Source organism: Drancourtella sp. An12 (assembly GCF_002160935.1).
GTDB classification, from domain to species: Bacteria; Bacillota; Clostridia; order Lachnospirales; family Lachnospiraceae; genus Sellimonas; species Sellimonas catena.
In genome coordinates this window covers 57,672-109,900 of record NZ_NFLO01000008.1, presented here as the reverse complement: position 1 = coordinate 109,900, position 52,229 = coordinate 57,672, and the positions used below count along the sequence as shown (strand labels likewise).

Below are 52,229 nucleotides of genomic sequence, written 5' to 3'. Positions count from 1 at the left end.
GGACAGACTTGGATATCCATCCATGACTGCCCACTATCTGAAAGTACGTGTAAACTATTGAACCGCGTAGTACCGAACGGTACGCTACGTGGTGTGGAAGGGGAGGGTCAAATCTCCCCTATCCGATTGTTTATCTATGATTTCTTTTTTTCTTCTTTCGGAAGAATGGTATTCAGAATAATCGCCGTCAGTGTTGCAAGGACAACCGGAGAACTTCCAAAGATTGTTGTAACCCAGGATGGAAATGACGCCAGTGAAGCAGGTGCCTGTGTAACACCCATGCCAAGGGCAACTGACAGCCCGACAATAGCGGTATTCCGGTAATTCATCTCCTGGAGCATGATCAGCTTGATTCCGGTCATTGCGATGGATGCGAAAACGGAAATCGTTGCGCCTCCAAGTACACATTGAGGAATCGTAGTCAGAAGCGCTGAAAATTTCGGGACAAATCCGGCAACCAGCATGATGACCGCTGCAAGACCAAGTACACAGCGGTTGATGACTTTTGTTGTCGTAACAATGCCGACATTCTGACTGTAAGTTGCTGTCGGAAGTCCGCCGATCAGGGAGCACAGAATATTTGTGACTCCGTACATGACGATACCGCCCTGCAGTTCTTTATCTTTTGGTTCCCGTTCCATACTTCCTACTGTTGTAGCAGAAAGATCTCCGATCGCCTGAATGGAGTTGATGGCAAACAACACACCGATCGCAATGCAGGCGGATGGATCGAAAGAAAGTCCGAAATGCAGTGGCTGCGGGAGCTGGAAGTAGCCCGCGGACTGGATTCCGGAAAAATCGACGAGTCCCAGACACGATGCAAAGATATACCCTGCGATGATTCCTACGAGGATGGACGCAAGCTTTAAAAATCCTTTCGCAAAGTGATTCAGACCGACTACTACGGCAAGAGTGAAAAAGGCCGCAAGCCAGTTTTTCCAGGAACCGTAATCAGGATTCGAAGTACCTCCTGCCATATAGTTGACCGCGGTAGGATACAGGGAGAGTCCGATTGTAAATACGACGGTTCCGGTAATGATCGGCGGGAACAGAACACGGATCTTCTGTATGGCAAGACCGACTATAATTGCGACAAATCCGCCGATGAGCTGCGCGCCGAGAATCGTTCCGACATCAGAATTCGCGGCGATGGCCTGCATGCTTGGCACGTAGGCAAAGCTGATTCCCATAATGACCGGAAGAGCCGAACCGAGCTGAAAATTTTTAAACCGGATAAAAGGAAACAGCTGAAGCAGAGTGCTGATTGCGGAAGTGAAAAGGGCAGCCTGCACTAAAATGACCTGATCACGTTCGTTGAGTCCGGCCACACCGGATACGATGATTGCAGGGGTGACACATCCAACAATCATGGCAACGACGTGTTGAAGCGCAAGAGGAAGTGCCTGGCCAAACTTCGGTACTCCGTTCAGCTCAAAAACTGAGGCATACTGCCTGTTTTGAGACGAGTGGTTTGAATTTGACATAATGTCCTCCTTAGTATAAATCTATAAAACATGATAATACTATACCAGTCACAGCCTGCCTGCAAGTGGTTTTGCCAAAAATCTTAAATTTTCTTAAAGATTTCTCCGCCTTTCTGCCTGTTACGGTGTATAATAAAGGCAGGAAAGGTGCAGGTGATGGTATGAATTACGAAGGACAGATTTGCAGGGGACCGATGGAACGTTCCTCTTTTATGCTTCCTGTGGAAGTGGGGTGCGCGTATAACGGCTGTAAATTCTGCACCCTGTTCAAACATCTGAAATACAGGGAGCTCCCAATGGAACAGATCGAAGAAGAATTAAAACGGGTCAGTACGGTGGGCGGAAATCCCAGGACCGTATTTCTGGGAGATGGAAATGCATTCGGACTTTCAACGGAAAAACTTTTGGTGATTATTGAAAGGGTACATGTTCATTTTCCGGGATGCGAGGGGATTCACATGGATGCGACTGTGACCGATATCAGCCGGAAAAGCGATGAGGATCTGCGAAGGCTCTACGAAGCGGGAGTCCGGCATCTATATCTTGGTATTGAGAGCGGACTGGATGATGTCCTTGCTTTTATGAATAAGGATCATACATTAGAGCAGGCATACCGGCAGATTGACCGGATGAGAGAAGCCGGGCTGATTTACGATGCGCATTTTATGACCGGTATAGCCGGAAAGGGCAGAGGTATAGAAAATGCGGAGTATACCGCAGAGTTTTTTAACCGGACCAGGCCGTCCAGAATGATTAATTTTTCCATGTTTCTTCATGAACGGGCAGCATTGTACGAAGAAATTCAAAAAGGTACATTCCGGCCTGCGGATGAGCTGGAAAATCTGATCGAAGAGAGAAGACTTCTGGAGCTTCTTAAGCCTTGGGGGCAGGAAGTGCTTTACGACGGATTTCATGACATGATTGAGTTCCGGGTCAGAGGAAAACTCCCGAAAGATAAGGAAAGTATGCTTGCAAGGCTTGACGAAAGAATTGCCGTAGAAAAGCCGGGACTTACAGCCTTTGTGAAATAAGAGAAAAGAAAAATGAAGGAGTGTCTGATAGAAATCAGACACTCCGTTTTTTGACAACAAAGAGAATGACGGAACGTTCACCTAAAAGGACGGTATGTTCTGCCGGAGGCATTTCCGTATCCTGAAAGATCGTCCGGGACGGATCACCGGTATTGACGGCAATGTGCCAGTTCCATTCAAAAGGAAGATCGGGCAGAAAAAGGGTAACGGGTTCCCAATGTGTATTGATGGCAAGGTAGATGGTATCCTGAATCTGCTGTTCCTTGTCAAAACCGGAAAACAGCACACAGAGAACGTGCGATTCCAGGTCAGATACAGGTTCCCATGGATGGATACCGTGAAAACTCATCGACGGGAAAGAAAATCTTCCGGCAGGAAGATCTGTACGGATGGCAGGATGTCTCTTACGGAATGCGATCATATACTTGACGAAGGAAAACAGATTCTGGTTTTTCTCAATCAGCGACCAGTCCAGCCAGGAAACCGGATTATCCTGACAGTACGGGTTGTTATTCCCGTACCGGGTGTCTCCGAATTCGTCTCCCGAAAGAAACATCGGGGTTCCGCGGCTGCATAAGAGTACGGCAAATGCGTTCTCCATCATACGTAGACGAAGGGAAAGAACATCCGGATCATCCGTTTCCCCCTCGACCCCGCAGTTCCAGCTGTAATTATCGTTGGTGCCGTCCGCATTGCTCCATCCGTTTCCTTCATTGTGCTTCGTGTTATAGGAATACAGGTCATTCAGGCAGAAGCCGTCATGGCAGGTCAGGAAATTGACGGAAGCATTGCTTCCGCGCCCTTCCGGAGGATAAAGGTCCGGTGATCCCATAATTCTCTGCGCTGCGGCATGAAGCATGAAAGTATCTCCCTTTAGAAACCGCCGCATATCATCCCGGTATTTACCGTTCCATTCTGCCCAGCGGTTCCAGGATGGAAAGGAACCGACCTGATAAAGTCCTCCTGCATCCCACGCCTCGGCAATCAGCTTGACATTGCCGAGGATGGAGTCGAAAGCAAGTGACTGCAGAAGGGGAGGCTGGTTCATAGGGGATCCGTTCTCGTTCCTTCCAAGGATAGAAGCAAGATCGAAACGGAAGCCGTCCACCCGGTATTCTGTTACCCAGTATCTGAGGCAGTTCATAATCAGATTTTGCACGACCGGATGATTGCAGTTCAGCGTATTTCCACATCCGCTGAAATTATAATAATGTCCGTCCGGGGTCAGCATATAATAAATCTGATTGTCGAATCCTTTGAAAGAAATATATGGACCGCGCTCGTCACCTTCGGCTGTGTGATTAAATACCACGTCAAAGATCACCTCGATGCCGTTTGCATGACATGCACGGATCAGCTGCTTCAACTCGGTCCCTTCCCGGTTATATTCGGAGGTAGAGGCATAACTTGTATTTGGAGCAAAAAAGCTGACCGGATTATAGCCCCAGTAATCCAGAAGCTGATTTTCATCGAGGAGACGGCAGTCCCGCATTTCATCGAACTCAAATACCGGCATAAGCTCAATGGTAGTCACACCAAGCTCAAGAAGGTAGGGAATCTTCTCGATCAATCCGGCAAAGGTGCCGGGATGTGTGACGCCGGAAGAAGGATCTTTTGTAAATCCCCGGACATGGAGCTCATAGATGATCGTGTCCGACATGGAAATCATCGGTTGTTTATGATCGCCCCAGTCAAAATTGCTTCTGACAACACGGGCACGATATCCATGTTTCTGGTCGTTTTTACATCCCCAGCGGCTCTGCCCGGTGACAGCTTTTGCGTAAGGATCAAGAAGAATTCTTGTCTTGTCAAAACAAAGTCCTTTTTCCGGTTCGTACGGGCCGTCCAGCCGGTAGGCGTATTCAAACTCTTCGATGTCAAGCCCGAATACGATCATGGAGTAGACAAAACCGATCCGGTAGGTTTCCGGAAATTTCAGAACTGCAAAGGGTTCTTCAGCCTCCCGGTGATAGAGAAGCAACTCACAGGAGGTAGCAGCCTGTGATTGAATCGTAAAGTTGACACCTCCGGGAATAACGGTGGTTCCAGGAGAAAGAAAAAATCCGGGACGTACCTGAAATCCGGAGATGACATCCAGTGGTTTTAGATGGCTGCTGGGAACAAGAGTTAAATCGGAGCAGGTCAAAATAATATACCTCCTTTCAAAAAGAAAGAGCTGCTCTGTCTTGCAGAGCAGCATTGATTTCCATGGATATTATGCTTCCGTGTTGTCTTTTTCGTCTTCTTCAGACTCTTCATCGTCGGACGCGGCTTCTTCAGAAGAGGCCTCCTCTTCAGATGATTCCTCCTGCTCTTCTTCAGAAGAACCGTTGTTCAGAGGTACATATTCTCGTCCGGATGTATCGCTTAAATCATCATCCAGATCGAAGTCAAGATCTTCAAAATCATCAGCAAATTCGTCTTCCAGCTCTTCATTGTCTTTTTTATTCTTCATATAAAGAATGCCGGCCGCTGCTGCACCGATCGCCGCGAGTCCGACGATACCTTTTGTCCATTTTTTCGCCATAAAGGGCAACTCCTTTCTGTTCAATCATATACTATCCTTATTGTAATACTTTTTGAGTGAAAAAGAAAGAAAAGATTCATAATTTTATATTTTCTTAATAGAAGTTTAGAATAGTTAATGAATGATTGAATCGTTTGGAGTTGAGGTGTAAAATGAAATGTGTTAGAATAAACCGTATTTAGTAAGGAACCGAGGTATTGAATTTGGAATCAAGCAAAAAGCGAAAAGTACAAAAGAAACTCTTCAGTGTGATCTACGGCAGAACTGCTGTCATTCTTCTTCTGATTCTGATCCAGATTCTTGTCATGGTTTTTGGTATTTATTTTCTGACGGATAGCTGGACCTATTTATATGGAGTCTTCAGTATTATCGGTACGATTGCGGTGATTTATATCATTAATTCGGAAGATAATCCGGCGTTTAAGCTGACATGGGTCCTGTGTATCATGGCTCTTCCGATTTTCGGAACGTTTTTCTACATCTATGTCAAATCCGAAATCGGTACGCGGTATATTGGAAAGAGGCTTGAAACCCTCCGGCAAGAGACCGAAGAGTACATGTGTCAGGATATGGAGATCATTGATGCCATGAAGGAGAGTAAACTGGCGAATAAGAATCTGTCCTTTTATCTTGGAAAACATATGGGATTCCCGACTTATGGCAACACCAGGCTGGAATATTACCCTCTTGGAGAGGACAAGTTTGATGCGCTTAAAAGAGAGCTGAGAAAGGCGGAGCATTTCATTTTTATGGAATACTTTATCGTGGAAGGCGGAGAAATGTGGGATGAAGTCCGTCACATTCTGGAAGAAAAAGTTGCCGAAGGCGTGGAAGTCCGGTTTATGTATGACGGTATGTGCAGTATTTCCAAGCTTCCGTCAGATTATCCGTGGTATCTTAGAAGAAGAGGAATCCGGTGTAAGGTATTCAATCCGATCAATCCGATTGTATCCACAATTCAGAATAACCGTGATCACCGAAAGATCTGTGTGATTGACGGCAAGGTAGGATTTACAGGCGGGGTTAATCTGGCGGATGAATATATTAACAGGAGAGAGCGTTTCGGACACTGGAAGGATACGGCGATCATGCTGGAAGGAGATGCCGTACAGAGTCTTACGATCATGTTTCTTCAGATGTGGAATATCGATGAGAAGAAGAGTGATGCCTACGAAAAGTATTTGTATCCTTCCCGTAAACCGTTTGATCCGAAAGACGGATACGTTCTTCCGTACGGGGATACCCCGTACGACAATGAGACTGTCGGTGAGGAAGTATACTTCCATATCCTGAATCATGCAAAAGAGTATGTCCACATTATGACACCGTATCTGATTCTGGATAATGAAATGATAAAAACGCTCGCCCGTGTGGCAAAAAGCGGGATGGAAGTGATCATCATCATGCCGCACATTCCGGATAAGCCGTATGCGTTTGCGGTGGCGAAGACATATTATAAAGAACTGATTGAAGCAGGGGTCCGGATTTATGAGTATACTCCGGGATTTGTTCACGCCAAGATCTTCGTATCTGATGATGACACCGCGACAGTAGGAACAATTAATCTGGATTACAGAAGTCTGTATCTTCATTTTGAAGATGGAGTCTTTATTTATAACAATCCGGTTGTCGCGGATATTGAGAGGGACTTTCAGGAGACATTGAAGAAGTGTCACTTTGTGACGATGAAAGAGGTTCAGGAGCGAAGTGTTAAGGAAAAAATCGAAGGACAGGTGCTGAGGCTGTTTGCACCTCTGATGTAGACCTGGATATGTCCCGGAAAGCATCCTGCCGGGCGGAAAGGCTGCGAAATCTTTGGAAAACTTCCGAAAAACGGAAAATCAAATGTACATTTGCCTAAAAATATAGTATAATGCTTAGGTGGTTAAAAAACGATTCACATACAGGAGGATATGTTATGGTAAAAGCAGTAGTAGGTGCTAACTGGGGAGATGAGGGGAAAGGTAAGATTACGGATATGCTCGCAAAGCAGGCCGATATCATCGTCCGCTTTCAGGGAGGAGCAAATGCCGGTCATACGATTATCAACGACTATGGAAAGTTTGCACTTCATACACTACCATCCGGTGTGTTCTATAATCATACAACAAGTGTAATCGGAAACGGAGTTGCACTGGACGTTCCGGTTTTAATAAATGAAATTCAGTCTATCGTGGACAGAAATGTGCCGGCTCCGAAGATCAAAGTGTCAAACCGTGCACAGATGGTAATGTCTTACCACAAGCTCTTTGACCAGTATGAAGAGGAGCGTCTTGGAAAGAAATCTTTCGGATCTACCAAGTCCGGAATCGCCCCGTTCTATTCAGACAAGTATGCAAAGATCGGCTTCCAGGTAAGCGAACTGTTTGATGAAGAACTGTTAAAGGAAAAGGTTGTGCGTGTTGCAGAGCAGAAAAATGTTCTTCTGGAGCACTTATATCATAAACCGCTGATTCAGCCGGACGAGCTGTTCGAAGAGCTGATGGGTTACAAGGAGATGATCGAGCCGTATGTCTGCGATGTATCTTTATTCCTTCACGAAGCATTAAAAGAAGGAAAAGAGATCCTTCTGGAAGGACAGCTTGGAACATTAAAAGATCCTGACCACGGAATCTATCCGATGGTTACATCTTCTTCCACTCTGGCTGCATACGGTGCAATCGGCGCAGGAATTCCGCCATATGAGATCAACAAGATCGTGACAGTATGTAAGGCATATTCCAGTGCGGTAGGAGCAGGTGCGTTTGTCAGCGAGATCTTCGGAGAAGAGGCAGACGAGCTGAGACGCCGCGGTGGTGACGGCGGAGAGTACGGCGCAACGACAGGCCGTCCGAGAAGAATGGGATGGTTTGATGTGGTTGCATCCAAATACGGATGCCGTATGCAGGGAACAACTGATGTGGCGTTCACAGTACTGGATGTACTTGGCTACCTGGATGAAATTCCGGTATGCGTTGCTTACGATATCGACGGAGAAATCACAACAGAGTTCCCGCCGACTTACCTTCTGGAGAAGGCAAAACCGGTGATCGAAAAGCTTCCGGGATGGAAATGCGATATCCGCGGCATCAGGAAATACGAAGATCTTCCGGAAAACTGCCGGAAATACATCGAGTTCGTAGAAGAGAAGATCGGTTACCCGATCACACTTGTTTCCAACGGACCGGGACGTGAGGATATCATTTACAGATAAAGAAAAACAAGAAAGAGCGGCTGCATGATGATTCATCATGCAGCCGTTTTGGATGTCCGGAATAAGTGGTTCAGAGCGGTTTTGAAATCTATAAAAGCGGAATTCCGTTTACCGCAGCTTCTTCAACCACTTCGTTCGGCCAGATGGAAGACTGAACTTCACCGATATGAGCCTTGCGCAGGTAGAACATACAGATACGGGACTGTCCGATCCCTCCTCCAACTGTATACGGGAGTTCCCCGCCGAGGAGAGATTTCTGGAAATCCAGTTCGGCACGTTCCTCGCAGCCGGCAAGAGCAAGCTGGCGTTTCAGCGCAGCTTCATCGACACGGATTCCCATGGAGGAAAGCTCGAGAGCTGTATCAAGAACAGGGTAGTAGACGATAATATCGCCGTTTAATTCCCAGTCATCGTAGTCAGGAGCACGTCCGTCATGGCGTTCGCCGGACGCTAATGTTTTTCCGATCTGTTTGATGAAGATGGCTTTTTTCTGTTTCGCATAGCGGTATTCCCGCTCCTTCGGCGTACATTCAGGATAGAGATCTTCCAGCTCCTGGGAAGTGATAAATGTAATGTCATCCGGCAGAATTTCTCCGATGTAGTTATAGCGCCGTGCCATAAAGTGTTCGGTTTCCTTCAGTGCCGCATAGACTTTCCGTACCGTGTATTCCAGCGTTTCATCATTACGCTCTTCTCTGGAGATCACCTTTTCCCAGTCCCACTGATCCACATAGATGGAATGAAGATTGTCGGTATCCTCATCTCTGCGGATCGCACTCATATCTGTATAGAGACCTTCTCCGGAGTGAAAACCATAACGCTTCAGCGCATAGCGTTTCCACTTCGCGAGAGAGTGTACAATCTCCACCTCTTTATCATTCTGCTCTTTTATTCCAAAAGAAACCGGGCGTTCCACACCGTTCAGGTTGTCATTCAGTCCGGATTCCGGACGAACAAAAAGAGGGGCAGATACACGTGTCAGATGAAGGTTCTTTGCAAGAGACCTTTCAAAGTGATCTTTCACCTCTTTGATGGCAACTTCCGTTTCACGGATGGAAAGCGGCGGGCGGTAGCCCTCTGGTATCATTAAGTTTTCCATGTTCGAGTCCTCCTTTAAAAATTATTACTAGTGTAAAATAAAACTTTTATACTGTCAAGAGATAAAGTGATAACAGATAAGAGCGGTTTTGTTTATTTTTTTAAGAAAGAAGTTAGATAAATTTTAGAACAGTGCCACAAAACAGACACATTTCGATGGTAAAGTGAAAGATGTAAAGGGGGAGTCATAAAGTTTTTTTCCGTTTCATATAATAGTGATACCGGGAAACAGAAAAAGGAGGTTTTTATATGCAGCAGAGTAGTATACCGGGACGCATGGAAGCAATTTCAATGGAAGAATACTTAAACAGAAGAAAAGAGATGAAAGAAAAAGAAAAAAGAAGCCAGAGAGAAGACGCAGGGGTGGATTTCAACCCGATTCTTTTTTTCAGTCTGGCATGAAATAAAATAGAATAACGCCCGGCCGGAAGTCAGGTCCCGGGCAGATAATAAAACAGTGTGTCCATGGAGAAAATGATTTGCTCCGGGCACACTGTTTTATTCTACAGGAAAATGTTTGCTGAAATCTGATATTCTGGTAAAGAGATTACATATCTTCATCGTTTCGGTGAAGAAGACGGTAAAACAAAGTGTAGGCATAAAGCAGAACAGGAACGAAAATTGTACAGGCGATGGATGCTTTTAACAATCCCAGGGATGCGGAATGATCAATCAATGCAAAAATGAGTGTACTGGCATACATGGTGATCAGAAGAATGATTCCAAGGACAGCCAGAATTCGTTTTGTCTTTTTCATGGTTAAACCTCCTGATGGATTATTTTCATGACAATTATATAAAAGATACGTTAAAAAAGCAATGGAAGAGGGCAGGGTGGTTTTTCTTGCAATATAAAATATCCTGTTATATAATGAAGTCTGCGAAGATTATTTTAAATCAAAGGAGAATTTGATATGAGTACGTTATTGGAACAGTGGAGAGAGACTGCGTATTCCAGAGAGATGACAAAGCAGCAGCTTGAGACTTTCTGGGGCGCATATTTTCAGACTGAAAAAGAAATTTACGAAAAATTACTTTCCAACCCGGATGAGAAAGTGAAAGGCACAGTGAAAGAACTGGCCGAAAAATATGGTGTGGAAGTTATGACAATGGTAGGATTCCTTGACGGAATCAACGAAAGCCTTATAAACGAAAATCCGATCGAGACCATGGAAGAAGATACAGAGGTCAATCTGATCTATGATAAAGAAAAACTTTACAAAAACATGGTAGATGCGAAGGCTGAGTGGCTTTACCAGCTTCCACAGTGGAACATCCTGCTTTCCGAAGAACAGCAGAAAGAGCTGTATAAGGAAGCGAAAAAGATGCATACTTTTGTAAGAGAAGGAAAGAAGATCGGAAGAAACGACCCGTGTCCGTGCGGAAGCGGCAAGAAGTACAAACATTGCTGCGGCAAAAATAAATAATGTCTTTTGTGACAGGAATGTTCTGTCTTCTTTATTATCTGGCTGTATGCCGGTATGTCGGAAGATGGAATTCAACCTTTTCCCGCTTCTGGCTTCTTTGCGGTGTGCTTTGCATCGGGTATGGATTGTTGCAGGAGAGACTTCCGTGGCAGGCTGAACGGGCGGCACTTGTGCTTTGGACACTGCTTTGGACGGCAGTGGCGGCTGTCTGGATCCGGATGCTGTTTTTTGGCAGGCAGAAAGAAGCGAAAGACCTGGAGTATCTGATTGTTCTTGGGGCAAAGGTAGACCGTACCCGGATCACAAGCTCGCTAAAGCTCCGGCTTGACAGGGCATACACTTATGCAGTCAGACACAGGGCTGTGAAAATTGTGGTTTCCGGAGGGCAGGGAAGAGGCGAGGATATCCCGGAAGCAGAGGCCATGAAAGAGTATCTGGCCGAAAGAGGGATCGAAAGAGAGCGGATTTTTCCGGAGGACCGGTCTTCCACAACGGAGGAAAATCTACGGTTTACGGCGCGGCTCATTCCGGAGATCAGGGAAAAGAAAGCCGGCGTGGTGACGAACAGCTTCCACATTTACCGGGCATGGCTTCTTGGAAAGAGGGAAGGGTACCAAAGACTTTTCCCTGTTCCGGCAAAGTCAGAGCCGGTTCTTTATCTGAATTATATGGTGCGCGAAGCACTGGCTGTGCTGCTTTTGCCTGTAAAAGGATGGAGAAACAGGCATTGACAAATAAAATCGGAATGATTATAATTACTCTATATTTGAGAAACGAAAACGTGGTGACGAGACGAGTAGGGTGTGAAACCGGATCCAGAGAGAGAGGCCATTGGCTGGAAGCCTTTTATCACGGACCATCTGAAGACTACCTCTGAGCGGCGGCAAAACCGTCCGGTTTAATACCGTTATCATTATCAGCAAGAGATGTCTTTCATCTTTCGGGGTGGACGGCATAAGCGGGGTGGAACCGCGGGTGAGAACTCGTCCCCTGCAGCGATAGCTGCAGGGGACTTTTTATTTCACAGGGATCTGATTTTACAGTTAAGAAAAGGAGGAACTTGAAATGAACAGTATTAAAGAATGCAGGACGTTGAACAATGGTGTACAGATTCCGTGTCTGGGATTCGGCACTTACAAGGCAGCGGAAGGAAGTACATCAAAGATTATCAAAACAGCTGTCCGGTGCGGATACCGGTATCTGGATACAGCCTCCTTTTATCAGACAGAGACCTATGTGGGAGAGGCTGTGAAAGAAAGCAAAATTCCAAGGGAAGAGTTTTTCCTTGTCTCCAAGGTCTGGAAAGATGAGATGGGATATGATAATACTCTGCGGGCTTTTGAGCAGACATTAAAAAATCTTCAGACAGACTACCTGGATTTGTATCTGATTCACTGGCCGAAGCCATCGCCGGACTGTGAGAACTGGAAGAAACTGGATATCGAAACATGGAAAGCACTGGAGAAGCTCTATCACGAGAAGCGGGTACGCGCTATCGGTGTCAGCAATTTCCTTCCGCACCACATTGAGAATCTTCTGGAATCCTGTGAGGTTGTACCTGCGGTTGACCAGCTGGAGTTTCATCCGGGATATACTCAGGAAGCGGCGGTGCGCTACTGCCAGGAACATGATATTCTTGTACAGGCATGGAGCCCGCTTGGAAGAAGGCGGGTGATGGATGATGAACTGATCCGTGCTCTTGCAGAAAGGCACCATGTGACCCAGGCACAGATCTGCCTGCGGTATGCCTTCCAGAAAGGAATCATTCCAATTCCGAAGGCATCGAGTGAGGAACGGATGAAGAATAATCAGGACATTTTCGGCTTTGAGTTGACGAAAGCAGAAATGCAAAAGCTCGATACCATGCCTCCGGTCGGATGGTCAGGTGAACATCCGGACCGTGAGAGGGTTTCCATAGAATAAACATAATAGAAAGGGGAAGAACAAGATGAAAATTACATTAAAAGACGGGTCTGTGAGAGAGTACGACAAGAGCATGTCTGTATTCGAGATTGCATCCGATATCAGCGAAGGCCTTGCAAGAGTGGCAATGGCAGGAGAAGTCAACGGGGAAGTGGTGGATTTGAGAACGGTGCTTTCCGATGACTGCGAACTCAGCATCCTGACATTCCAGGACGAAGGAGGAAAGGAAACATTCCGGCATACTTCCTCCCATATTCTGGCACAGGCGGTAAAACGTCTGTATCCGGAGACAAAACTTGCCATTGGACCGGCAATTGCTGATGGATTTTACTATGATCTGGACAGAGAGACTCCGTTTACAACAGAGGATCTGGAAAAGATCGAAAAAGAGATGAAAAAGATTGTAAAAGAGGCGCTGCCGATTGAAAGCTTTACACTTCCAAGAGAGGAAGCCATCGCTCTGATGAAAGAAAAAGAGGAGCCGTACAAGGTGGAACTGATCGAGGATCTTCCGGAAGATTCTATTATCAGTTTCTACAAACAGGGAGAGTTTACGGATCTTTGTGCAGGACCGCACCTGATGAATACAAAAGCGGTAAAAGCATTTAAGCTGACAAGCCTTGCAGGTGCCTACTGGAGAGGTAATGAGAAGAACAAGATGCTGACAAGAATCTATGGTACTTCCTTTACAAAAAAAGCAGATCTGGATGAGTATCTGACAATGATGGAAGAGGCGAAGAAAAGAGACCACAGAAAGCTTGGAAAAGAACTGGGGCTGTTCATGCTCAGAGAAGAAGGCCCGGGATTCCCGTTCTTCCTTCCGAAAGGAATGGCGCTGAAAAACGCGCTTCTGGAGTACTGGAGAGAGATCCATACAAAGAACGGCTATGTGGAGATTTCCACTCCGATCATGCTCAGCCGTCATCTCTGGGAGACAAGCGGACACTGGGATCATTACAAAGAAAATATGTATACAACAGTAATCGACGATCAGGATTTTGCCGTGAAGCCGATGAACTGCCCGGGCGGCATCCTCGTTTATGAGTCAGAACCGCGTTCCTACCGTGACCTTCCGCTTCGTATGGGAGAACTTGGTATTGTACACCGCCACGAGAAATCTGGACAGATGCACGGACTGATGAGAGTGCGCTGCTTCACACAGGACGATGCCCATATCTTTATGACACCGGAACAGGTGAAAGATGAGATCAAGGGTGTTGCGCTTCTGATCGATGAAGTTTACAAGCTGTTTGGCTTCAAATATCATGTAGAACTTTCTACAAGACCGGAGGACAGCATGGGAAGCGATGAAGACTGGAATCTGGCTACAGAAGCGCTCAGAGAAGCACTGGATGCACTGGGAATGGACTATGTAGTCAATGAGGGTGACGGTGCTTTTTACGGACCGAAGATCGACTTCCATCTGGAAGACTCCATCGGACGTACATGGCAGTGCGGAACAATCCAGCTTGACTTCCAGCTTCCGCTGCGTTTCAATCTGGAATATACAGGGGCAGACGGAGAGAAACATCGTCCGATCATGATCCACCGTGTAGCATTCGGCTCCATCGAGCGGTTTATCGGAATTCTGATTGAACACTTTGCAGGGGCATTCCCGACCTGGCTTGCTCCGGTACAGGTGAAAGTGCTTCCGATTTCCGACAAACATCTGGAATACGGAGAGAAAGTATTTGAGGCATTAAAAGAGGCAGGAATCCGCGCCGAGATTGACACAAGAGCAGAGAAAATCGGCTACAAGATACGTGAGGCTCAGATGCAGAAGATTCCGTATATGCTGGTAGTAGGAGCAAAAGAGGAAGAAGAGAGCCTTGTTTCCGTAAGAAGCAGATTTGCAGGAGATGAAGGACAGAAAGCTCTGGAAGACTTCCTGTGCGATATCAAAAAGGAAATCTCTGGAAGAGTGAGAAGAGAAATCGAAACAAAGGAATAGATTATCTGAAAGCTGGACATACTACCTCCTGAGAAATAGAAGGAGGATGAAAAGATGCCAGAATTAAAATGTACGGTGCAGAATTGTATGCACAATCAGAACTATTATTGTAATCTTGACAGTATTCGCGTAGGAGGCGATCAGGCAAAAAATGCATCCGACACATGCTGTGACAGCTTTGAGGAGAGAAAATCCGGAACATTTACGAATGCGTCCATGGAGGCTTCTCCTCTCAGCACGATTGACTGTAAGGCTCAGGAATGCTGTTACAATGAAAACTGCAAATGTAATGCAGGGAAGATCAGTGTAGAAGGCGGCGGGGCATGCAGCTGCGAAGAGACAGAGTGCGCAACTTTCCAGTGCCGGTAAGAAAGAAGTAAGAGAACAGACGGAATGATTTCCGTCTGTTCTTTTGTTGACGCGTTTCAAAGCTTTCGCTATAATAAATTTATATGTGTTTCAACCGGGAGGGAAGAATTTGAAGCGAAAAGATACCAGTCATTCGGGAATCGGAAACAAAAAGGAAAAAGAGCCGGATAAACTGCCTGCTTTTGGAAGAAAAGGCCCGTCCAGAATTCGCCAGTCCTTTGGGAGAGGTCTGACATTTTTCCTTGTAATCGCGGCATGTATCGTTCTTTATTTTGCGTTTCTCAGGGTAGACACGATCTTCGGCGTGATCCGGACGATCATGGGAATTCTGAAGCCGATTATTTACGGATTTGCCATCGCCTATCTGCTGAATCCAATTGTAAAAGCAGTAGACAGATACCTTTGCCCGCTGCTGGAGAAGAAGCTGAAAAAGAAGAGGACGGCAGACAGACTTTCCAGAGGAATTGGAATCTGCCTGGCTCTGCTTGTTTTATTCGCAATTATTATTACTCTGTTGAATATGCTTATTCCTGAACTCATAACAAGCGTTCACAATTTAATGGAGACATTGCCGGGGCAGTTGAACGCAGTGATGGACTCTTTTGATCATATTCAAAAAGAACAGTCGCCCGTCGGTGCTATAGTGGAAAATATTTTGAATCATGCGTCGGAGAATATTCAGAACTGGATTCAAACGGATCTGCTCAGGCAGATGAATGTGCTGATGACCAATATAACGACAGGTGCTATTAATGTATTAAGCGAAGTGTTTAATTTTCTTGTCGGATGTATTGTTTCTGTCTACATGCTGTTCGGAAAGGAAACTTTTGCGGCACAGATTAAAAAAATGCTGTATGCGGGCATGCAGGTAGAGCGCGCCAATATGGTGCTGCATATTACAAGAAAAAGCAATGAAATTTTTGGCGGATTTATTATCGGAAAAATCATTGACTCCGCCATTATCGGCGTACTTTGTTTTATCGGGATCACCATTCTGGACATGCCGTACATCCTGCTTGTCAGCGTGATCGTCGGAGTGACCAACGTGATTCCGTTCTTCGGACCTTATATCGGTGCTATTCCAAGTACGATCCTGATTGCCCTTGCAGATCCGCTTAAGGGACTTTATTTTCTGATCTTTATCATTGCCCTGCAGCAACTGGACGGCAATGTGATCGGACCGAAGATTCTTGGAAATTCCACAGGACTTTCCGCGTTCTGGGTGGTGTTTTCCATTCTGCTCGGGGGCGGACTGTTCGGATTTATCGGAATGATCATCGGGGTTCCGACGTTTGCTGTGATTTACTATATCGTGAAGATGGTAGTGGAAGAGAAACTGAAGAAGAAAAAACTGCCTCCGGACACAGAACACTACGGAGATGTAGAGTATCTGGAAGAAGATGGAGAATTTACATATTTAGAAGAAACAAAGGAGAGAAGAGAAGATGCCGATTCGAGTACAAAATGATCTTCCAGCAAAAGAAATACTGGAGCGTGAAAATATTTTTGTGATGGATGAGCACCGTGCGGTGCACCAGGATATCCGTCCCCTGAAAATAGGACTGCTGAATCTGATGCCGCTCAAAGAGGATACAGAGCTTCAGCTTCTGCGTTCGTTTTCCAATACCCCGCTTCAGGTGGATGTGACCTTTGTGATGGTGTCCAATCATCAGTCCAAGAACACATCGGCAAACCATCTGAATAAATTCTATGTCCGGTTTCAGGACGTAAAAGACCAGAAGTTTGACGGATTTATCATCACGGGGGCTCCAATCGAGCAGATGCCGTTTGAGGAAGTAGACTACTGGGATGAGATGAAAGAGATCATGGAATGGACAAAAACCAATGTCACCTCCACGATTCATCTGTGCTGGGGAGCCCAGGCAGCTTATTATTATCATTTTGGAATTGATAAATACCCGCTTGATAAGAAGCTGTTCGGCGTATTCCGCCATCGCGTCATGAACAGAAGAATCCCTCTGGTCAGAGGATTTGACGATGTATTTTACGCGCCGCATTCCCGTCATACACAGGTGGATCCGGAGCAGATCAAGGCGTGTGAGGATCTGATGGTGCTTGCAGAGTCTGAAGAAGCGGGAATCTTCCTTGCCATGACTAAAGATGGAAAACAGATTTTTGTCATGGGACATCCGGAATACGACCGGATGACACTGGATCAGGAATATAAGCGTGACAAAGCAAAAGGACTTCCGATTGAACTTCCGGTCAACTATTACCCGGATGACAATCCGGAAAACCGTCCGCTCCTTACCTGGAGATCCAATGCAAATAACCTGTATACGAACTGGCTGAACTATTACGTATATCAGGTGACACCGTACGATATGGTAGGAACACCGTTTTAGAACCGGGTTCTGATAAAGAAAATGTTGCAAAGGAGGAAAAAGTTATGGGAAACTGTAATATCTGCGGATCCAATTTCAAAATGCTTGGAGGCGGAACAGAACCGTATACCGGATGCAGCTTCACAGTATGCAATACGTGCGGAGATCTGTTGAAAAAAATTGACCAGGCAAAAAAGAACCGGGAATCACAACAATGTATCTCCCTGTCTGTAGAACTGCTGGACCGGTGTAAAGATCCGGATACGAAATCAAAAGTCAAACAGTACACGGACGAAGCATTGGAAAGATCACAGGAGGATCTCAGTAAGGAGGGGATTGATGTTTTCTCTTTCTGTGATTCCGAGGATGCATTTCTTGCCACAACAGGATATTCGTTTGAAGGATACAGAATTGAATCCTATCTTGGAATTGTGAGCGGTGATGTTGTTCTGGGTACCGGTTTTTTCAGTGAATTTTCCATGGAATTAACGGATTTATTTGGAGAGAGGTCAACGACCGCATCTAACAAGATGAAAGAGGTAAAGCGGAATGCCTATGAGGAAATGGTAAAGAATGCAAAAAAGATCGGTGCAAATGCATTGATCGGAGTGGATTTTGATTATATTACCCTTTCCAACAATATTTTGGGAGTGTCCGCAAATGGTACGGCAGTCAGGATTGAAAAGTAAATGAGTAATAAAAAAGAGCAGATTCCATGCGAGATGATGGATCTGCTCTTTTTCGTATCGTGGAAGCGTCAGAGTGTTTCCACGCCCCATGCTTTTTTTACATCCTCAATCGGAAGTTCTTCCCCGGTATACAGGCGGAATGCTGCCGCACCCTGATAGAGAAGCATGCCAAGGCCGTTGCAGCATGGCAGTCCTTTTTCTTTGGCGTACCGAAGCAGCGTTGTCTCTTCCGGAGAGTAGATAATATCCATGACAAAGAGACCTTCATTCAGAAACTCCGGTCCGGGAATCGGACAGGCATCTGTATTCGGTTCCATGCCGATGCTGGTGGCATTGATCAGAATATCGGCACGGACAAGTTCCTGTTTCAAGACAGCAGGATCCCCGATATCCAGAAGTGAAATCTGACATCCGGTTTCTTTCCGGATTTTCTCAAGAAATGCTTCGGATTTCCAGAAGCTTGACTTTCGGACAAAAACAGAAATTTCTGAAACGCCGTCCAGTGCCGCCTGTGTGATAATGGCAGTGCCGGCACCTCCGGCACCGAGGATGACAAGATGCTTTCCTGAAACAGAAACGCCCGCCTCGGAAAGAGCCAGCATAGCGCCGCTTCCATCAGTGTTATAACCGGTCAAATGCCCGTCGTCGTTCACAATGGTATTGACTGCGCCGCAGAGACGTGCCTCTGTGGAGATTTCGTCCAGATACTGCATGACAGCAGTCTTGTTCGGCATGGAAACATTTGCTCCGCGCATCCGAAGGGTACGCATGGACTGAACAGCATCCGGAAGTGTTGTCTGGTCGATCTGAAATGCAAGATACACGTAATCCAGTCCCAGTTTCTCAAAAGCCGTGTTGTACATCAATGGGGATCTGGAATGGGACGCCGGATCGGCAAAGAAGCCTAAGAGTCCGGTATGCCCGCTGATTTGTAATGACATAGGGATTCCCTCTTTCTATCTGGTATTGATTATGGTAAGATTATAAAGAATGAGAAAAAGAAAGTCAATCTATCACGGAAGGCGGAAAACAGGATGAAGCACATATTTTTAACCGGATTTATGGGGACAGGCAAGACAACGATTTCAGGAAGTCTGAAAGAACTCCTGCATATGGATGTGATCGATATGGATCAGGCAATCGAAGACATGGAACAGATGCCGATTCCGGAGATCTTTGCACAGATGGGAGAGACCTATTTCCGGCAGTGCGAGACCGGGTTCCTGAGAAATCTGAAAGAAAGAGAAGGATCCATTATCTCCTGCGGCGGCGGTGTGCCTCTGAGGGACGAGAATGTGGAGGCCATGAAAGCGTGCGGCATTGTAGTCCTTTTGACCGCCAGCCCTGAGACGATCTATGAAAGAGTAAAGGACAGCCATGACAGGCCGCTTCTGGAACAGAACAAAACGCCGGAGTACATCCGTGAACTGCTGGATAAAAGAGAGCCATATTATAAGAGGGCGGCGGATCTGGAAGTTTCCACAGACGGAAAGAGTGCAGGGCAGATTGCAGAAGAAATAAAAAAATTTCTTGACAGCAGTAAAGCAGTGTGATAAAGTATATCCAAGATTTATATTTCAAACCGATGAGAAAGAAGAGTAGATCATCAGGCGATATCACAGAGAGCGGCAGATGGTGGAACTGCTGTATGGAGCGGAGGATTGAATGGACTTTCGAGGGCAGCCTGAAAGCCGCATGGCAAGTATGGTTTGTCGGGAACCGAACCCGTTATCAATCAGGAGTGTATGTTAGTACATGAGAAAGTGGGCATCAGATGCCAATTTGAGTGGTACCGCGATAATAAGATGATTATTACCGTCTCAAGCAGAAGCTTGGGGCGGATTTTTATTTGAAGAAAAGATTTACAGACTTCTTTGAAGGGTTCCACTTCCTTTCTTACTGACAAGGGCCGGATGTTTGGCATACAACATCCGGAAGAATCATCATATTTTATGTAGTAGAAAAGGAGAAAACAATATGAAAAAGAAAATGGTAACCGTATTATTAAGTGCAGTGATGGCAATGGGACTTCTGGCAGGATGTGGAAGCGGTGATGGAAGCAGCTCGGGAGATGCGGAATATACAATTGGTATTTCCCAGTTTGCGGAGCATGGATCTCTGGATAACTGCAGAGAAGGCTTTATAGAAGGACTGAAAGAAGAAGGTATTGAAGAAGGAAAGAATCTGAAAATTGAATATAAAAACGCGGCAGCGGATCAGGGAACGACAAAACAGATCAGTGATGCATTTGTATCCGACAAAGTAGATCTGATCTGCGGAATTGCGACACCAAGTGCTCAGGCATCATTTAACTCTGCGTTGAATGCAGACATTCCTGTGATTTATACAGCTGTGACAGATCCGGTAGCTGCAAAGCTGGCTGATGAGGATGGTACTCCGGTTGGAGAAGTGACAGGAACAAGTGACGAGCTTCCGATTAAGGAGCAGCTGGAAATGATCCGTCAGATTCTTCCGGACGCGAAAAAGATCGGAATTCTCTATACAACAAGTGAAGCAAATTCCGTATCTGCGTTGGAAACATACAAAGAGCTGGCAGGAGATTATGACTTTGAGATTGTAGAAAAAGGCGTGACCCAGACAGCGGATATCTCTCTTGCAACTGAGGAGCTTTTAAGCGAAGTGGACTGTCTGACAAACTTGACGGACAATACTGTCGTCAATTCCCTTGCGACGATTCTTGACAAGGCGAACGCACAGAACATACCGGTATTTGGAAGTGAAATTGAGCAGGTAAAACTTGGATGTGTAGCAGCAGAGGGACTGGATTATATCGAACTTGGAAAGCAGACCGGAAAGATGGCGGCGCAGGTATTAAAGGGAGAAAAGAAAGCGTCCGAAATGAATTACGAGACAATTTCAGAACCTGGACTTTATGTCAATACAAAAGCAGCGGAAAATCTTGGAATTACGTTGGATGAAAGCCTGGTAAGCCAGGCGGTGGAAAGTTTCGATGAAATTTCCGCATCATAAAGGAAGAAAACGGGAGGCAGACAGATGAACCTTATTGTAACAACAGTAGAGCAGGGCCTGATTTACGGGATCCTGGCACTTGGAGTCTATATCACTTACAAGATTCTGGATTTTCCGGATCTGACCGTGGACGGCAGTTTCCCTCTGGGTTCTGCCGTGACGGCGGCTTTAATTGTCAAAGGAGTCAATCCGTATCTGACTCTGGTGATTTCCTTTGGGGCAGGAGTACTGGCAGGAGTCTGTACGGGATTGATTCATGTAAAATTCAAGGTCCGGGATCTGCTGTCCGGAATTATCATGATGACCGCGCTCTGGACGATCAATCTTCGACTTGCCGGAACAGCAAACGTGCCGATTTTTGGAGAAAAGAGTATTTTTGATAACGAGTTGATGGATGGAATTTTTACGGGATCTCTTTCTTCTTATAAAGTGTGTGTGATTTCCCTGGTGATTGCGTTGATTGCCAAAATCATTCTTGATCTGTATATGAAGACAAAATCGGGATTTCTGCTTCGGGCGGTGGGCGATAACGCAAATCTTGTGACGTCCCTTGCCAAGGATCAGGGAAATGTCAAGATCCTCGGTCTTGCTATTGCGAATGGACTTGTATGTCTCTCGGGCAGTATTTTCTGTCAGGAACAAAGAGTGTTTGAGATTTCCAGCGGTACCGGTGCGATTGTTATCGGGCTTGCAAGCGTGATTATCGGAACCAGCCTGTTCAAGAGCCTGACGTTCATGAAAGCAACCACGGCGGTTCTGATTGGTTCCGTCATCTATAAGGCCTGTGTTGCGGCAGCGCTGAAGTTCTTTGAACCGCAGGATATGAAGCTGATCACGGCAGTATTGTTCCTGATCATACTGATCATCGGAATGGAAAGAAAGAAGAAGGTAAAAGGAAATGCTTGAATTAAGAGGAATTACGAAATATTATAATCCGGGCACTATCAATGAAATGTGTCTGTTTCAGGATTTCAACCTGACTGTCCGGGAAGGAGAGTTTGTCTCTGTTGTAGGAAGCAACGGGTCCGGAAAGACTTCCATGCTGAATATTCTCTGCGGAAGTATCCCGGTGGAGTCGGGGCAGATCCTGATGGACGGTGAAGATATCACAAAAATGAAAGAATATAAAAGGAACCGTAGAATCGGAAGAGTGTATCAGAACACTGCCATGGGAACATGCCCGTCCATGACGATTCTGGAAAACATGTCTCTTGCGGACAATAAAGGAAAGTTTTATGGACTTGGAAGAGGGATCAACAAAGGACGGAAAGAGCATTACAGGGAACTGCTCCGGCAGCTCAACCTGGGACTGGAAGATAAGATGGACGTCAAAGTCGGAAGCCTTTCCGGCGGCCAGCGCCAGGCCATGGCTCTTCTGATGTCCACGATGACCCCGATAGATTTTCTGATTCTGGATGAGCATACGGCGGCGCTGGATCCGAAGACGGCGGAGACCATTATGGAACTGACCGATAAGATTGTAAAAGAAAAGCAGCTTACGACCATCATGGTCACACATAATCTCCGGTATGCGGTAGAATACGGCAACAGGATGCTGATGATGCATCAGGGACGCTGTATTCTTGACAGATCAGGGAAAGAAAAAGAGGAGACAACAGTCGATACGATTCTGGAACTCTTTAATGAGATCAGTATTGAATGTGGAAATTAGAATAAACCAGGAAAAAGGATCAGAAGCAGAAGATTTGTTTTTGATCTTTTTTTATTGTAGAATATTCAAAGGAGCACCCGGAATTCAGAATTGAATTTGACTTTCTGCGTTCAGAATAGTATGATGAAATTAATGCAAAACTTGTAAAATAAGGCAGAAAAAGGAGAACACGATGAAAAGAATCGCGAAATTTCAGAAAGTAAGTAAAGAACAGTTTCTGGAGGGGACGAAAGGAATTTTAACCGCGGAAGAGGCGGAAAAAGTATATGAAGAAATCCAGCTCCCGAGAAGGGCGACGAAAGGCTCTGCGGGATATGATTTCTTCACCCCGTACCCGATTACGCTTGCACCGGGAGAGACGGTGAAAATCCCGACCGGCATCCGTGTCTGGATGGAGGAGGAATGGGTGCTGAAATGTTATCCGAGAAGCGGCCTTGGGTTCAAGTACCGCCTTCAGCTCAACAATACGGTCGGTATCATTGACAGTGATTATTACTACTCAGACAATGAAGGGCATATTTTCGCAAAACTGACCAATGATACCAATGAGGGAAAAACTGTGGAGCTGAAAGCAGGAGAAGGATTTATGCAGGGAATCTTTGTGGAATATGGCATCACCCTCGATGACGATGCTGACGGCATCAGAAATGGAGGTTTGGGCAGTACAACAAAATAAGAAGGAGGATGTGTAATGAATCTGGTACAGGAAGTCATGGATTATATCAGTCAGTATGATCCGGAAGTGGGAAAGGGACTGGAAGCGGAGCTGGCACGTCAGAGGAGAAATCTGGAGCTGATTGCGTCGGAGAATATTGTAAGTCCGGCGGTCATGCTTGCGATGGGAACAGTGCCGACCAATAAGTACGCGGAAGGATATCCGGGAAGACGCTATTATGGCGGATGTGAACATGTAGACGAGATTGAGACACTGGCAATCGAACGGGCCAGGAAGCTGTTTGGGGCGGAACATGCCTGTGTACAGCCTCATTCCGGTGCACAGGCCAATATGGCGGTTTATCAGGCATTTATTCAGCCGGGGGATACGGTGATGGGGATGAACCTGAATCATGGCGGGCATCTGACCCATGGTTCTCCGGTCAACCAGTCCGGAAAGCTTTATCATTTTGTACCATACAATGTCGGTGAGGATGGTTTTCTTGATTACGATGAGATCCGCAAAATTGCAAAAGAATGTAAACCGAAGATGATTGTAGCAGGTGCGTCCGCCTATCCAAGAGAGATTCGTTTTGATCTGTTTGCGGACATTGCAAAAGAAGTGGGCGCATACCTCTTTGTCGATATGGCGCACATTGCAGGGCTTGTTGCAGCGGGACTTCACCAGAGCCCGGTTCCATATGCGGATGTGGTGTCCACCACGACTCATAAGACATTAAGAGGCCCGAGGGGAGGTCTGATCCTCTGCAAGGAAGAATATGCAAAGCAGGTGGACAAGGCTGTATTCCCGGGCACACAGGGCGGACCTCTGGAACATGTGATTGCGGCAAAGGCCATCTGCTTTGGTGAGGCGCTGAAGCCGGAGTTCAGGAACTATCAGGAACAGATCGTGAAGAATGCCCATGCTCTTGCGGAGGCCATGCTGGAAGAGGGATTTGACCTCGTAAGCGGCGGCACGGACAATCATCTGATGCTGGTGGATTTAAGAAAGATGAATCTGACCGGAAAAGAGATGCAGAACCGGCTGGATGAAGTGTATATTACAGTCAATAAGAACGGAATTCCGAACGACCCTCAGAAACCGGGCATCACAAGCGGTATCCGGATCGGTACGCCGGCAGTGACAACACGGGGATTGAAAGAACCGGAGATGAAAGAGATCGCAGGGCTGATTCGTCTTGCAGCAGTTGATTTTGAAAAGAACGCGGATCAGATCCGCAGGGCGGTGACCGACATCTGCGGCAGATATCCGATCTATCAATAACAGATGAATCCGCAAATCATATCAGGCGGACAGCATACCGTTAACGGGTATGCTGTCCGTTTTAAATATGTGGTTGATTACAGCTTCCAACTCTGACTGATGTCCTGCAGTCCTGCCATATGAGGGTAGATAGTGCCGGACTGAAGAAGTTCTTTTGGAGTTCCCTGTTCCGCGACAGTTCCTTCGGAAAGAACCACGACCTTGTCGGCACCGCTTACTGTCCGCATACGGTGTGCAATGACGAGAACAGTTTTCTCTTTGATCAGACGGGAAAGAGCGCTTTGAATCAGCGTTTCGTTCTCGACGTCCAGACTTGCGGTGGCCTCGTCCAGAAGAATGATCGGGGCGTCTTTCAGAAAGGCCCGTGCGATGGAGATACGCTGCCGTTCACCGCCGGAAAGTTCGCATCCATTTTCTCCGATCATGCTGTTGTAACCGTCCGGAAGCCGGAGAGCAAACTCTTCACAGTTTGCCAGTCTTGCGGCAGCCAGGACTTCAGCGTCTGTGGCGTCTTTTCGTCCGATCCGGATATTCTCCATGATTGTATTATTAAACAGGGTCACGTCCTGAAAGACGATGGAGTAAAAGGAAAGCAGTGTTTCCGGATCCACTTTGGAGATGTCCATACCTCCCACGGTGATGGTTCCACGCTGAATATCCCAGAAACGGGCAGCCAGGCGGGAGACGGTTGTCTTGCCGCCGCCGGACGGGCCGACCAGGGCAGTAACTTCCCCCTGCTTTGCAGTGAAGGATACGTCTTTTAAAACGGCTTCTCCGGTATTGTAGGAAAAGCCTACATGGTCAAAGCAGATATCATACCCTTTGTTGGTCAGGTCTTTGTTCCCGGTCTGCACCGGGTGATCGAGAATCTCGTTCATACGGCTGATATTTGTCCTGCTGGAAATGACGGCGGCCAGATTCTGGAGTGCGCCTTCCAGCGGAGAGTAAAGACGGGATACTACAAGCAGAAACATAAAAAACAGAGGGATATCGATCTCCCCGCGGATCAGAAGCACGGATCCGGTCAGAGCAGTGGTGGCGATTCCAAATTTCAGAATCAGGGTGGAAGATACGACAAAAAGGGCGGTGCCAAGCTCCGTTACAATATGGCGTTTTTCCGACTCGTCGATTTTCCGGTACAGACCGGTAAGATAGCGGTGCTCTGCGTTATATGCTTTCAGATCCTGCATACTTTCGATACATTCCTGGACGCCCTTCTCCAGTGCAACGTTGGCAGCCACCGCTTTCCGGTTGAAATATTCCTGAATCCGGGCAGAAAAGAGAGTAATGGCAAAGGCAACAGGAAGGACCCATATCGCGGCAAGGGCCATTTTTACATTGAAAAACAGCAGGCAGACCGCAACGAGGGTGGTTGAAATCAAGGATCCGAACAGGGCGGGCACATAGTGGGAAAACGTAGTCTCCAAGGTGGCACAGTCTCCCATGATGGAATTGGTCAGATCGGCGAGATCTTTTTTTCCGAAGAAGGAGAGGGGGATCTTCCGGAGCTGTTCGGCCAGCGAGATCCGCCGCACACCGCTTTCCACATAGGTTGCCAGATAAGTGGCATTATACTGAAACCAGGTGACGACAAAAATCAGAACCAGGCATGCGGCACATCCTGCCAGATAAAAGAGGATCCGGCTGCCGTTTACGCCTCCGGCCATCATGTCAAGCACAAACTGGTATAAAAGTCCGACCGGAAACATAAAGGAAAGATCCTGCAGGACACAGGCCAGACAACCTTTGATCAGGTCAATGGCTCCCTGACGGGATAATGCAAATCGTCTTTGTAATTTCTGAATCATACTTTCTCCTCCTTTTCGATTTTCCATTCCGCCGCTTCGGAATAGTTCCGCCACATATGGGCAAACAGTCCGTTTTTTTGAAGCAGTTCTGCGTGAGTGCCGCTTTCCGTGATTTTCCCATCCTGCATGACATAAATACAGTCTGCTCCGGTGATGGAAGAAAGCCGATGGGCAATCATGAGCACGGTCTTGCCTCTGGAGAGTGTGGAGAGTGCCTGCTGTACACGGACTTCGTTATCGGGATCCGCAAATGCGGTGGCCTCATCCAGGATCAGGACAGGCGCGTTTTTCAAAATCGCCCGGGCAATGGCGATCCGCTGCTGTTCACCGCCGGACAGGTAGATGCCGTCCGCACCGATGACCGTGTCAATGCCGTCCGGAAGCTTTTCGATGATATCCATACACTGGGCGGCTTCCAGTGCCTGAAATACCTCCTGCCGGGAAGCATCAGGCCTTGCCATCCGGACATTTTCCAGAATGGAGGCCTTGATCAGCCGACTGTTCTGAAAGACAAAGGATACCTGATTCATCAGATCTTCTTTTGAAATCTGCCGGATATCCACATCTCCGATCAGCACCCGGCCTTTCTGAGGATCAAAGAATCTGGCAGCGATGCCGGCAAGCGTTGTTTTGCCGCCGCCGGAAGGACCAACCAGGGCGGCGACCTGCCCGGATGGAATGGACAGGGAAAGGTCGCTGAGAGCATCTTTCTGACCGTCGTAACTGAATGTAACATGTTCCAGAGTGATAGAATGGCTGGAAGGGATTGTATGGGCAGCACTTTCGGCAAGGGGCTTTTCATCCAGGATGGTATCGATGCGGGAGAGGGCGTCCGTGACAATCATTGCATCTTCACTCATGAACATGATTTTGGTCAGGGTCGTTCCGATTACCGGCGTAATAATAATATAGAAAATCAGATTCAGAAGAAGGTCGTTTGAGACGCCGTTTCTGGACAGAAAGATTCCGCCTGCAATCAAAAAGGCAAAGACGCCGTTGATGGCTGTGGTATAAAACATCATTGGAAGCCGCAGCGTCTTCGTATAGGCGATCACCCATTTCTCATAGTTGTCAATGGAAGCTTTGAACCGTTTGAAGGAATAGACACTCTGGCCAAAGGTCTTGACAACAGGAATACCGCGGACGTACTCTACCGCTTCATTGGACATGTCTGAGAGGGCGTTTTGGTACTCTTTCATTTTTGCCTCCATATCCGGCCCTGTCATTTTCATCATAATCAGAAAGCCGAGTATGACAGGGATGAGACTTAAAAGCCCGAGACGCCAGTCAAATACGAGAAGCAGAAAGAGAAGACCAACGGGAGTTGCAATGGCTCCGGCCTTGTCCGGAAGACGATGGGCAAGATATGTCTCCGCGGCGGCGCTGGATGTGTTGACAACTCGGCGGAGTTTTCCGCTGCCGTATTTTTCGATGGTGCCAAGCGGGAGAGAAGCAATATGGCGCAGGAGCTCTTTCCGGATGTTGGAAGCAATCCGGAATGCGCTAAGATGAGAACACATCAGCGCAGCAATGTAGACCAGAACAGAAAGTACTGCAAAAAGCACAGCACTCCAGCCATAGGATGCTGTCTGGTCTGCCCTGAAAAAATCAGGGGCTGCTTCCAGAAGATCATGGATGATACGCCAGATGTACCAGAAAGGGACAAGTGCCAGAAGCGCACTGACCACTGACAAAATCCATGAAAGCCCTGTCAGGATTTTGTGACCGCCGGCATAGGACAAAAGCCGCGATAAATTTGACTGTTTTTTCATGATAAACCTCCTTATAAAAAGTGTCGGATGCTGTCCGAATACCTGCCAAGCCCGGCCGGAACATACAGGAACGGAGAAGCAGCCGGAGTCCGCTATAAAAAAGTTAGCACAAACTAACCTCTGGATAAAAATTACAGGGCTTACTGCCCCATAATCTTCAGCCATCCTGCAGTATAAAATTCCCGCATCTCTTCGAGATAGTTTTCCGCTTTTGGAAGCGGCATTTCATGGATAATAAGCTCAAAAAAAGCATTAAACATTCCGGTCACAAGGATGTGTTCCAGATGCTCATCAATCGGCGGTGCGGGTCTTCCAAGTGACTTCAGCACATTCAGATAGTCATGAGTCGCCTGAAGCTCGATTCTTACCATTTCATCAATCATACCGGCAAAGCGTGTGCCTGTGGAATGACAGAGAATCAATTTGAACTCCTTCAGATGAGAATAGGCATACAAAAGCATCTCGCGCATACATGAGCCGGACGTGATGCCTACCTGGTCAGGCTGAGCTTCCGCCGGAAGAGAAGCGAATTCCTGTTGAGCGCTGCAGAAACAGTTCATGAAATACTCATACTGTTCTCCGACGAGAGCTTCGAACAGAGCTTCCTTACTGGAAAAATATCCGTAAAAGGCTCCGGTGGTTACACCAGCCTGTTTCACGATATTCCTAAGAGAAGCTGATTGAAATCCCTTTTCCAGGAATTCGTCCATTGCTGCTGTCAGGATAGCCTGCAATGTGTCTGGTTTTGTTTCATTCATGCGGATCCCCTTCTATATAACACTGCTATATATCACTGTTATATTACAAAAGAAATGAAAAGATGTCAATAGAAGAAGGGGATTTTCCTGAGAATAAACAGAAGATAGATTGAGAAAATGTGCCCGAAAAAGGACTCTGCATGAATGCAGAGTCCTGTAAATCTTATCTTTTATTTCCCATACAGAACGTGGCAACAACGCCAGGGCCGGTATGGCTTCCGATGACAGTTCCGATCACATTGATCAGAATGTTATCGATTCCGTATTTTTCCCGGATCAGACCGGCGACATATTGGGCATCTTCCTCGCAATCCCCATGTGTGATCATGACAATTTCATTGTCCCAGCCCTTCATCTGCTCCTCCATGATATCGACGATCTTGTGCAGGGAGCGCTTGCGTCCCCGTTCTTTTCCGATGACACTGAGTTTTCCTTCATTGTCCATGTGGATCATAGGCTTGATCTTTACCATGGTTCCAAGGACGGCGGTAGCTTTGGAAACACGGCCTCCCCGGTGCAGATGGTTCAGATCATCCACTGTAACATTGTGGCAGACGTGAAGCTTGTTCTCCTCTGCCCAGGTCACGATCTCATCGTAAGTTTTCCCTTCTTTTTTAAGCTTCAGAACATAGTAGAGAAGCAGTGCTTCACCAAGACATGCACAAAGAGAATCGATCACGGTGATCCGTGCTTCAGGATAGTCTTCCATCAGATCCTGCGCGGCCATCCGTTCACTGTTCAGGCTTCCGCTTAATCCGGAAGAAAATCCGATGTGGATAATATCTTTGCCTTCTTTTATGATAGGTTCAAACAGTTCCCTTGCCTGACCTGGTGTCACCTGGGACGTAGTCGGAAGAGAACCTCTTCTGATGCGGTCAAAAAATTCTTTTTTTGAAATCCCCTCCATATCCGGATAGGTTTCGCCGTCAATGGTATATGATAATTTCAGCGTCGGAATATTACGCTCTTCCAGCCATTCTTTTGGAAGATCGACGGTGCTGTCCGTAGTAATAACAAACTCTCTCATTGCTGTAACCTCCTCATCCTGCTTTTTACTTATCATACCATTTTTCAAGGCATGAAGCAAAAGATTTTATGCTGGAGGCTGTAATTTAATTCCTGCGGATATTCAGATAGCTTCGTCCGGAAACCGTACGGTTAAAACAGATGGAACACACGATAATGATGCACCCCGCCGCAAAACCGATCCAGTCAAATAAGGCCGTGAGCGTGAGAAGAAGAAGACGCATGAATTTTAATGCATACCCCAGTTCAAAATTGGGCTGGGTATAGTTTGCCACAGCAACAAAGGCCATGTAAAGCATGATTTCGGAATTAAACCATCCGGATTGAACGGAAAATTCCCCCATCACAATACCGGCGATAACACTGAGAGGAGTACTGAGCATGCTGGGGGTGTTGAGAGCTGCCAGCCGCAGTCCGTCAATGGAAAGCTCCAGCAGCAGAAGCTGAAAGTACAAGGGGATATTTACAGTAGACCTCACAAGCACAAAATCGAAAATTTCCGGTATCCACTGCGGATTCTGCATAAAAAGCAGGAAAAGTGGCGTGAGAAAAATGGTCATCAGAGTAATCAGACCGCGGGAAATCTTCAGATAAATCCCGGTCAGTGTTGGAAAATAATAATCGTTTGCCTCCTCGATCATATCAAAGATAGATGTCGGCAGAATCATCGCGGAAGGAGAGGTATCTACAAGCAGAATGATTTTTCCCTCCAGAAGACAGGCGGCAGCAGTATCCGGACGCTCTGTATACTTGAACTTCGGAAATGGATTATACCACTTTCTTTTAAAGAGAAGCTCGGCAAGACTCTGCTGATTCATTTTCAGATCTTCTTCCTGCATTGCTTCCAGTTTTTGTGTAAGAAGTGAAAGCAGGTTCTGATCTACCCGGTCAGACATATAGCAAAGAGCGACATCTGTCCGGGAAGACTTCCCGATTTCCGTCATTTTCATAGTCAGATGCGGATCGCGAATCCTTCTTCTCATTAATGCGGTGTTAAAGACAATTGTTTCTACAAATCCATCTCTGGATCCCCGGAGTGATTTGTCCTGTGCTGGTTCGTCCACACTTCTGGAAGGGTAGGTTCTGCAGTCAATGGCAATGCAGGATTCAAAGCCGTCTACAAAAAGACAGGAGACTCCGGATAAAATATTCTTTATAATTTCATCATATTCTGAAAAAGTATCGATTTCTACATACGAGATCATTGTTCTGGAAAGCTCGGTCGCCGTTTTCGGCATTTCTTCCGGTGTGAGTTTAAAGAGCGTATCCATAACTTTGGACATGACTTCATCTTTCATAAATCCGTCGATAAAGAAAAAGCAGCTTTCACGTCCGCCGATGATCATATCGCGTTCTATAATGTCAAAGCTTTCTTTTACCGGAAGGATTTCATTAATATAAGAAATATTTTCCTGTATCATCTTGGAAATCTTCATTAGACTGTTCCTCCGTTTTTCCTGTTTCAGTATGGAGTTTTTCCGAAATGGAGAAAAAGTATGCAAAAAAGCGGGCACAGTATCGAATAATACTGTGCCCGCCAAAGAACTCTTTTTAAACTATACCCAGTGAAATACGGAGCTTAGCAGGATTGCGACAAGGAAAAGCGGAGCGATCCATTTAATCATGACAGAGAAAAGCTTTTCGCTTTTGAATGTTCTGCTGCTCAGACGTACTTCTTCGCCGATAGCCTCCGGTTTGATAAAGAAACCTACAAAAATGCAGGTGAAAAAGGCTACAACAGGCATCATCACGCTGTTGCTGATAAAATCCATGAAGTCCAGAATCGAAAGATTCAGAATTTTGACGAAGCTTAACGGCCCAAATCCCATAGAAGAAGGAGCGCCGAGAATCAGTGCGCATACGGCTACGGTAAGCGCTGAACGTTTCCGGGTCCAGTGCAGTCTGTCGCAGATAATCGAGACAATCGTTTCCATCAGGGAGATGGAAGAAGTCAGTGCGGCAAACAATACAAGGAGGAAAAATACAGCTCCGATCAACTCTCCGAAAGGCATGTTTGCAAATACTTTTGGAAGTGTGACAAACATCAGGCCGGGACCTGTCTGAAGAGCGTCCTTGCCGGAAAAGACGAATACAGCAGGGATAATCATGAGACCGGCAAGAAACGCAAAGCCGGTGTCAAAAATTTCGATCTGCCGTACGGAAGATTCCAGGTTATTGTCTTTCTGCATGTAGGAGCCATATGTTACCATGATTCCCATGGCAAGGGACATGGAGTAAAACAGCTGTCCCATGGCAGCGAGGACGGTTTTGGTTGAAAAATCTTTCAGGTTCGGTTTCAGATAGTAGGCGACACCTTCACCGGCTCCTGGCAGTGTGATGCAGTATACCGCAATTCCGACTGTCAGGATTACGAGTACAGGCATCATAAACTTGCTGACCTTTTCGATTCCTTTTTCCACGCCCAGAAGGACAATAACAGCTGTGGCGGCGAGAAAAAGAAAAAACCAGCCCAGCGGCTCGACAGGAGAAGCGATAAAATCAGTATAATAGGTATCGGCTGCAGCTGACTTTCCTCCTCCTGTCAAAAAGACTGCAAGATATTTTGTAACCCATCCGCCGATTACGGAATAATAAGGAAAGATGATGATCGGCACAAGGGATGCCAGAATTCCGAGAAACCCAAAACGATGATCCAGTTTTTTGAATGCACCAATGGCGCTTAATCCGGTTTTTCGTCCGATGGCGATTTCAGCAAGCATCAGAGAAAAACCAAAAGTGACAGTAAGAATCAGATAAACCAGAAGGAAAGTTCCCCCGCCGTATTGTGCTGCCAGATAGGGAAAACGCCAGATATTCCCAAGACCTACAGCAGATCCGGCCGCAGCAAGAACAAAGCCGAGCCTGCTGGAAAAATTACTTCTTTCTTTCATTTGTACCCCCAAATTCCCAACAATTTATTTTTTTATCACTTTAAAGTGAGTGTGTATATTATGTCACAGAGACGTGTAAAAAACAAGAGAAAAATAGAAAGATCAGATTTCCAAAAAAAAGTATTTGACAGAAAAAGAAAGCTGTGCTAGAATAACAGCTGTGTGAAAAGAAAGCAGAGTATCCACTCTCACCGCAGCACGAAAGAGTGACTGATGGTTTGATATAGAATTACAATCGTTATCTCTATATTTTATATCAGAGAGCCCGGTTTGTAAAGATAGATCATGTGGATAGTCTGTGCTATCCATTTTTTTATGGCAAGGAATGAGTATTCAAACATGGAGGTGTACAACAATTAGCGATTTAATGATTAACGAACAGATCCGCGACAGAGAAGTGCGGCTGATCGGACAGGATGGAGAACAATTAGGAATTATGTCTGCAAGAGAAGCGCAGAAGATCGCGCAGGAAGCCGAGCTTGATCTCGTGAAGATTGCTCCAACAGCAAAGCCGCCGGTATGCAAGATTATCGATTACGGCAAATACAAATACGAGCAGACAAGAAAAGAAAAAGAGGCAAAGAAAAAGCAGAAGACTGTAGATGTAAAAGAAGTTCGATTATCTCCAAATATTGATACGAATGACTTGAACACGAAAGTAAACAATGCAAGGAAGTTTATCCAGAAAGGGAATAAGGTAAAAGTTACACTTCGTTTCCGCGGACGTGAAATGGCTCATATGCAGCAGAGCAAACATATTCTGGATGATTTTGCGGAACACCTGAAAGAGATTGCGGTTGTAGAAAAGCCGGCAAAGCTGGAAGGAAGAAGCATGAGCATGGTTTTAACTGAAAAACGTTAAAAATAAATTTTATAATTTAAGGAGGATCATTATTATGCCAAAAATTAAAACAAATAGAGCAGCTGCAAAGCGCTTTAAAAAAACAGCAACAGGACAGTTAAAGAGAAATAAAGCTTACAAGAGCCATATCTTAACAAAGAAATCTACTAAGAGAAAAAGAAATCTTAGAAAATCTATCATTACTGATTCTACAAATGTAAAGAACATGAAGAAAGTATTACCATACTTATAAGAGTTGGAAGAATAGAAGGAGGAGTAAGACATGGCAAGAATTAAAGGCGGAATGAACGCAAAGAAGAAACATAATAGAGTATTAAAACTGGCGAAAGGATACAGAGGAGCACGTTCCAAACAGTACAGAGTTGCAAAACAGTCTGTTATGAGAGCTCTTGCAAGCTCCTACGCAGGACGTAAGCAGAGAAAACGTCAGATGCGTCAGCTCTGGATCGCTCGTATCAACGCGGCAGCAAGAATGAACGGATTATCCTACAGCAAGATGATGCATGGATTAAAGGTTGCAGGTGTAGAGATCAACAGAAAGATCCTTGCGGATATGGCAATCAACGATGCGGAAGGATTTACAGCATTAGCAGAACTTGCAAAAGCAAATCAGGCTTAAGATAGAACTGGAAAAACAGAGGAAACCTCCTCTGTTTTTTTGATGCCTGAAAATGTGGTTCCGAGACTGGCTGTATCCGGCTTGCAGGATATGAATAATAAACTGAAATTATGAAATAATAAGAATATATCATTTTTCTTTATTGAAACTCTGTGTTATGATCATCACTGAAAAGAAAATAGAAGCGGAGGAAATAGAATGTACGATATTTGTGTCATTGGAGCGGGGCCGGCAGGAATCAGCAGTGCAGTATATGCCGCAAGCAGAGGGTTAAAGACCATTGTCTTAGAACAGAAAAAGGTAGGAGGACTTCTTGGAAGTGTGTCGACTGTCACTCATTATGCAGGAATTCTTGCGGACGAAACAGGTGAGAGTTTTTCCCTCAGATTGAAGGAACAGGCCGAACGTGCGGGAATCGAAATTGCAATGGAAAAAGTAGTAGAAGCAGATTTTTCCGGAGAGGTAAAACGGATCGTGACAGAAGGAACGACATACGAAGCGAAGGCGGTAATCATTGCAGCAGGAACGACTCCAAGAAAGCTTGGTATTCCGGGAGAAGATACATTTGCGGGACGTGGAACAGGGCTGAATCCGGCAAAAGATGCAAAGAAGTACGAAGGCAGAGAAGCATTTGTTGTGGGCGGAGCAGACGGAGCGGTGAAAGAAGCGCTTTTTCTTTCGAAATTTGCTTCTAAAGTAACGATTATCCACTTTGAAGATACGCTGGGAGCAATTCCGGAATTTACAGAGAAAGTAAAACGGACGGCGAATATGGAGGTGCGCCTTCACAGCAGACTGTCCCGGATTGAAGGAGAGGGGCAGGCGGATCGAATTGTTATTGAAGATGAACATACGAAAGAGCAGGAGTGGATTGAGGCGCCGGGATGTGCGGTCTATATCTATGCTGGTTCAACGCCGAATACATCGCTCTATCCGGAACTGGAGAAAAAAGACGGGTATCTTGTAACCAATGAAAAACAGGAGACGAATCTGCCGGGGGTATATGCGGCGGGGGATATCTGTGTCAAACTTGTACGACAGGCGGCCACAGCGGTAAGTGACGGGGCGGTTGCTGCGATTTGGGCGGCAGCGTACGTCAGAAGCCTGTCATAATAATAAAGAAAGAAGCGAAAAGACAAGCGGAAAGAAAAAAAGATTTCTTTCTGCTTTTTTTGTTTTGGAGTGCGGAAAGAGTGGAAGCTAAAAATCCTTCCTTTATTCAAAAAGAAAAAGCTGAAATCCTGCATAAAATGAGGATTTCAGCTGAATAATGAAAAATGCGGAAGATGGGACTTGAACCCACACGACTGCAATAGTCACAAGATCCTTAGTCTTGCTCGTCTGCCAGTTCCGACACTTCCGCATGTGACTGCCTTATCGGCTGTCCGTAAATTATATTACTACAAGTAAAAGAAAATGTCAATATAAAAATTAAAAATAATTGAAAAATGTATATTTTTTAATCAATAGATACAATTTATCATCAGATCGTGCTATAATAGAAAATAACACATTCTGATCAAAAAAGCAGAGCCTGACCTGCAGCACTCTGCTTTCAAGATGCGGAAGATGGGACTTGAACCCACACGACTGCAATAGTCACAAGATCCTTAGTCTTGCTCGTCTGCCAGTTCCGACACTTCCGCATGTGACTGTCTTTCGACCGTCCGAAAGATATATTACTACAGATCAGAAGGAATGTCAACAAAAAAATATAATTATTTTGTAGCATGAGGAGGAAGGACGATGTTAGAGAAAATTGACTTGTCGAAAAAAATGAAGAAACCGGAATACAAAGAAGAGATTCAGACACTTTCGATCAGGCTTGGGGAACTGCAGAGAGCCTGCCAGAGTGCCAAAATTCCGGTGATGATAGTATTTGAAGGCCTGGATGCGTCTGGAAAAGGAGTGCAGATCGGCAAGCTGATCCAGGCATTAGACCCGCGGGGCTTTGAAGTATTTGCAGTCAAAAAAGAAACAGAAGAAGAAAAGTTCTATCCTTACATGAAGCGTTTCTGGACGAAGATCCCGGAGCGGGGCAAGATATCTATTTTTGACACGAGCTGGTACCGGAAGGTGCTTGGGGAGCGGTTTGAAAATCAGATGTCCAAAGGGGAAGTCGCCAAAGCATACCATACTATCCAGAATTTTGAAAAAGAACTGACTGATGACGGTATGGTGATTATTAAACTTTTCCTTTATATCAGTAAAAGGGAGCAGAAAAAGCGGTTTGAAAAGCTGACATCTTCCAGAGAAAGTGAATGGAGAGTGACAGGAAATGACTGGCGCAGAAACGAGGAATATGATGCATATCTCCAGGTGAACGAAGAGATGCTGGCAAAGACGGATACGGACTTTGCTCCTTGGACGATCGTGGAGGCAACGGATAAGAGATATGCTGCCGTCAAGATTTACAAGACGGTGATCAAGGCTCTGGAAGCTGCGGTGGAACGGAAGCCGGAGGAAGAAGAAAAAGCATCGGAACTGGATGAAAAGCCGGTAGAGTCTGTATTGAATAAAGCTGATTTGTCCCTGTCCTACACAAGAGAAGAATATGAGAAGAAAAAGAAAAAGCTTCAGAAAGAACTGACAAAACTTCATGGGGAGTTGTACCGCAGAAGAATTCCGATGATCCTCGGATTTGAAGGGTGGGACGCCGGAGGAAAGGGCGGTGCCATCAAGAGGCTGACTCAGGCACTTGATCCGAGGGGATATGTCGTGATTCCGACGGCAGCTCCGAACGACTGGGAGAAAAAGCATCATTACCTGTGGAGATTCTGGATTAAGATGCCGAAGAAAGGACATATTACCATTTTTGACCGGACCTGGTACGGACGGGTGATGGTGGAACGGATTGAAGGATTCTGCACAAAGCAGGAGTGGAAACGTGCCTATAAGGAAATGAATGATATGGAAGAACAGCTTGCGGATTCCGGCGCGATTGTAATGAAATTCTGGATGCAGATCGATAAAGACGAACAGGAGCGGAGATTTAAAGAACGCCAGGCAAATCCGGCGAAACAGTGGAAGATTACGGACGAAGACTGGAGAAACCGGGAAAAATGGGATCTATATGAAAGAGCTGTTGAAGAGATGCTCGTGAAAACATCAACCCCGTCTGCACCTTGGATTATTGTAGAAGGAAATGATAAGTACTATGCGAGAATCAAAGTGCTTGAGACGGTAGTAGAAGCAATCCGCAGGCGGCTTTCTGAAGAAAAAGAGAAATAAAAAACAGTCTTTCATCGCTTTTTTGAAAAAATTAAAAAAAGAAAAAGGAAATCAACATCTTTTGTCGAATATATAATTTGTAGGAGAATGTACACAGGCAAGAAGGAAGGGAAAGACGTGTATTATTCAGAAGACGTGATAGAAGAAGTAAGAATGAAAAACGATATTATAGACGTGATTTCTTCTTATGTAAGACTGCAGAAAAAAGGAAATTCTTATTTTGGACTTTGTCCGTTTCACAATGAAAAATCCCCGTCCTTTTCTGTCAGCCGGGACAAGCAGATGTACTACTGCTTTGGCTGCGGGGCAGGAGGAAATGTGTTTACATTCTTGATGGAATATGAGCACTATTCGTTTACCGAGGCGCTCCGTTATCTTGCGGACAGAGCGGGAGTGGAGCTGCCGAAGGAACAGTATTCCAAAGAGGCAAAAGAAAGAGCAGATTTAAGAGAGACGCTTCTTGCGATCAACAAGCTTGCAGCAAAATATTATTTTGCACAGCTGAAGTCGGAAAAAGGGCGGCAGGCCTATCAATATCTGACCGACAGAGCATTGACAGAGGAGACCATCGTGCACTTCGGGCTCGGATATGCAAATAAATACAGCGATGATCTGAGCAGATTCCTGAAGTTGAAGGGCTATTCGGATGAGCTGATCGTGCAGTCCGGGCTTGCAAGTGTCGATGAGAAACAAGGAATTCATGATAAATTCTGGAATCGTGTGATGTTTCCGATCATGGACGCAAACAGCCGTGTTATTGGATTCGGCGGCCGTGTCATGGGTGACGGGAAACCGAAATATCTGAACTCCCCTGAGACTCCGATTTTTGATAAAAGCAGAAATCTTTACGGGCTGAACCGTGCAAGAAGTTCCAGAAAGCCTTATTTTCTGCTGTGCGAAGGGTATATGGATGTGATTGCGCTTCATCAGGCAGGATTTACCAATGCAGTTGCCTCCCTCGGGACTGCATTTACACCTGGACATGCATCTTTAATTAAGCGGTACGTTCAGGAAGTATATCTGACTTATGACAGCGATGAGGCAGGAACGAAGGCAGCCCTGAGAGCGATGCCGATTCTGAAAGAGGCGGGCATTACGGCGAAAGTGATCCGGATGGATCCGTATAAGGATCCGGACGAGTTTATCAAAAATCTGGGTGCGGCGGCTTTTGAAGAGCGGATCAGCAAAGCCAGAAACGGGTTTATGTACAGTCTGGAGGTGCTGGAACGTCAGTATGACATGAATTCCCCGGAAGGTAAGACCGGTTTCATGAAAGAGGCAGCGGCAAGACTTGGAGAATTTGAAGAGCAGATTGAAAGGGATAATTATACCGAGGCGGTTGCCAGAGCATATAAAGTAGCCTTTGAGGATCTGAAAAAGCTGGTGGCAAAGACGGCTATAGAGAAGGGGCTGGCAGCACCGGCCAGACGGCCGAAGCAGACTGCGGCTGTCAAGGAGAAGGAAGACGGAAATCTGAAGTCCCAGAAGATCCTTCTGACCTGGATGATTGATGATATGACAGTATTTTCTCAGGTGAAGAATTACATTACACCGGACGATTTCACCGGAAGCCTGTATAAGGAAGTTGCCTCACTGCTTTATGAGCAGTATGAAGAGGGAGATCTCAATCCTGCCCGCATTTTGAATCACTTTACGGATGAGGAAGAGCATCGGGAGGCCGCATCACTGTTTCATACAAAGATTCGTGAGCTATCCACGAAAGAGGAGCAGGAAAAGGCTCTCAAAGAGACGGTGATCAAGGTGAAAAACCACAGTATTGAAGAAGCGGGAAGAGCGCTGGACCCGACGGATATCAAAGGTCTTCAGAAGCTCATGGAAGCCAAAAAGGATCTGCAGAAACTGTATCAGATGCAGATATCCATAAAATAAAAGTATAGAACAAGCGATGAGAGGATGGACAAAAGCATGGAAGAAAACGTAGCAAAATTTGAGGAAAAGCTGAAAGAGCTGGTCGAACTTGGAAAAAAGAAAAAGAAAGTTCTGGAAATTCAGGAGATCAGTGATTTTCTGGCTGATCTGGAATTATCTTCAGAGCAGATGGAAAAGGTGTATGAGTATCTGGAGGCAATGAACATCGATGTGCTGCGTATTGGAAATGATGATGACCTGGACGCAGATATTGACGATCTGATTCTTGCAGAAGAAGAGGAAGAGGTCGATATGGAAAAGATCGATCTGTCTGTGCCGGACGGGATCAGCATTGAGGATCCGGTGCGTATGTACTTGAAAGAAATCGGAAAGGTTCCTCTTTTAAGTGCAGAAGAAGAGATTGATCTGGCCAAAAGAATGGCGGAAGGCGATGAGAGTGCCAAAAAGAGACTGGCAGAGGCGAACCTCCGTCTTGTAGTCAGCATTGCAAAGCGCTATGTCGGGCGGGGAATGCTCTTTCTGGATCTGATTCAGGAAGGTAATCTTGGTCTGATCAAGGCGGTTGAGAAGTTTGATTACCAGAAGGGATTTAAGTTCAGTACCTATGCGACCTGGTGGATCCGTCAGGCAATTACGAGAGCGATTGCGGACCAGGCGAGAACGATCCGTATTCCTGTTCATATGGTGGAGACGATCAACAAACTGATCCGGGTATCCAGACAGCTCCTTCAGGAGCTCGGAAGAGAGCCGCTTCCGGAAGAGATTGCAAAAGAACTGGACATGCCTGTGGACCGTGTCAGAGAGATTTTGAAGATTTCACAGGAACCGGTGTCTCTGGAGACACCGATCGGGGAAGAAGAGGACAGCCATCTTGGTGATTTCATTCAGGATGATAATGTGCCGGTTCCGGCGGAAGCTGCTGCCGCCACACTGTTAAAGGAACAGCTCAATGAAGTGCTGGATACACTGACAGACAGAGAACAGAAGGTCTTAAGACTGCGTTTTGGAATGAACGACGGCCGGGCAAGGACACTGGAGGAAGTCGGTAAAGAGTTTGATGTTACAAGAGAACGTATCCGTCAGATTGAGGCCAAGGCACTGAGAAAACTGCGCCATCCAAGCCGCAGCCGTAAATTAAGAGACTATCTGGATTAGGAGCGGAGCATGGAATTATCAAAGAGACTTCGGGCGGTCGCCGAGCTGGTGACGCCCGGATACAGAGTGGCAGACATCGGGACGGATCACGCGTATGTCCCGATCTGGCTGGTGCAAAACGGACGGATTCCATCCGCGGTTGCGATGGATGTTAACGAAGGGCCGCTCCAGCGTGCCAGAGAACATATCGGAGAATATGGGCTTGAAGAGCAAATCGGGACAAGAAGATCAGATGGACTCAAAGAACTGAGCATCCAGGAAGCAGACAGTATGATCGCCGCCGGAATGGGCGGCGCTCTTATTATACAGATTTTGTCGGCCTGTCCGGAAACGACGGCTTCGCTGAAAGAATGTATTCTCCAGCCGCAGTCGGAGATCGGGAAAGTCCGCCGGTTTCTGATTGAAAACGGATTTTCCATTGAGTATGAGAATATGATATATGAGGATGGAAAATACTACCCGATGATGAAGGCTGTTCCGGGGAAGAGGGAGCAGTTCCCGTACACGGAAGAGGAATATGAGTATGGAAGAGTTCTTCTGAAAGAGAAACATCCGGTTCTCCATGATTTTCTGAAACGGGAAATCCGGATCCGGACGAACATTCTGGAGAATCTGAGGAAGAGCCAGGATCCGTCGGAAAGTTCCAAAGCCCGGATCATAGAGATAGAAAAAGAACTGAAGCAGCTGTATGCAGCAGAAGGCAGGTACCGGTAAAAGGAGAGGCAAGATGAAGGTAAAAGAAATCCGAAATATTTTGGTGGAGGCTGCACCGGAGAGTTATGCGCTTGACTGGGATAACAGCGGTCTCATACTTGGAAGAGAAGAAAAGGAGGTCCAAAAGGTCCTGATTACGGTTGATGTCGATGATGCTGCCGTGGAGACGGCACTGGAAATCAAGGCGGATATGATCCTTTCTCATCATCCGCTTCTGTTCCGGGCTGTGAAGCGGATTACGGATGAAGCGTTTATCGGAAGAAGAATTCTAAAGCTGATACAGGCAGACGTGGCCTACTATGCCATGCATACGAACTACGATATCTGCAGGATGGGGATGCTTGCCGCAGAAAAAATCGGACTGGAAGAGACCGGTCCGCTTGAGGAAACCGGGGAATGGCTGGGGGTTCCGTGTGGAATCGGCGTGACCGGAACGTTGAAAGAGCCGGAGAGCCTTCTTGAATTTGCGGCCAGAATCAGAACACGTTTTGGCCTGGAGGAACTTCGGTGCTTTGGAGCAGACAGGCCGGTCAAAACGGTGGCGGTCTGTCCGGGATCGGGCGAAAGTGTAGTGCAGGAAGCGCTTTTGAAAGGTGCAGATGTATTTCTGAGCGGAGATATCGGTCACCATACCGGAATTGATGCCGATGCCCAGGGGATGGCAGTGCTTGATGCGGGACACTACGGACTGGAATATCTGTTTATGGAGGATATGAAACAGTATCTGGAGGATAAAACGGAAGGCAGAATCGAAGTGATTACCATGCCGAAGCATTTGCCGTATTCCGTGATTTTATAAAGGCTGGAAAGAAGGTGTTAGTTTGCACGATGTACTACAGTATACGGTTACATTTGAAAATGGAGAAACAAAGCAGTATCCGGAAGGAACCACTTTTCTTGAGATTGCAAAAGACAGACAGAAAGAGTACAAAAATGATGTTGTTCTTGTGATTCAGGACGGAAAACTGAAAGAACTGTATAAAACGCTCCGGAAAGATTGCAGGGTCAGGCTTGTCACGACCGGAGAGGACATCGGGTATAAGACCTACAAAAGAAGTATGAGCCTGATGCTTGTAAAGGCGGTCTATGATACAGCCGGACATGATAAGATTCAAAAAGTGCGGATTCATTACTCGGTGGACCAGGGGTATTACTGTACGATTGACGGGGATATCTGTCTGGATGAGGTATTTCTAAACCGTGTTAAAGATACGATGCGAAAGATCGTAGAGGCTGATATTCCGATAGAAAAACGGAATCTCCATACGGATGAAGCGATTGAGCTGTTTCATCAATATGGTATGTATGATAAAGAAGAATTGTTCAAATACCGGAGAAGTTCCAGAGTCAACCTGTACAGGATGGGAGCTTTCGAGGACTATAACTACGGCTACATGGTGCCGTCCACAGGATATCTGAAATATTTTGAACTCTATCCGTATGATGAAGGATTTGTGATCCAGATGCCGAAAATGTCGGATCCGGAACGGGTTCCGCCTTTACAGGTGCGGGAAAAGTTGTTTCAGGTACAGAAAGAATCCATGAAATGGGGTGATCTCCAGGATATTGAAACCGTTGGCGATCTGAACCGCGAAATTGTGCGGGAGGGAGCTCAGAACATGGTACTGGTGCAGGAAGCACAGCAGGAAAAGAAGATTGCTGAAATTGCGGAACAGATCGCAAAAAGAGGTGATGTGAAGTTTGTGCTTGTGGCAGGACCTTCTTCTTCGGGAAAGACGACCTTTTCGCACAGGTTGTCCGTCCAGCTCAGGGTAAACGGCCTGCGTCCTCATCCTCTTGCGGTCGACAACTATTTTGTCAACCGGGAGCACACTCCAAAGGACGAGAAAGGGAATTATGACTTTGAGTGCCTGGAAGCGATTGACGTAGAACAGTTTAATGAAGATCTGAGACGTCTGCTTCATGGCGAAGAGGTGGAAATTCCGACCTTTGATTTTATCACGGGACAGAGGAAATACGAAGGGAAAAAGCTGAAAATGGAGAGCAGGGATATTCTTGTGATTGAGGGAATTCACTGCCTGAATCCAGAGCTTACCAAAGCTCTTCCGAATGAGCGGAAGTTTAAGATTTATATCAGTGCGCTGACACAGCTGAATGTAGACGAACACAACAGGATCCCGACTACGGACGGACGTCTGATCCGCCGGATTGTCCGTGATGCAAGGACCCGGGGCACTTCCGCGGCAAGAACAATTGCCATGTGGTATTCGGTCAGAAGGGGGGAAGAGCGAAATATTTTCCCGTTCCAGGAGGAAGCGGACATCATGTTTAACTCGGCCCTGATTTACGAACTTGCGGTATTAAAACAGTATGTGGAACCACTGTTATTTCAGATTACACCGGAAATGGAAGAATTCCATGAAGCCAAGCGGCTTTTGAAGTTTCTGGACTATTTTCTCGGGATCGGAACAGAGAGGATTCCGGCAAACTCCCTGTTGCGGGAGTTTATCGGAGGCGGATGCTATGATCTTTAAAGAGTATTCAGAGAAACAGACGGGAAGAAAGAACGCATATCATCCGGCAGCGGGGCGGTAAAGGAAAGAGGATGCCCCGTAACAGGATGGAGAAAAGAGAGACGGCAGGAGTGAAGCGCCTGCCGTTTTATTTTTGTGTAATCCGGACAGTAAAGAAAGTCGCCGGGCAGAGGATGCCCAAGATATTTCATGTGGACACGGATCTGATGGGTACGCCCTGTGTCAAGGCGGAGCCGGACGAGGGAATATCCGCCCTCGGAGTAAAGGAGTTCATAATGGGTACGGGCCGGTTCACCGTGTTCAAAGTCCACCCGGCGTTCGATGGTAGATCCTTCTTTACGTCCGATTGGAGCATCGATGATTCCGGAAACATCCGGAGTGCCTCTGACAACTGCAAGATACTCCCGCTTAATCTGGCGGGCAGAGACCATCCGGGAAAGAAGGGCAGCGCTGTAGGCATGCCTGGCAAGGATGAGAAGTCCGGTTGTGTCCCGGTCCAGACGGTTGATACAGCGGTACACAAATGATTCCCCTTTTTCTTTGAAATACCAGGCGGCAGCATTGGCGAGAGTATTCTCGTAATTTCCCTGAGACGGATGAATCGGCATGTCAGCCGGTTTGTTCACGACAAGAAGATCTTCATCCTCGTATACAACCGGAAACGGAAGCGGACGCGGAACAATATGATCGGAAGAACTGTCTTCGACAATCCGCACCTGAAGGCAGTCGCCCGGCAGGAGTGGATCGTGTGCTCGTGCCCAGACACCGTTTTTTAGAATTCCCTCCGGAGTTTTTTTGAGGGAGACGATGACAGCATGAGAATATCCCCTGCTTTTCAGAAAGCTTTGGACGGTAAGCGGCGCAGCCGTACCGTCCGTTTCTTGTATGATATAGGTCAGTTCTCTTTTCATAAAGGACTTCCTTTCTCTCGTTTGAGCGTAAGATTACCGGTAAATCCGGAGAAGATGATCCATGGAGGCGCTCATGTTCCGAAGCAGCAGATCCACGGTGGTAAGCGCTGCCATGGATTCCACAACGACAACGGCCCGCGGAACAATGATCGGATCATGTCTTCCTTTGACAGAGATGTCAACCTCTTCCATAGAGGAGTTGACCGTCTGCTGCAGAGAGGAGATGGAAGGAGTCGGCTTGATGGCCGCACGGAAAATGACAGTGCTTCCGTCACTCATCCCTCCAAGTGTTCCGCCGGAATGATTTGTCTTCTTGGTGATCTGTCCGTCTTTCAGGCAGAAAGCGTCATTGTTTGTGGAACCGTTTGAACGGGCGGCTTCAAAGCCATCTCCGATTTCAAATCCTTTGACAGCTCCGATGGAAAGAACTGCGTGGGCAAGGAGGGCGTCCAGCTTGTCAAAAACCGGTTCGCCGATGCCGGCAGGAAGTCCCGCGATCTGACATTCGATAATGCCTCCTGCGGAATCCTGGTTTTCCATACAGGTACGCAGATATTCTTCCGCTTTTTGAGAGTATCCCAGATGAGGCATACAAAGCGGACTGCTTTTCAGAACGGAAAAGTCGTACTCATCAGCAGGGATGGTGTATGGACCGATCGCTTTCGTATATGCCTGAACCTGGATGCCGAGATTTTTCAGAAGGAGAGAAGCAATGGCGCCGGCAGCAACACGTCCGATCGTTTCTCGTCCCGAGGAACGTCCGCCGCCCCGGTAATCCCGGAATCCGTATTTTGCATCGAAGGTATAATCCGCATGACCGGGCCGGTAACAGTCTTTGATCTGAGAATAGTCATGGGAGCGCTGGTCCTGATTCCGCACGAGAAGGGAGATTGGTGTACCGGTTGTCTTTCCCTCAAACACGCCGGAGAGGATTTCCACTTCGTCTGCTTCCTTGCGCATGGTAGAGTAAGCATTCTGTCCCGGTTTTCTGCGGTTTAAAAAGGCCTGAATATCGGAAGGGGAGAGTGCAAGCCCTGCCGGGCAGCCGTCTACTACGACACCGATGCCGGCTCCGTGGGATTCTCCCCATGTTGTAATCTGAAAAAGAGTTCCAAAAGATGATCCTGCCATAATGATACCTCCAAATATACAAAATAATCTGAATAAACTTCTATCTATTATATAGAAGCACTGAAAAAACTGCAATCGAAATTTGAGGGAAAACGCCGAAAAGTAAGTAGGATATACGACAAGATTCAACAAATTTTCACTGTACTTTTCCACATAGACATATTATAATAGCGATGTATAAGGTAAAATAGTAAGGGGTAGATATTGAATGAAGAAAAACGAAAATATTCCGGAAGAAGAACTCCGGATTTCGGATCAGGATCATACAATGGACAGTGAAAATGAAATAGCAAGAAAGACGAGAATCAAACATAGACGGGGACCAAGGAAAAAGAAAGAGAAACGCCGGATATCCAAGGCGGCAAAGAAACGGATCGCGATTACCTGCGGCAGCATTGTCGGAATTGTAGCGGTTGCCTATTTTGGCGGAGTGATCTTTTTTCAGAGCCATTTCTATCCGGGAACAACGATCAACGGTAACAGCTTTTCACTCAGAAGCGTTCATGATGCGGAGGATTATATGGCAGAGCAGGTTGCCGGATACACGTTGACATTAAATGAAAAAGACGGAGGAACGGAGACGATCTCCGGAAAAGATATTGACATCTCCTATCAGGAGAGCGGTGCTCTTGAGAAAGTCAAGGAGGAGCAGAATCCATTTCTCTGGCCGACGGCACTGTGGACAAAATCCGATGTCACAACGGAAGTCGGAATCGAATATAATGAAGAAAAGCTGGCAGGGTTTGTTTCCATGCTGAAGTGCGTGACTTCCGCAGGCCAGACTGCCTCAGAAAATGCACATCCGGTATATGACGGAAACCAGTTTGTCATCCAGGAGGAAGTAGTCGGAAACCAGGTGAATCAGGAGACGCTTCTTCAGAAGGTAAAAGAGTCCGTAAGCGGCTTTAATCAGGAAATGAATCTGGAGACGGAAGGATGCTATATCACACCGGCTTACACGAAAGATTCTCCGGAAGTGCAGGCTGCGGTTGATACCATGAATAAGTATCTCCAGAGCAAGATTACATATGATCTGTCACCAAAGACAGAAGTAGTAGATAAGACGCTTATTTCCCAGTGGCTGACGGTTGATGAGAATATGCAGGTGACATTCAATACCGATCAGGTGAATGCCTATATTGCGCAGCTTGCTACAAAGTATAATACAGTTGGAACGACGCGGACATTTGTGACGGGCCGCGGAGATACAGTGCAGGTATCCGGAGGTGACTTTGGCTGGTATTTAAATCAGGAAGACGAGTATGCGGCTCTGGTTGCGAATATTCAGAGCGGCGAAGAAGTTTCAAGGGAGCCGAAATGGTCCAGAAGAGGAGCGGATCACGGAGACGACAATGACTACGGAGACACTTACGCGGAAGTGGATCTGACGACACAGAAATTCTGGTTTTTCCAGAACGGAGAAGTGATCATGAACTGTGATATTGTCAGTGGAACTCCGAATGGAGAAGATGACACACCGCAGGGAAGCTATGACCTGACTTACAAGACCAAGAATGCAGTACTTCGTGGAGAACTGCTTGCAAACGGAGAGTATTCCTATGAATCTCCGGTGGCATTCTGGATGCCTTTCAATGGAGACATCGGATTCCATGATGCGTCCTGGCAGACACGATTCGGAGGGGACTGGTACCTGAACCATGGTTCCCACGGATGTATCAATATGAAATACGATGATGCGGCAAAGCTTTATGATCTGATCAATGAGACGACACCGATCATCTGTCATTTCTAAACCAGATTTCAGAACGGAGCAAAGAAAACATGTATGAATTGTTAAAAAGAGACGGCCTCGCAAAAAGGGGCCGTTTTACAACGGTACACGGTGTTGTTGAAACACCGGTGTTTATGAATGTGGGGACGGCTGCCGCCATTAAAGGAGCAGTGTCCACCGATGACTTAAGAGAGATCAAAACCCAGGTGGAGCTTTCCAATACCTATCATCTCCACGTAAGACCGGGCGATGAGGTAGTAAAAAAACTTGGAGGGCTGCATAAGTTTATGGTATGGGACAAGCCGATTCTGACGGATTCCGGCGGATTTCAGGTGTTTTCCCTTGCGGGCCTCAGGAAGATCAAGGAGGAAGGAGTACATTTCCATTCTCACATTGACGGGAAGAAGATTTTTATGGGACCGGAGGAGAGTATGCAGATCCAGTCCAATCTGGCATCCACCATTGCTATGGCGTTTGACGAATGCCCGGCCAGTACAAAAGACCGGGATTATATTGAGCGTTCTGTCGCGAGAACATCACGGTGGCTTCGCAGATGTAAGGCCGAGATGGAGCGGCTGAACAGTCTTCCGGATACGATCAATCCGCATCAGCTGCTGTTCGGAATCAATCAGGGCGGAATTCTGGAGGATGTCCGGATTGCACATGCGCAGGAAATCGCAGAGCTTGATCTTCCGGGATATGCCATCGGAGGACTTGCGGTAGGAGAATCTCATGAGGAGATGTACCGGATTCTGGATGCCGTTGTTCCTTATCTGCCGCTTGAAAAACCAACGTATCTGATGGGAGTCGGTACCCCTGCAAATATTCTGGAGGCAGTGGACCGGGGCGTTGACTTTTTTGACTGCGTTTATCCGACACGAAACGGCCGGCACGGCCATGTGTACACGAATCATGGCAAACTGAACCTTTTCAATGCCAAATATGAACTGGATGACCGCCCGATTGAAGAAGGCTGCGGATGCCCGGTATGCCGGAAATATTCCAGAGCCTATATCCGTCACCTTCTGAAAGCAAAGGAGATGCTCGGCATGCGGTTCTGCGTACTTCACAACCTGTATTTTTACAATACAATGATGGAAGAAATCCGTGCCGCAATCGAAGAAGGCCGCTACAAAGAATATAAAAAGCAGAAACTTGAGGGAATGGCGCAGGGACAGAAAGGATAAAACCTGATAAAATTCCCAAAAGTACTTGATGAAACGGGAAAAATTGTGTATGATAGCAATAGTGTTTAGCTAGAAATTAGGAGGAAAGAATGATGGAATACACGTTACTTACAGAGTCAAGCGGAGGCATTTTCTCAAACCCGCTGTTTTTGATCCTTTTTTATGTAGTTGTTCTTGGCGGACTCTGGTTCATTCTGATGAGACCGCAGAAGAAAGAGCAGAAGAGGGTAGCGGCGATGATCGCTGATATGGAAGTTGGAGATACTGTTCTGACGACAAGTGGATTTTACGGAGTAGTGATCGATATCACAGAAGAAGATGTGATCGTAGAGTTCGGAAATAATAAAAACTGTCGTATTCCGATGCAGAAGGCTGCTATCATGCAGGTAGAAAAGCCTGGTGCAGGTGAAACAAAATAATGATAAGTCAGTGAAAAGAAAAGCAGATTCCGTTTTAGAGGGATCTGTTTTTTGTTGTTGAAAAAAGCCTCAGGCAGGTGGTTTTCATGGAGAAAACGGGTGGAAAAGGCACTTTTACGAGGTAAAGGGTTGAAACAAAAACAAAAATATTATATGATATTCTGTAACAGATTTTCTGGGAGGGATAGCAATGAAATTAAACATAGGAATTATAAAAGGAGACGGAATCGGCCCGGAAATTGTCACGGAGGCCATGAAGGTTCTGGATAAAGTAGGAGAGATATACGGACATACCTGTGATTACACGGAGCTTCTTCTGGGAGGCGCATCCATCGATGTGCATGGAGTGCCGCTTACAGATGAGACGGTGGAAAAGGCAAAAGCATGTGACGCTGTACTGATGGGGTCCATCGGAGGCGATGCAAAGACTTCCTCATGGTATCAGCTGGAACCGTCCAAAAGGCCGGAGGCAGGACTGCTTCGGATTCGTAAGGAGCTTGGCCTTTTCGCCAATTTAAGACCGGCAGTTCTCTATGAGGAACTGGAAGGGGCATGTCCTCTGAAACCGGAGCTCACCGAAGGCGGATTTGATTTTATGATTATGAGAGAACTGACGGGCGGACTGTATTTTGGTGAAAGAAAGACAGAAGAAAAGGATGGTGTCATGACCGCGGTGGACACACTTTCCTATAATGAAAATGAAATCCGCAGGATTGCAAAGCGCGCATTTGACATTGCCGGGAAACGTTCCCGCAAGGTGACAAGTGTGGATAAGGCAAATGTTCTGGATTCCTCCAGACTGTGGAGAAAGGTGACAGAAGAGGTGGCGGCAGAGTATCCGGACGTGACGCTGGAACATATGCTTGTTGATAACTGTGCGATGCAGATCGTAAAAAATCCAAAGCAGTTTGATGTGATTCTGACAGAGAATATGTTTGGAGATATTTTATCCGATGAAGCCAGCATGGTGACTGGATCTATCGGAATGCTGGCAAGCGCAAGCCTTAATGACAGTAAATTCGGCCTGTATGAGCCGAGCGGAGGATCCGCGCCGGACATTGCAGGAAAGGGAATCGCAAACCCGATTGCCACAATCCTTTCCGCAGCAATGATGCTTCGTTTCTCCTTTGATCTTGATAAGGAAGCGGACGCGGTAGAGAGGGCAGTGGATCAGGTTTTGAAAGACGGATACCGGACAGGAGATATCATGTCTGCAGGATGTACACAGGTCGGCACAAAGGAAATGGGAGATCTGATCTGTGAAAGAATTCAGGCATAATGACTATAGAAACAGAGTAAGGACAGGAGGAAGAAAGATGAGAAGTGATACTGTAACAAAAGGAAGCCAGCAGGCGCCGCATCGTTCTCTGATGAATGCGCTGGGACTGACAAAAGAAGAGATGGAACGTCCGCTTGTAGGAATTGTAAGCTCTTATAATGAGATCGTGCCGGGACATATGAATCTCGATAAGATTGTGGAAGCAGTCAAAATGGGAGTTGCCATGGCTGGAGGGACCCCGATCGTATTTCCGGCGATTGCAGTCTGTGACGGGATCGCCATGGGACATATCGGAATGAAGTATTCTCTTGTGACGAGAGATCTGATTGCAGACTCTACGGAAGCGATGGCTCTGGCTCATCAGTTTGATGCCCTTGTCATGGTTCCAAACTGTGATAAAAATGTGCCGGGTCTTCTGATGGCGGCGGCCCGGATCAATATTCCGACCATTTTTGTCAGCGGCGGCCCGATGCTTGCCGGACATGTGAAAGGAGAGAAGAGAAGTCTTTCCAGCATGTTTGAGGCGGTTGGAGCTTATGCGGCTGGAACGATTACAGAAGAAGAGCTGGATGAGTTTGAATGTAAAGTCTGCCCGACATGCGGTTCCTGTTCCGGAATGTACACGGCCAACAGTATGAACTGTCTGACAGAGGTGCTTGGAATGGGCTTAAAGGGCAACGGTACCATCCCGGCAGTTTACTCCGAGAGAATCCGTCTTGCAAAACATGCGGGTATGCAGGTAATGGAGCTCTGGAGAAAAAATATCTGTCCTCGTGACATTATGACCAGGGAAGCCATTTTAAATGCCCTGACAGTGGACATGGCCCTTGGATGTTCCACAAACAGTATGCTTCACCTTCCGGCAATCGCCCATGAGATTGGAATGGATTTTGAGATTGATTTTGCAAACGGAATCAGCGAGAAAACACCAAACCTCTGTCATCTGGCACCGGCAGGACCGACATATATTGAGGACCTTAACGAGGCGGGCGGCGTTTACGCAGTCATGAATGAGCTGGACAAAAAAGGGCTTCTCTATACAGACTGCATGACGGTGACCGGAAAAACAGTGAAAGAAAATATCGCAGGATGTATCAATAAAAATCCGGAAGTCATAAGACCGGTAGATCACCCATATAGTGAGACGGGAGGCCTTGCCGTTCTGAAAGGGAATCTTGCTCCGGACGGAAGCGTGGTAAAACGTTCGGCGGTAGTAGAAGAAATGATGGTTCATGAGGGACCTGCCAGAGTCTTTGACTGCGAAGATGATGCAATCAAGGCAATCAAAGGCGGAGAGATTCATCCGGGTGATGTAGTGGTTATCCGCTATGTCGGACCAAAAGGCGGACCGGGAATGCCGGAGATGCTCAATCCGACATCCGCAATCGCGGGAATGGGACTTGGATCCAGCGTTGCCCTGATTACAGACGGACGATTCTCAGGGGCATCCAGAGGCGCGTCTATCGGACACGTATCACCGGAGGCGGCAGTAGGCGGACCGATTGCACTTGTAGAAGAGGGAGATATCATTAAGATTGACATTCCGGGGCTGAAACTGGAACTGGATGTTCCGGAAGAGGAGCTGGAAAAAAGACGCAAGGCATGGCAGCCGAAAGAGCCGGAGGTCAAGACCGGTTATCTGGCACGGTATGCAGCCATGGTAACAAGCGGAAACAGAGGAGCGATCCTGGAGATTCCGAAAAACTAGACG

General features: G+C 46.6%; 49 protein-coding genes, 2 tRNA genes and 1 other annotated feature. Of the genes, 35 read left to right on the top strand and 16 right to left on the bottom strand.

The window, feature by feature from the left end:
• Window positions 1-134: 134 nt before the first annotated feature.
• Window positions 135-1,484, bottom strand: coding sequence for a nucleobase:cation symporter-2 family protein (locus B5E64_RS09500; protein ID WP_087168282.1), 1,350 nt, complete (start codon window positions 1,482-1,484; stop codon window positions 135-137).
• A 161-nt stretch (window positions 1,485-1,645) separates the two neighbouring features.
• On the opposite strand from B5E64_RS09500, the gene B5E64_RS09495 reads away from it, so the two are divergent.
• Window positions 1,646-2,515, top strand: a complete 870-nt coding sequence (locus B5E64_RS09495; RefSeq protein ID WP_087168281.1) for a radical SAM protein — start codon at window positions 1,646-1,648, stop codon at window positions 2,513-2,515.
• Between the two features lie 34 nt (window positions 2,516-2,549).
• Here the strand turns inward: B5E64_RS09495 and glgX are convergent, their stop codons facing one another.
• The gene (gene glgX, locus B5E64_RS09490; protein WP_343284055.1) at window positions 2,550-4,667 is read right to left on the bottom strand and encodes a glycogen debranching protein GlgX; all 2,118 of its coding nucleotides are present in this window, start codon (window positions 4,665-4,667) and stop codon (window positions 2,550-2,552) included.
• A 63-nt stretch (window positions 4,668-4,730) separates the two neighbouring features.
• Complete coding sequence (locus tag B5E64_RS09485; RefSeq protein WP_087168279.1) at window positions 4,731-5,042, bottom strand: hypothetical protein; 312 nt, start codon at window positions 5,040-5,042, stop codon at window positions 4,731-4,733.
• Between the two features lie 248 nt (window positions 5,043-5,290).
• Between B5E64_RS09485 and cls the strand changes: the two genes are divergently transcribed.
• Window positions 5,291-6,805: a cardiolipin synthase gene (gene cls / locus B5E64_RS09480; RefSeq protein ID WP_242960137.1), complete on the top strand. Its 1,515-nt coding sequence runs from the start codon at window positions 5,291-5,293 to the stop codon at window positions 6,803-6,805.
• 155 nt (window positions 6,806-6,960) lie between these two features.
• Window positions 6,961-8,235 carry an adenylosuccinate synthase gene (locus B5E64_RS09475; protein WP_087168278.1) on the top strand — a complete coding sequence of 425 codons (1,275 nt, stop codon included), beginning with the start codon at window positions 6,961-6,963 and terminating at the stop codon, window positions 8,233-8,235.
• A gap of 88 nt (window positions 8,236-8,323) precedes the next feature.
• Here B5E64_RS09475 and asnA read toward each other — a convergent pair whose 3' ends face one another.
• A complete protein-coding gene (gene asnA, locus B5E64_RS09470; RefSeq protein ID WP_087168277.1) occupies window positions 8,324-9,334 on the bottom strand; it encodes an aspartate--ammonia ligase in 1,011 nt (336 codons plus the stop codon).
• Window positions 9,335-9,582: 248 nt separating this feature from the next.
• On the opposite strand from asnA, the gene B5E64_RS18040 reads away from it, so the two are divergent.
• Window positions 9,583-9,735, top strand: a complete 153-nt coding sequence (locus tag B5E64_RS18040; RefSeq protein ID WP_162610171.1) for a hypothetical protein — start codon at window positions 9,583-9,585, stop codon at window positions 9,733-9,735.
• A gap of 145 nt (window positions 9,736-9,880) precedes the next feature.
• Here B5E64_RS18040 and B5E64_RS09465 read toward each other — a convergent pair whose 3' ends face one another.
• Entirely contained in the window at window positions 9,881-10,090 is a 210-nt protein-coding gene (locus B5E64_RS09465) for a hypothetical protein (RefSeq protein WP_087168276.1), read from the bottom strand.
• A 156-nt stretch (window positions 10,091-10,246) separates the two neighbouring features.
• On the opposite strand from B5E64_RS09465, the gene B5E64_RS09460 reads away from it, so the two are divergent.
• The 9 genes from B5E64_RS09460 to B5E64_RS09425 all read left to right on the top strand — a co-directional run bounded on the left by B5E64_RS09460 (window position 10,247) and on the right by B5E64_RS09425 (window position 18,036).
• A complete protein-coding gene (locus B5E64_RS09460; protein WP_087168275.1) occupies window positions 10,247-10,759 on the top strand; it encodes an SEC-C metal-binding domain-containing protein in 513 nt (170 codons plus the stop codon).
• Window positions 10,759-11,490: a YdcF family protein gene (locus B5E64_RS09455; protein WP_087168274.1), complete on the top strand. Its 732-nt coding sequence runs from the start codon at window positions 10,759-10,761 to the stop codon at window positions 11,488-11,490. The genes B5E64_RS09460 and B5E64_RS09455 overlap by 1 nt, the downstream gene beginning before the upstream one ends.
• 14 nt (window positions 11,491-11,504) lie before the next feature.
• Window positions 11,505-11,636, top strand: coding sequence for a hypothetical protein (locus B5E64_RS18640; RefSeq protein ID WP_275532797.1), 132 nt, complete (start codon window positions 11,505-11,507; stop codon window positions 11,634-11,636).
• 188 nt (window positions 11,637-11,824) lie between these two features.
• Window positions 11,825-12,682, top strand: coding sequence for an aldo/keto reductase (locus tag B5E64_RS09450; RefSeq protein WP_087168273.1), 858 nt, complete (start codon window positions 11,825-11,827; stop codon window positions 12,680-12,682).
• A 25-nt stretch (window positions 12,683-12,707) separates the two neighbouring features.
• Window positions 12,708-14,633 (top strand): threonine--tRNA ligase, encoded by a 1,926-nt coding sequence (thrS, locus tag B5E64_RS09445; RefSeq protein ID WP_087168272.1) that lies wholly within the window; start codon window positions 12,708-12,710, stop codon window positions 14,631-14,633.
• Window positions 14,634-14,687: 54 nt separating this feature from the next.
• On the top strand, window positions 14,688-15,002 hold the full coding sequence (locus B5E64_RS09440) for a DUF1540 domain-containing protein (protein WP_087168271.1): 315 nt from the start codon (window positions 14,688-14,690) through the stop codon (window positions 15,000-15,002).
• Between the two features lie 109 nt (window positions 15,003-15,111).
• The gene (locus tag B5E64_RS09435) at window positions 15,112-16,470 is read left to right on the top strand and encodes an AI-2E family transporter (protein ID WP_087168270.1); all 1,359 of its coding nucleotides are present in this window, start codon (window positions 15,112-15,114) and stop codon (window positions 16,468-16,470) included.
• Window positions 16,448-17,368 carry a homoserine O-succinyltransferase gene (metA, locus tag B5E64_RS09430; RefSeq protein WP_087168269.1) on the top strand — a complete coding sequence of 307 codons (921 nt, stop codon included), beginning with the start codon at window positions 16,448-16,450 and terminating at the stop codon, window positions 17,366-17,368. The genes B5E64_RS09435 and metA overlap by 23 nt, the downstream gene beginning before the upstream one ends.
• A gap of 44 nt (window positions 17,369-17,412) precedes the next feature.
• A complete protein-coding gene (locus B5E64_RS09425; protein ID WP_087168268.1) occupies window positions 17,413-18,036 on the top strand; it encodes a YbjQ family protein in 624 nt (207 codons plus the stop codon).
• A 68-nt stretch (window positions 18,037-18,104) separates the two neighbouring features.
• Here B5E64_RS09425 and aroE read toward each other — a convergent pair whose 3' ends face one another.
• Entirely contained in the window at window positions 18,105-18,977 is an 873-nt protein-coding gene (gene aroE, locus B5E64_RS09420) for a shikimate dehydrogenase (RefSeq protein ID WP_087168267.1), read from the bottom strand.
• A 93-nt stretch (window positions 18,978-19,070) separates the two neighbouring features.
• On the opposite strand from aroE, the gene B5E64_RS09415 reads away from it, so the two are divergent.
• The 6 genes from B5E64_RS09415 (at window position 19,071) to glyA (ending at window position 24,638) form a co-directional block, all read left to right on the top strand.
• Window positions 19,071-19,589 carry a shikimate kinase gene (locus tag B5E64_RS09415; protein ID WP_087168266.1) on the top strand — a complete coding sequence of 173 codons (519 nt, stop codon included), beginning with the start codon at window positions 19,071-19,073 and terminating at the stop codon, window positions 19,587-19,589.
• 23 nt (window positions 19,590-19,612) lie between these two features.
• Window positions 19,613-19,862: a binding site (T-box leader), on the top strand.
• A gap of 151 nt (window positions 19,863-20,013) precedes the next feature.
• Window positions 20,014-21,027: an ABC transporter substrate-binding protein gene (locus B5E64_RS09405; protein WP_087168265.1), complete on the top strand. Its 1,014-nt coding sequence runs from the start codon at window positions 20,014-20,016 to the stop codon at window positions 21,025-21,027.
• A 24-nt stretch (window positions 21,028-21,051) separates the two neighbouring features.
• Complete coding sequence (locus tag B5E64_RS09400; protein WP_087168264.1) at window positions 21,052-21,933, top strand: ABC transporter permease; 882 nt, start codon at window positions 21,052-21,054, stop codon at window positions 21,931-21,933.
• The gene (locus B5E64_RS09395) at window positions 21,926-22,699 is read left to right on the top strand and encodes an ATP-binding cassette domain-containing protein (RefSeq protein WP_087168263.1); all 774 of its coding nucleotides are present in this window, start codon (window positions 21,926-21,928) and stop codon (window positions 22,697-22,699) included. The genes B5E64_RS09400 and B5E64_RS09395 overlap by 8 nt, the downstream gene beginning before the upstream one ends.
• A 172-nt stretch (window positions 22,700-22,871) precedes the next feature.
• A complete protein-coding gene (locus tag B5E64_RS09390; protein ID WP_087168262.1) occupies window positions 22,872-23,375 on the top strand; it encodes a deoxyuridine 5'-triphosphate nucleotidohydrolase in 504 nt (167 codons plus the stop codon).
• Window positions 23,376-23,396: 21 nt separating this feature from the next.
• Window positions 23,397-24,638 (top strand): serine hydroxymethyltransferase, encoded by a 1,242-nt coding sequence (glyA, locus tag B5E64_RS09385; protein WP_087168285.1) that lies wholly within the window; start codon window positions 23,397-23,399, stop codon window positions 24,636-24,638.
• 77 nt (window positions 24,639-24,715) lie between these two features.
• Here the strand turns inward: glyA and B5E64_RS09380 are convergent, their stop codons facing one another.
• From B5E64_RS09380 to B5E64_RS09355, 6 genes are all read right to left on the bottom strand, one after another.
• On the bottom strand, window positions 24,716-26,446 hold the full coding sequence (locus B5E64_RS09380) for an ABC transporter ATP-binding protein (RefSeq protein WP_087168261.1): 1,731 nt from the start codon (window positions 26,444-26,446) through the stop codon (window positions 24,716-24,718).
• Window positions 26,443-28,218 (bottom strand): ABC transporter ATP-binding protein, encoded by a 1,776-nt coding sequence (locus B5E64_RS09375; RefSeq protein ID WP_087168260.1) that lies wholly within the window; start codon window positions 28,216-28,218, stop codon window positions 26,443-26,445. The genes B5E64_RS09380 and B5E64_RS09375 overlap by 4 nt, the downstream gene beginning before the upstream one ends.
• Window positions 28,219-28,358: 140 nt before the next feature.
• Complete coding sequence (locus B5E64_RS09370) at window positions 28,359-28,976, bottom strand: TetR/AcrR family transcriptional regulator (RefSeq protein ID WP_087168259.1); 618 nt, start codon at window positions 28,974-28,976, stop codon at window positions 28,359-28,361.
• A gap of 163 nt (window positions 28,977-29,139) precedes the next feature.
• Complete coding sequence (locus B5E64_RS09365; RefSeq protein ID WP_087168258.1) at window positions 29,140-30,003, bottom strand: DegV family protein; 864 nt, start codon at window positions 30,001-30,003, stop codon at window positions 29,140-29,142.
• An 85-nt stretch (window positions 30,004-30,088) separates the two neighbouring features.
• The gene (locus tag B5E64_RS09360) at window positions 30,089-31,438 is read right to left on the bottom strand and encodes a spore germination protein (protein ID WP_087168257.1); all 1,350 of its coding nucleotides are present in this window, start codon (window positions 31,436-31,438) and stop codon (window positions 30,089-30,091) included.
• Window positions 31,439-31,558: 120 nt separating this feature from the next.
• On the bottom strand, window positions 31,559-32,893 hold the full coding sequence (locus B5E64_RS09355) for a sodium-dependent transporter (protein ID WP_087168256.1): 1,335 nt from the start codon (window positions 32,891-32,893) through the stop codon (window positions 31,559-31,561).
• Window positions 32,894-33,260: 367 nt separating this feature from the next.
• Here B5E64_RS09355 and infC point away from each other — a divergent pair, with 367 nt between their 5' ends.
• The 5 genes from infC to B5E64_RS17855 all read left to right on the top strand — a co-directional run bounded on the left by infC (window position 33,261) and on the right by B5E64_RS17855 (window position 35,645).
• Window positions 33,261-33,755, top strand: a complete 495-nt coding sequence (infC, locus tag B5E64_RS09350) for a translation initiation factor IF-3 (protein WP_087168255.1) — start codon at window positions 33,261-33,263, stop codon at window positions 33,753-33,755.
• A gap of 34 nt (window positions 33,756-33,789) precedes the next feature.
• Window positions 33,790-33,987, top strand: a complete 198-nt coding sequence (gene rpmI, locus B5E64_RS09345; protein WP_087168254.1) for a 50S ribosomal protein L35 — start codon at window positions 33,790-33,792, stop codon at window positions 33,985-33,987.
• Window positions 33,988-34,017: 30 nt separating this feature from the next.
• Window positions 34,018-34,374, top strand: coding sequence for a 50S ribosomal protein L20 (rplT, locus tag B5E64_RS09340; RefSeq protein WP_087168253.1), 357 nt, complete (start codon window positions 34,018-34,020; stop codon window positions 34,372-34,374).
• A 198-nt stretch (window positions 34,375-34,572) separates the two neighbouring features.
• Window positions 34,573-35,487, top strand: a complete 915-nt coding sequence (locus B5E64_RS09335; protein ID WP_087168252.1) for an NAD(P)/FAD-dependent oxidoreductase — start codon at window positions 34,573-34,575, stop codon at window positions 35,485-35,487.
• Entirely contained in the window at window positions 35,454-35,645 is a 192-nt protein-coding gene (locus tag B5E64_RS17855; RefSeq protein WP_140398854.1) for a hypothetical protein, read from the top strand. Before B5E64_RS09335 ends, B5E64_RS17855 begins: the two co-directional genes overlap by 34 nt.
• Before the next feature lie 7 nt (window positions 35,646-35,652).
• On the opposite strand, the gene B5E64_RS09330 is transcribed toward B5E64_RS17855, so the two are convergent.
• Window positions 35,653-35,737: transfer RNA gene (locus tag B5E64_RS09330), tRNA-Leu, on the bottom strand.
• Between the two features lie 198 nt (window positions 35,738-35,935).
• Window positions 35,936-36,020 (bottom strand) — tRNA-Leu (locus tag B5E64_RS09325).
• A gap of 100 nt (window positions 36,021-36,120) precedes the next feature.
• Between B5E64_RS09325 and pap the strand changes: the two genes are divergently transcribed.
• The 6 genes from pap to B5E64_RS09295 all read left to right on the top strand — a co-directional run bounded on the left by pap (window position 36,121) and on the right by B5E64_RS09295 (window position 43,859).
• Window positions 36,121-37,605: a polyphosphate:AMP phosphotransferase gene (gene pap, locus B5E64_RS09320; RefSeq protein ID WP_087168251.1), complete on the top strand. Its 1,485-nt coding sequence runs from the start codon at window positions 36,121-36,123 to the stop codon at window positions 37,603-37,605.
• 117 nt (window positions 37,606-37,722) lie between these two features.
• Window positions 37,723-39,495, top strand: a complete 1,773-nt coding sequence (gene dnaG / locus B5E64_RS09315) for a DNA primase (protein ID WP_087168284.1) — start codon at window positions 37,723-37,725, stop codon at window positions 39,493-39,495.
• A 36-nt stretch (window positions 39,496-39,531) separates the two neighbouring features.
• Window positions 39,532-40,650, top strand: coding sequence for an RNA polymerase sigma factor RpoD (gene rpoD / locus B5E64_RS09310; protein ID WP_087168250.1), 1,119 nt, complete (start codon window positions 39,532-39,534; stop codon window positions 40,648-40,650).
• Window positions 40,651-40,659: 9 nt separating this feature from the next.
• Complete coding sequence (locus tag B5E64_RS09305; protein WP_087168249.1) at window positions 40,660-41,364, top strand: class I SAM-dependent methyltransferase; 705 nt, start codon at window positions 40,660-40,662, stop codon at window positions 41,362-41,364.
• Window positions 41,365-41,377: 13 nt separating this feature from the next.
• Window positions 41,378-42,163: a Nif3-like dinuclear metal center hexameric protein gene (locus B5E64_RS09300; RefSeq protein WP_087168248.1), complete on the top strand. Its 786-nt coding sequence runs from the start codon at window positions 41,378-41,380 to the stop codon at window positions 42,161-42,163.
• 22 nt (window positions 42,164-42,185) lie between these two features.
• Window positions 42,186-43,859 (top strand): nucleoside kinase, encoded by a 1,674-nt coding sequence (locus B5E64_RS09295; protein ID WP_087168247.1) that lies wholly within the window; start codon window positions 42,186-42,188, stop codon window positions 43,857-43,859.
• On the opposite strand, the gene B5E64_RS09290 is transcribed toward B5E64_RS09295, so the two are convergent.
• Both B5E64_RS09290 and aroC read right to left on the bottom strand, forming a co-directional pair.
• Window positions 43,856-44,770, bottom strand: a complete 915-nt coding sequence (locus B5E64_RS09290; RefSeq protein WP_087168246.1) for an RluA family pseudouridine synthase — start codon at window positions 44,768-44,770, stop codon at window positions 43,856-43,858. The two genes, B5E64_RS09295 and B5E64_RS09290, sit on opposite strands and share 4 nt — an antisense overlap.
• A 33-nt stretch (window positions 44,771-44,803) precedes the next feature.
• A complete protein-coding gene (aroC, locus tag B5E64_RS09285; RefSeq protein WP_087168245.1) occupies window positions 44,804-45,901 on the bottom strand; it encodes a chorismate synthase in 1,098 nt (365 codons plus the stop codon).
• 208 nt (window positions 45,902-46,109) lie between these two features.
• Here aroC and B5E64_RS09280 point away from each other — a divergent pair, with 208 nt between their 5' ends.
• The 5 genes from B5E64_RS09280 to ilvD all read left to right on the top strand — a co-directional run bounded on the left by B5E64_RS09280 (window position 46,110) and on the right by ilvD (window position 52,226).
• The gene (locus B5E64_RS09280; protein ID WP_087168244.1) at window positions 46,110-47,654 is read left to right on the top strand and encodes a peptidoglycan binding domain-containing protein; all 1,545 of its coding nucleotides are present in this window, start codon (window positions 46,110-46,112) and stop codon (window positions 47,652-47,654) included.
• Window positions 47,655-47,683: 29 nt separating this feature from the next.
• Window positions 47,684-48,820 carry a tRNA guanosine(34) transglycosylase Tgt gene (gene tgt / locus B5E64_RS09275; RefSeq protein ID WP_087168243.1) on the top strand — a complete coding sequence of 379 codons (1,137 nt, stop codon included), beginning with the start codon at window positions 47,684-47,686 and terminating at the stop codon, window positions 48,818-48,820.
• A 92-nt stretch (window positions 48,821-48,912) separates the two neighbouring features.
• The gene (gene yajC / locus B5E64_RS09270) at window positions 48,913-49,239 is read left to right on the top strand and encodes a preprotein translocase subunit YajC (protein ID WP_087168242.1); all 327 of its coding nucleotides are present in this window, start codon (window positions 48,913-48,915) and stop codon (window positions 49,237-49,239) included.
• A gap of 190 nt (window positions 49,240-49,429) precedes the next feature.
• Window positions 49,430-50,518 (top strand): 3-isopropylmalate dehydrogenase, encoded by a 1,089-nt coding sequence (leuB, locus tag B5E64_RS09265; protein WP_204229581.1) that lies wholly within the window; start codon window positions 49,430-49,432, stop codon window positions 50,516-50,518.
• 37 nt (window positions 50,519-50,555) lie between these two features.
• On the top strand, window positions 50,556-52,226 hold the full coding sequence (gene ilvD / locus B5E64_RS09260) for a dihydroxy-acid dehydratase (RefSeq protein WP_087168240.1): 1,671 nt from the start codon (window positions 50,556-50,558) through the stop codon (window positions 52,224-52,226).
• The last annotated feature ends 3 nt before the right edge of the window (window positions 52,227-52,229 follow it).

Excerpts from the sequence above, each read along its gene's own strand:
- pap (WP_087168251.1), top strand. The coding sequence starts at position 36,121 with ATGTTAGAGAAAATTGACTTGTCGAAAAAAATGAAGAAACCGGAATAC.
- B5E64_RS09280 (WP_087168244.1), top strand. The coding sequence starts at position 46,110 with ATGAAGAAAAACGAAAATATTCCGGAAGAAGAACTCCGGATTTCGGAT.
- B5E64_RS18640 (WP_275532797.1), top strand. The coding sequence starts at position 11,505 with ATGATTATAATTACTCTATATTTGAGAAACGAAAACGTGGTGACGAGA.
- B5E64_RS09400 (WP_087168264.1), top strand. The coding sequence starts at position 21,052 with ATGAACCTTATTGTAACAACAGTAGAGCAGGGCCTGATTTACGGGATC.
- B5E64_RS09450 (WP_087168273.1), top strand. The coding sequence starts at position 11,825 with ATGAACAGTATTAAAGAATGCAGGACGTTGAACAATGGTGTACAGATT.
- B5E64_RS09465 (WP_087168276.1), bottom strand. The coding sequence starts at position 10,090 with ATGAAAAAGACAAAACGAATTCTGGCTGTCCTTGGAATCATTCTTCTG.
- B5E64_RS09290 (WP_087168246.1), bottom strand. The coding sequence starts at position 44,770 with ATGAAAAGAGAACTGACCTATATCATACAAGAAACGGACGGTACGGCT.
- B5E64_RS09390 (WP_087168262.1), top strand. The coding sequence starts at position 22,872 with ATGAAAAGAATCGCGAAATTTCAGAAAGTAAGTAAAGAACAGTTTCTG.
- B5E64_RS09300 (WP_087168248.1), top strand. The coding sequence starts at position 41,378 with ATGAAGGTAAAAGAAATCCGAAATATTTTGGTGGAGGCTGCACCGGAG.
- metA (WP_087168269.1), top strand. The coding sequence starts at position 16,448 with ATGCCGATTCGAGTACAAAATGATCTTCCAGCAAAAGAAATACTGGAG.
- B5E64_RS09425 (WP_087168268.1), top strand. The coding sequence starts at position 17,413 with ATGGGAAACTGTAATATCTGCGGATCCAATTTCAAAATGCTTGGAGGC.
- B5E64_RS09335 (WP_087168252.1), top strand. The coding sequence starts at position 34,573 with ATGTACGATATTTGTGTCATTGGAGCGGGGCCGGCAGGAATCAGCAGT.
- B5E64_RS09475 (WP_087168278.1), top strand. The coding sequence starts at position 6,961 with ATGGTAAAAGCAGTAGTAGGTGCTAACTGGGGAGATGAGGGGAAAGGT.
- rplT (WP_087168253.1), top strand. The coding sequence starts at position 34,018 with ATGGCAAGAATTAAAGGCGGAATGAACGCAAAGAAGAAACATAATAGA.
- tgt (WP_087168243.1), top strand. The coding sequence starts at position 47,684 with ATGTATGAATTGTTAAAAAGAGACGGCCTCGCAAAAAGGGGCCGTTTT.
- thrS (WP_087168272.1), top strand. The coding sequence starts at position 12,708 with ATGAAAATTACATTAAAAGACGGGTCTGTGAGAGAGTACGACAAGAGC.
- B5E64_RS09405 (WP_087168265.1), top strand. The coding sequence starts at position 20,014 with ATGAAAAAGAAAATGGTAACCGTATTATTAAGTGCAGTGATGGCAATG.
- infC (WP_087168255.1), top strand. The coding sequence starts at position 33,261 with ATGATTAACGAACAGATCCGCGACAGAGAAGTGCGGCTGATCGGACAG.
- B5E64_RS09355 (WP_087168256.1), bottom strand. The coding sequence starts at position 32,893 with ATGAAAGAAAGAAGTAATTTTTCCAGCAGGCTCGGCTTTGTTCTTGCT.
- B5E64_RS09455 (WP_087168274.1), top strand. The coding sequence starts at position 10,759 with ATGTCTTTTGTGACAGGAATGTTCTGTCTTCTTTATTATCTGGCTGTA.
- B5E64_RS09485 (WP_087168279.1), bottom strand. The coding sequence starts at position 5,042 with ATGGCGAAAAAATGGACAAAAGGTATCGTCGGACTCGCGGCGATCGGT.
- B5E64_RS09365 (WP_087168258.1), bottom strand. The coding sequence starts at position 30,003 with ATGAGAGAGTTTGTTATTACTACGGACAGCACCGTCGATCTTCCAAAA.
- ilvD (WP_087168240.1), top strand. The coding sequence starts at position 50,556 with ATGAGAAGTGATACTGTAACAAAAGGAAGCCAGCAGGCGCCGCATCGT.
- B5E64_RS09440 (WP_087168271.1), top strand. The coding sequence starts at position 14,688 with ATGCCAGAATTAAAATGTACGGTGCAGAATTGTATGCACAATCAGAAC.
- B5E64_RS18040 (WP_162610171.1), top strand. The coding sequence starts at position 9,583 with ATGCAGCAGAGTAGTATACCGGGACGCATGGAAGCAATTTCAATGGAA.
- aroE (WP_087168267.1), bottom strand. The coding sequence starts at position 18,977 with ATGTCATTACAAATCAGCGGGCATACCGGACTCTTAGGCTTCTTTGCC.
- B5E64_RS09495 (WP_087168281.1), top strand. The coding sequence starts at position 1,646 with ATGAATTACGAAGGACAGATTTGCAGGGGACCGATGGAACGTTCCTCT.
- B5E64_RS09395 (WP_087168263.1), top strand. The coding sequence starts at position 21,926 with ATGCTTGAATTAAGAGGAATTACGAAATATTATAATCCGGGCACTATC.
- aroC (WP_087168245.1), bottom strand. The coding sequence starts at position 45,901 with ATGGCAGGATCATCTTTTGGAACTCTTTTTCAGATTACAACATGGGGA.
- rpoD (WP_087168250.1), top strand. The coding sequence starts at position 39,532 with ATGGAAGAAAACGTAGCAAAATTTGAGGAAAAGCTGAAAGAGCTGGTC.
- leuB (WP_204229581.1), top strand. The coding sequence starts at position 49,430 with ATGAAATTAAACATAGGAATTATAAAAGGAGACGGAATCGGCCCGGAA.
- B5E64_RS09415 (WP_087168266.1), top strand. The coding sequence starts at position 19,071 with ATGAAGCACATATTTTTAACCGGATTTATGGGGACAGGCAAGACAACG.
- B5E64_RS09380 (WP_087168261.1), bottom strand. The coding sequence starts at position 26,446 with ATGATTCAGAAATTACAAAGACGATTTGCATTATCCCGTCAGGGAGCC.
- B5E64_RS09360 (WP_087168257.1), bottom strand. The coding sequence starts at position 31,438 with ATGAAGATTTCCAAGATGATACAGGAAAATATTTCTTATATTAATGAA.
- B5E64_RS09375 (WP_087168260.1), bottom strand. The coding sequence starts at position 28,218 with ATGAAAAAACAGTCAAATTTATCGCGGCTTTTGTCCTATGCCGGCGGT.
- B5E64_RS09370 (WP_087168259.1), bottom strand. The coding sequence starts at position 28,976 with ATGAATGAAACAAAACCAGACACATTGCAGGCTATCCTGACAGCAGCA.
- rpmI (WP_087168254.1), top strand. The coding sequence starts at position 33,790 with ATGCCAAAAATTAAAACAAATAGAGCAGCTGCAAAGCGCTTTAAAAAA.
- asnA (WP_087168277.1), bottom strand. The coding sequence starts at position 9,334 with ATGGAAAACTTAATGATACCAGAGGGCTACCGCCCGCCGCTTTCCATC.
- B5E64_RS09305 (WP_087168249.1), top strand. The coding sequence starts at position 40,660 with ATGGAATTATCAAAGAGACTTCGGGCGGTCGCCGAGCTGGTGACGCCC.
- B5E64_RS09460 (WP_087168275.1), top strand. The coding sequence starts at position 10,247 with ATGAGTACGTTATTGGAACAGTGGAGAGAGACTGCGTATTCCAGAGAG.
- yajC (WP_087168242.1), top strand. The coding sequence starts at position 48,913 with ATGGAATACACGTTACTTACAGAGTCAAGCGGAGGCATTTTCTCAAAC.
- B5E64_RS09500 (WP_087168282.1), bottom strand. The coding sequence starts at position 1,484 with ATGTCAAATTCAAACCACTCGTCTCAAAACAGGCAGTATGCCTCAGTT.